General features: G+C 65.7%; 62 protein-coding genes (2 of these 62 running past the window's edge). 42 read left to right on the top strand and 20 right to left on the bottom strand.

All coding sequences use genetic code 11. From position 1 onward, the window contains the following. On the bottom strand, positions 1–177 hold the 5' end (the start) of the coding sequence (gene glgX, locus CH251_RS07880; RefSeq protein ID WP_094612655.1) for a glycogen debranching protein GlgX. It extends 2,127 nt beyond the left edge of the window; only the first 177 of its 2,304 coding nucleotides appear in the window; it begins with the start codon at positions 175–177; the stop codon falls past the left edge of the window. Between the two features lie 77 nt (positions 178–254). Further along, positions 255–2,408, bottom strand: a complete 2,154-nt coding sequence (locus CH251_RS07875; protein WP_094612654.1) for an acyltransferase family protein — start codon at positions 2,406–2,408, stop codon at positions 255–257. 294 nt (positions 2,409–2,702) lie between these two features. Between CH251_RS07875 and CH251_RS07870 the strand changes: the two genes are divergently transcribed. Further along, complete coding sequence (locus CH251_RS07870; RefSeq protein ID WP_094612653.1) at positions 2,703–3,917, top strand: MFS transporter; 1,215 nt, start codon at positions 2,703–2,705, stop codon at positions 3,915–3,917. Between the two features lie 529 nt (positions 3,918–4,446). On the opposite strand, the gene CH251_RS07865 is transcribed toward CH251_RS07870, so the two are convergent. Beyond that, a complete protein-coding gene (locus CH251_RS07865) occupies positions 4,447–5,244 on the bottom strand; it encodes a MerR family transcriptional regulator (protein WP_094612652.1) in 798 nt (265 codons plus the stop codon). A 147-nt stretch (positions 5,245–5,391) separates the two neighbouring features. Here CH251_RS07865 and CH251_RS07860 point away from each other — a divergent pair, with 147 nt between their 5' ends. Beyond that, a complete protein-coding gene (locus CH251_RS07860; protein ID WP_094612651.1) occupies positions 5,392–6,258 on the top strand; it encodes a sensor domain-containing diguanylate cyclase in 867 nt (288 codons plus the stop codon). Between the two features lie 6 nt (positions 6,259–6,264). On the opposite strand, the gene CH251_RS07855 is transcribed toward CH251_RS07860, so the two are convergent. Continuing rightward, the gene (locus CH251_RS07855) at positions 6,265–6,861 is read right to left on the bottom strand and encodes a CHAP domain-containing protein (protein WP_094612650.1); all 597 of its coding nucleotides are present in this window, start codon (positions 6,859–6,861) and stop codon (positions 6,265–6,267) included. A gap of 47 nt (positions 6,862–6,908) precedes the next feature. On the opposite strand from CH251_RS07855, the gene CH251_RS07850 reads away from it, so the two are divergent. Both CH251_RS07850 and CH251_RS07845 read left to right on the top strand, forming a co-directional pair. After that, a complete protein-coding gene (locus CH251_RS07850; RefSeq protein ID WP_306436812.1) occupies positions 6,909–7,697 on the top strand; it encodes an NAD-dependent deacylase in 789 nt (262 codons plus the stop codon). Between the two features lie 97 nt (positions 7,698–7,794). Beyond that, the gene (locus CH251_RS07845) at positions 7,795–8,088 is read left to right on the top strand and encodes a hypothetical protein (protein ID WP_094612649.1); all 294 of its coding nucleotides are present in this window, start codon (positions 7,795–7,797) and stop codon (positions 8,086–8,088) included. Positions 8,089–8,092: 4 nt separating this feature from the next. Here the strand turns inward: CH251_RS07845 and CH251_RS07840 are convergent, their stop codons facing one another. From CH251_RS07840 to CH251_RS07825, 4 genes are all read right to left on the bottom strand, one after another. Beyond that, positions 8,093–9,145: an ABC transporter permease gene (locus tag CH251_RS07840; RefSeq protein ID WP_143537806.1), complete on the bottom strand. Its 1,053-nt coding sequence runs from the start codon at positions 9,143–9,145 to the stop codon at positions 8,093–8,095. Between the two features lie 5 nt (positions 9,146–9,150). Further along, complete coding sequence (locus CH251_RS07835) at positions 9,151–10,011, bottom strand: ABC transporter ATP-binding protein (RefSeq protein ID WP_094612647.1); 861 nt, start codon at positions 10,009–10,011, stop codon at positions 9,151–9,153. Continuing rightward, on the bottom strand, positions 10,008–10,409 hold the full coding sequence (locus CH251_RS07830; protein WP_094612646.1) for a GntR family transcriptional regulator: 402 nt from the start codon (positions 10,407–10,409) through the stop codon (positions 10,008–10,010). Before CH251_RS07830 ends, CH251_RS07835 begins: the two co-directional genes overlap by 4 nt. 70 nt (positions 10,410–10,479) lie before the next feature. Beyond that, positions 10,480–10,860 carry a YafY family protein gene (locus CH251_RS07825; RefSeq protein ID WP_256978887.1) on the bottom strand — a complete coding sequence of 127 codons (381 nt, stop codon included), beginning with the start codon at positions 10,858–10,860 and terminating at the stop codon, positions 10,480–10,482. A gap of 62 nt (positions 10,861–10,922) precedes the next feature. Between CH251_RS07825 and CH251_RS07820 the strand changes: the two genes are divergently transcribed. The 3 genes from CH251_RS07820 to CH251_RS07810 all read left to right on the top strand — a co-directional run bounded on the left by CH251_RS07820 (position 10,923) and on the right by CH251_RS07810 (position 14,083). Further along, positions 10,923–11,312, top strand: a complete 390-nt coding sequence (locus CH251_RS07820; RefSeq protein WP_094612644.1) for a hypothetical protein — start codon at positions 10,923–10,925, stop codon at positions 11,310–11,312. A gap of 67 nt (positions 11,313–11,379) precedes the next feature. After that, on the top strand, positions 11,380–13,683 hold the full coding sequence (gene secA2 / locus CH251_RS07815; protein WP_094612643.1) for an accessory Sec system translocase SecA2: 2,304 nt from the start codon (positions 11,380–11,382) through the stop codon (positions 13,681–13,683). After that, on the top strand, positions 13,676–14,083 hold the full coding sequence (locus tag CH251_RS07810) for an META domain-containing protein (protein WP_179273336.1): 408 nt from the start codon (positions 13,676–13,678) through the stop codon (positions 14,081–14,083). The genes secA2 and CH251_RS07810 overlap by 8 nt, the downstream gene beginning before the upstream one ends. A gap of 4 nt (positions 14,084–14,087) precedes the next feature. Here the strand turns inward: CH251_RS07810 and CH251_RS07805 are convergent, their stop codons facing one another. Then, on the bottom strand, positions 14,088–14,675 hold the full coding sequence (locus CH251_RS07805; protein WP_094612641.1) for a TetR/AcrR family transcriptional regulator C-terminal domain-containing protein: 588 nt from the start codon (positions 14,673–14,675) through the stop codon (positions 14,088–14,090). A gap of 125 nt (positions 14,676–14,800) precedes the next feature. Between CH251_RS07805 and bioB the strand changes: the two genes are divergently transcribed. From bioB to CH251_RS07790, 3 genes are read left to right on the top strand one after another with little or no spacing between them, the layout of a single operon-like run. After that, entirely contained in the window at positions 14,801–15,793 is a 993-nt protein-coding gene (bioB, locus tag CH251_RS07800) for a biotin synthase BioB (protein WP_094612640.1), read from the top strand. A 22-nt stretch (positions 15,794–15,815) separates the two neighbouring features. After that, positions 15,816–16,040 (top strand): hypothetical protein, encoded by a 225-nt coding sequence (locus tag CH251_RS07795; RefSeq protein ID WP_094612639.1) that lies wholly within the window; start codon positions 15,816–15,818, stop codon positions 16,038–16,040. 6 nt (positions 16,041–16,046) lie between these two features. Then, entirely contained in the window at positions 16,047–16,634 is a 588-nt protein-coding gene (locus CH251_RS07790) for a DUF2567 domain-containing protein (protein WP_094612917.1), read from the top strand. A 10-nt stretch (positions 16,635–16,644) separates the two neighbouring features. Here the strand turns inward: CH251_RS07790 and CH251_RS07785 are convergent, their stop codons facing one another. After that, on the bottom strand, positions 16,645–17,343 hold the full coding sequence (locus tag CH251_RS07785; RefSeq protein ID WP_094612916.1) for an NUDIX domain-containing protein: 699 nt from the start codon (positions 17,341–17,343) through the stop codon (positions 16,645–16,647). A 79-nt stretch (positions 17,344–17,422) separates the two neighbouring features. On the opposite strand from CH251_RS07785, the gene nadA reads away from it, so the two are divergent. The 5 genes from nadA to CH251_RS07760 all read left to right on the top strand — a co-directional run bounded on the left by nadA (position 17,423) and on the right by CH251_RS07760 (position 21,580). Continuing rightward, positions 17,423–18,481: a quinolinate synthase NadA gene (gene nadA / locus CH251_RS07780; protein ID WP_052049319.1), complete on the top strand. Its 1,059-nt coding sequence runs from the start codon at positions 17,423–17,425 to the stop codon at positions 18,479–18,481. Continuing rightward, on the top strand, positions 18,478–20,046 hold the full coding sequence (locus CH251_RS07775) for an L-aspartate oxidase (RefSeq protein ID WP_094612638.1): 1,569 nt from the start codon (positions 18,478–18,480) through the stop codon (positions 20,044–20,046). Before nadA ends, CH251_RS07775 begins: the two co-directional genes overlap by 4 nt. A 1-nt stretch (position 20,047) precedes the next feature. Further along, positions 20,048–20,923, top strand: a complete 876-nt coding sequence (gene nadC, locus CH251_RS07770; protein ID WP_094612637.1) for a carboxylating nicotinate-nucleotide diphosphorylase — start codon at positions 20,048–20,050, stop codon at positions 20,921–20,923. A 34-nt stretch (positions 20,924–20,957) separates the two neighbouring features. Then, the gene (locus tag CH251_RS07765) at positions 20,958–21,332 is read left to right on the top strand and encodes an RNA-binding S4 domain-containing protein (RefSeq protein ID WP_032394350.1); all 375 of its coding nucleotides are present in this window, start codon (positions 20,958–20,960) and stop codon (positions 21,330–21,332) included. A gap of 65 nt (positions 21,333–21,397) precedes the next feature. Continuing rightward, positions 21,398–21,580, top strand: coding sequence for a hypothetical protein (locus tag CH251_RS07760; protein WP_094612636.1), 183 nt, complete (start codon positions 21,398–21,400; stop codon positions 21,578–21,580). 53 nt (positions 21,581–21,633) lie between these two features. Here CH251_RS07760 and CH251_RS07755 read toward each other — a convergent pair whose 3' ends face one another. Together CH251_RS07755 and CH251_RS07750 are read right to left on the bottom strand one after the other, a co-directional pair. Beyond that, complete coding sequence (locus tag CH251_RS07755; protein ID WP_094612635.1) at positions 21,634–23,508, bottom strand: HNH endonuclease signature motif containing protein; 1,875 nt, start codon at positions 23,506–23,508, stop codon at positions 21,634–21,636. A 79-nt stretch (positions 23,509–23,587) separates the two neighbouring features. Beyond that, positions 23,588–24,571: a LysR family transcriptional regulator gene (locus CH251_RS07750; protein ID WP_094612634.1), complete on the bottom strand. Its 984-nt coding sequence runs from the start codon at positions 24,569–24,571 to the stop codon at positions 23,588–23,590. A gap of 78 nt (positions 24,572–24,649) precedes the next feature. On the opposite strand from CH251_RS07750, the gene CH251_RS07745 reads away from it, so the two are divergent. After that, positions 24,650–25,066, top strand: coding sequence for a DUF5997 family protein (locus CH251_RS07745; protein WP_094612633.1), 417 nt, complete (start codon positions 24,650–24,652; stop codon positions 25,064–25,066). Here the strand turns inward: CH251_RS07745 and CH251_RS07740 are convergent. Genes CH251_RS07740 through rhtB form a run of 3 tightly spaced genes read right to left on the bottom strand, consistent with a single transcriptional unit; the run spans position 25,063 to position 26,227 of the window. Then, complete coding sequence (locus CH251_RS07740) at positions 25,063–25,446, bottom strand: YchJ family protein (RefSeq protein WP_094612632.1); 384 nt, start codon at positions 25,444–25,446, stop codon at positions 25,063–25,065. The genes CH251_RS07745 and CH251_RS07740 overlap by 4 nt on opposite strands. Further along, positions 25,443–25,589, bottom strand: coding sequence for a hypothetical protein (locus tag CH251_RS27420; RefSeq protein ID WP_155292933.1), 147 nt, complete (start codon positions 25,587–25,589; stop codon positions 25,443–25,445). Before CH251_RS27420 ends, CH251_RS07740 begins: the two co-directional genes overlap by 4 nt. 11 nt (positions 25,590–25,600) lie before the next feature. Further along, positions 25,601–26,227, bottom strand: a complete 627-nt coding sequence (rhtB, locus tag CH251_RS07735; RefSeq protein ID WP_094612631.1) for a homoserine/homoserine lactone efflux protein — start codon at positions 26,225–26,227, stop codon at positions 25,601–25,603. An 82-nt stretch (positions 26,228–26,309) separates the two neighbouring features. Here rhtB and CH251_RS07730 point away from each other — a divergent pair, with 82 nt between their 5' ends. The 12 genes from CH251_RS07730 to hisI all read left to right on the top strand — a co-directional run bounded on the left by CH251_RS07730 (position 26,310) and on the right by hisI (position 35,283). Beyond that, the gene (locus CH251_RS07730) at positions 26,310–26,777 is read left to right on the top strand and encodes an SRPBCC family protein (protein WP_094612630.1); all 468 of its coding nucleotides are present in this window, start codon (positions 26,310–26,312) and stop codon (positions 26,775–26,777) included. A gap of 21 nt (positions 26,778–26,798) precedes the next feature. After that, complete coding sequence (locus CH251_RS07725; RefSeq protein WP_094612629.1) at positions 26,799–27,317, top strand: DinB family protein; 519 nt, start codon at positions 26,799–26,801, stop codon at positions 27,315–27,317. 89 nt (positions 27,318–27,406) lie between these two features. Next, positions 27,407–28,759 carry a histidinol dehydrogenase gene (gene hisD, locus CH251_RS07720; RefSeq protein ID WP_094612628.1) on the top strand — a complete coding sequence of 451 codons (1,353 nt, stop codon included), beginning with the start codon at positions 27,407–27,409 and terminating at the stop codon, positions 28,757–28,759. Then, positions 28,756–29,886: a histidinol-phosphate transaminase gene (locus CH251_RS07715; RefSeq protein ID WP_094612627.1), complete on the top strand. Its 1,131-nt coding sequence runs from the start codon at positions 28,756–28,758 to the stop codon at positions 29,884–29,886. Before hisD ends, CH251_RS07715 begins: the two co-directional genes overlap by 4 nt. Next, the gene (gene hisB / locus CH251_RS07710) at positions 29,883–30,506 is read left to right on the top strand and encodes an imidazoleglycerol-phosphate dehydratase HisB (RefSeq protein WP_032394340.1); all 624 of its coding nucleotides are present in this window, start codon (positions 29,883–29,885) and stop codon (positions 30,504–30,506) included. Before CH251_RS07715 ends, hisB begins: the two co-directional genes overlap by 4 nt. Before the next feature lie 61 nt (positions 30,507–30,567). Beyond that, the gene (locus tag CH251_RS07705) at positions 30,568–31,686 is read left to right on the top strand and encodes an MFS transporter (protein ID WP_094612915.1); all 1,119 of its coding nucleotides are present in this window, start codon (positions 30,568–30,570) and stop codon (positions 31,684–31,686) included. After that, positions 31,683–32,312, top strand: a complete 630-nt coding sequence (hisH, locus tag CH251_RS07700; protein ID WP_094612626.1) for an imidazole glycerol phosphate synthase subunit HisH — start codon at positions 31,683–31,685, stop codon at positions 32,310–32,312. Before CH251_RS07705 ends, hisH begins: the two co-directional genes overlap by 4 nt. After that, on the top strand, positions 32,309–32,515 hold the full coding sequence (locus CH251_RS07695) for a hypothetical protein (protein WP_094612625.1): 207 nt from the start codon (positions 32,309–32,311) through the stop codon (positions 32,513–32,515). Before hisH ends, CH251_RS07695 begins: the two co-directional genes overlap by 4 nt. 56 nt (positions 32,516–32,571) lie before the next feature. Further along, positions 32,572–33,306, top strand: coding sequence for a bifunctional 1-(5-phosphoribosyl)-5-((5-phosphoribosylamino)methylideneamino)imidazole-4-carboxamide isomerase/phosphoribosylanthranilate isomerase PriA (priA, locus tag CH251_RS07690; protein WP_008715867.1), 735 nt, complete (start codon positions 32,572–32,574; stop codon positions 33,304–33,306). Between the two features lie 7 nt (positions 33,307–33,313). Continuing rightward, positions 33,314–34,144: an inositol monophosphatase gene (locus CH251_RS07685; RefSeq protein ID WP_094612624.1), complete on the top strand. Its 831-nt coding sequence runs from the start codon at positions 33,314–33,316 to the stop codon at positions 34,142–34,144. After that, a complete protein-coding gene (gene hisF / locus CH251_RS07680; RefSeq protein WP_094612623.1) occupies positions 34,141–34,914 on the top strand; it encodes an imidazole glycerol phosphate synthase subunit HisF in 774 nt (257 codons plus the stop codon). Before CH251_RS07685 ends, hisF begins: the two co-directional genes overlap by 4 nt. A gap of 15 nt (positions 34,915–34,929) precedes the next feature. Then, on the top strand, positions 34,930–35,283 hold the full coding sequence (gene hisI / locus CH251_RS07675; protein ID WP_094612622.1) for a phosphoribosyl-AMP cyclohydrolase: 354 nt from the start codon (positions 34,930–34,932) through the stop codon (positions 35,281–35,283). On the opposite strand, the gene CH251_RS07670 is transcribed toward hisI, so the two are convergent. Beyond that, positions 35,274–35,780, bottom strand: coding sequence for a MarR family winged helix-turn-helix transcriptional regulator (locus CH251_RS07670; RefSeq protein ID WP_094612621.1), 507 nt, complete (start codon positions 35,778–35,780; stop codon positions 35,274–35,276). The two genes, hisI and CH251_RS07670, sit on opposite strands and share 10 nt — an antisense overlap. An 87-nt stretch (positions 35,781–35,867) precedes the next feature. Continuing rightward, positions 35,868–36,329 carry a peroxiredoxin gene (locus CH251_RS07665; RefSeq protein WP_094612620.1) on the bottom strand — a complete coding sequence of 154 codons (462 nt, stop codon included), beginning with the start codon at positions 36,327–36,329 and terminating at the stop codon, positions 35,868–35,870. Between the two features lie 56 nt (positions 36,330–36,385). Between CH251_RS07665 and CH251_RS07660 the strand changes: the two genes are divergently transcribed. From CH251_RS07660 to CH251_RS07605, 12 genes are all read left to right on the top strand, one after another. Further along, positions 36,386–37,954: an anthranilate synthase component I gene (locus CH251_RS07660; RefSeq protein WP_094612619.1), complete on the top strand. Its 1,569-nt coding sequence runs from the start codon at positions 36,386–36,388 to the stop codon at positions 37,952–37,954. Beyond that, the gene (locus CH251_RS07655) at positions 37,951–38,616 is read left to right on the top strand and encodes a TIGR02234 family membrane protein (RefSeq protein WP_094612618.1); all 666 of its coding nucleotides are present in this window, start codon (positions 37,951–37,953) and stop codon (positions 38,614–38,616) included. The genes CH251_RS07660 and CH251_RS07655 overlap by 4 nt, the downstream gene beginning before the upstream one ends. 79 nt (positions 38,617–38,695) lie before the next feature. Then, entirely contained in the window at positions 38,696–39,505 is an 810-nt protein-coding gene (gene trpC / locus CH251_RS07650; protein ID WP_094612617.1) for an indole-3-glycerol phosphate synthase TrpC, read from the top strand. A gap of 134 nt (positions 39,506–39,639) precedes the next feature. Beyond that, on the top strand, positions 39,640–40,911 hold the full coding sequence (trpB, locus tag CH251_RS07645) for a tryptophan synthase subunit beta (RefSeq protein WP_094612914.1): 1,272 nt from the start codon (positions 39,640–39,642) through the stop codon (positions 40,909–40,911). After that, positions 40,908–41,711 (top strand): tryptophan synthase subunit alpha, encoded by an 804-nt coding sequence (trpA, locus tag CH251_RS07640; RefSeq protein ID WP_094612616.1) that lies wholly within the window; start codon positions 40,908–40,910, stop codon positions 41,709–41,711. The genes trpB and trpA overlap by 4 nt, the downstream gene beginning before the upstream one ends. Continuing rightward, positions 41,708–42,733: a prolipoprotein diacylglyceryl transferase gene (gene lgt, locus CH251_RS07635; protein ID WP_094612615.1), complete on the top strand. Its 1,026-nt coding sequence runs from the start codon at positions 41,708–41,710 to the stop codon at positions 42,731–42,733. The genes trpA and lgt overlap by 4 nt, the downstream gene beginning before the upstream one ends. Further along, positions 42,726–43,640: a TM2 domain-containing protein gene (locus tag CH251_RS28130; protein ID WP_094612614.1), complete on the top strand. Its 915-nt coding sequence runs from the start codon at positions 42,726–42,728 to the stop codon at positions 43,638–43,640. The genes lgt and CH251_RS28130 overlap by 8 nt, the downstream gene beginning before the upstream one ends. A 40-nt stretch (positions 43,641–43,680) precedes the next feature. Beyond that, positions 43,681–44,286 carry a TM2 domain-containing protein gene (locus CH251_RS28230; protein WP_373454926.1) on the top strand — a complete coding sequence of 202 codons (606 nt, stop codon included), beginning with the start codon at positions 43,681–43,683 and terminating at the stop codon, positions 44,284–44,286. A 267-nt stretch (positions 44,287–44,553) separates the two neighbouring features. Further along, positions 44,554–49,137 carry a glutamate synthase large subunit gene (gene gltB / locus CH251_RS07620; protein WP_094612913.1) on the top strand — a complete coding sequence of 1,528 codons (4,584 nt, stop codon included), beginning with the start codon at positions 44,554–44,556 and terminating at the stop codon, positions 49,135–49,137. Further along, the gene (locus CH251_RS07615) at positions 49,130–50,635 is read left to right on the top strand and encodes a glutamate synthase subunit beta (protein ID WP_094612613.1); all 1,506 of its coding nucleotides are present in this window, start codon (positions 49,130–49,132) and stop codon (positions 50,633–50,635) included. The genes gltB and CH251_RS07615 overlap by 8 nt, the downstream gene beginning before the upstream one ends. 122 nt (positions 50,636–50,757) lie before the next feature. Next, on the top strand, positions 50,758–52,176 hold the full coding sequence (gene pyk / locus CH251_RS07610) for a pyruvate kinase (RefSeq protein WP_082073683.1): 1,419 nt from the start codon (positions 50,758–50,760) through the stop codon (positions 52,174–52,176). A gap of 45 nt (positions 52,177–52,221) precedes the next feature. Next, positions 52,222–53,106 (top strand): acyl-CoA thioesterase II, encoded by an 885-nt coding sequence (locus tag CH251_RS07605; protein ID WP_256978926.1) that lies wholly within the window; start codon positions 52,222–52,224, stop codon positions 53,104–53,106. Here CH251_RS07605 and CH251_RS07600 read toward each other — a convergent pair. Continuing rightward, positions 53,072–53,590 carry a DNA-deoxyinosine glycosylase gene (locus tag CH251_RS07600; protein WP_094612611.1) on the bottom strand — a complete coding sequence of 173 codons (519 nt, stop codon included), beginning with the start codon at positions 53,588–53,590 and terminating at the stop codon, positions 53,072–53,074. The two genes, CH251_RS07605 and CH251_RS07600, sit on opposite strands and share 35 nt — an antisense overlap. A gap of 57 nt (positions 53,591–53,647) precedes the next feature. On the opposite strand from CH251_RS07600, the gene CH251_RS07595 reads away from it, so the two are divergent. Next, positions 53,648–53,851, top strand: coding sequence for a hypothetical protein (locus CH251_RS07595; RefSeq protein ID WP_141217065.1), 204 nt, complete (start codon positions 53,648–53,650; stop codon positions 53,849–53,851). Here CH251_RS07595 and CH251_RS07590 read toward each other — a convergent pair. After that, positions 53,827–54,315 carry a DUF1772 domain-containing protein gene (locus tag CH251_RS07590; RefSeq protein WP_256978886.1) on the bottom strand — a complete coding sequence of 163 codons (489 nt, stop codon included), beginning with the start codon at positions 54,313–54,315 and terminating at the stop codon, positions 53,827–53,829. The genes CH251_RS07595 and CH251_RS07590 overlap by 25 nt on opposite strands. Positions 54,316–54,437: 122 nt before the next feature. On the opposite strand from CH251_RS07590, the gene CH251_RS07585 reads away from it, so the two are divergent. Continuing rightward, positions 54,438–55,427, top strand: coding sequence for an AraC family transcriptional regulator (locus tag CH251_RS07585; protein ID WP_094612608.1), 990 nt, complete (start codon positions 54,438–54,440; stop codon positions 55,425–55,427). Here the strand turns inward: CH251_RS07585 and CH251_RS07580 are convergent. Then, on the bottom strand, positions 55,412–55,563 hold the end of the coding sequence (locus CH251_RS07580) for an AAA family ATPase (RefSeq protein ID WP_094612607.1). 580 nt of this gene lie beyond the right edge of the window; 152 of the gene's 732 nt are visible here — the last part of the coding sequence; its start codon lies beyond the right edge, outside the window — the gene reads right to left on this strand; its stop codon occupies positions 55,412–55,414. The genes CH251_RS07585 and CH251_RS07580 overlap by 16 nt on opposite strands.

Here is a 55,563-nt window from a genome sequence, read left to right as displayed (position 1 = left end):
GAAACGGATGCGGGTCTCGGTTCCGTCGTCGGCGATCAGGCACAGATCGACGGCCTCCGCCACTTCGGAAAACAGTGCGAAATTGGTTCCTGCTCCGTCGTAGGTCGCGCCGAGCGGATAAGCGGATCCCGGCCATACTGCGATGGCAGGCGTGTCGTCGGAGGCTTCGTGCAGCATGGATCAACCCTACTGTGGCGGGTGGGCCCGGGCTTACCGAGCGCGAGCCGCATGCCCCTGGCCTCGGACCGACTGGATCACGGTCCGGCCCACCAGCCGGTGGCCGATCCGATCTGTCGGCCCAGCTCGGTGGTGAGGGTTCGCACGTAGGTGGCGGTGAGATGGTGTTCGTCACGGTAGATCAGAACGTTTCCCTGCTCGGCGCGGCACACGGAGTCGTCGCACACCGCATCCGACAGGTCGAGAGCGGAGAATCCGCTCAGCTGGAACGACGAGGCCAGGGCCGGGTTGACGGGGTCCAGCGCCTCGTCCCTCGGGATGCCGCAGGAGGCGGCCGTGCCGCCGTCGGCGAGGCAGTCGATGGCCCGATAGGCGAGCCACGGCGTGTCTCGGATGCCCAGAATTCCGACGCCGTCCGCGGTCAGTTGCTGCCAGACCGAGGCGTACCAGGGGGGCGTGAAGTCGCCTGGGGCGTCCTCCCGGGGCCGGGTGGCGGTGGTGAACACGTAGTCCGGCTTCATGTCGGCGATGTCGGCGAGCACGGTCTGCGTCCAGTCCAGGCAATCCGGGTACTCGTTCGGACCGAGCATCGGCATCGTGTTCGCGCTCAGCGGGCATCCCATCTTCAGGAAAGTGACCACCGCGAAGCCGTGTTGCCGTCCCAGGGCGTCGAGGGCCGTGACCCAGTGCTCGGCGTGCGAGCTGCCCGCCAGCACGATGGTTCGGGTCGCGTCGACGTCGCCGTAGGAGCACGAGATCGCGTCCCGGGTCTCGAAATCGGCGATGCAGCCCTCGATGGTCGTGGCCGGCAGGTCCTCCGGAGCCGAATAGAGGGGCGGGCTCAGGTCGGCAGGGTCCGCGCGAATCCCGTCGGTCAATTCGAGCGCCCCCGGGTGGGTCAGCTCGTCCACCGATCCGTCGGCTTGCACGGCTTCGATCGATCGGCTGATGTAGGCGTTCCATCCGATCGAACTCGCAGTGACCGCGATCGCGGCGACCACCGCACACGCGGTCACCGCGATGCGTCCCGGGGTGAATGTCGTCGACTGCGTGGGTCGCTCGACCAGCCGGACGGTGAGGAACGCGAGCGCGATCGAGGCTGCGACGATGCCGATGCCGCCGAGCAGGTCGACGTGGGACCGACCGGTGGCCGAGAGGTAGAAGATCAGCAGCGGCCAGTGCCACAGGTAGAGCGGAAACGCGATGGATCCGAGCCAGGCGAAGAACCGATTGGAGAGCGTGGCCGCGACGGCGGTCTCGGAGCCGGCGACGATCAATGCAATGGTGGCCAGCACCGGAACGAGGGCCAGCGGCCCCGGAAAAGCAGCAACACCGTCGACGAGAAAGCCGCACGCGACGATGGTCGCCATGCCGATGACGGCAAGGGCCCCGCGTGCGGTCGACCACGTTCGGGTGTCGCGGGCAGACGGCCCGGCCGCCGGTTTGCCGCCGCGTGCGGCGAACACGGCTGCGACTGCGGCCCCGAGCATGATCTCCCACAGCCGCGCACCGGTGTCGTAGTAGTTCCACGCCTGGTGGCGTCGAACACCGTCCGCTGCGTACACGAAAGAGACCACCGCGATCACGGCGAAAATCACCGCGAACGTCACAGGTCGAAGACTCCGTGGTCCCTCGGGTCGCGCGATGCGTCGGACCCATGCGAGACCGAACACGACGGCAATGGCCAGTAGATAGAACTGGAACTGCACCGCCACCGACCACAGGTGCTGAACCGGACTCACCGACGGGTCGGCCGCCAGGTAGTCGTTCGCCGTCGTCGCCAGCTGCCAGTTCACGAAGTAGAAGACACCGGACACCAGTTGATCGCCGAGATCGGCCCAGCGGGTCCGCGGCAGCAGGAAAACCGATGCGACGGCTACCGCGAACAAGGTGATCAGCAAGGGCGGGCCGAGCCTGCGCAGTACCCGCGAGATGCGAGTGATCGGGTTCAGGCTTGCCCCGGACTCGGCCGATCTCAGCAGAGATGCGGTGAAGAAGAAGCCGGACAGGGTGAGGAAGACATCGACGCCGCCCGACACTCGACCCATCCAGATGTGGAAGACGACGACGAGGGCGATGGCGACACCGCGCAGGCCGTTGAGATCGTGCCGCTGCGGTGGCCGACGCGATCCGCTCGACGGCGGAGCTGCGTCCCCCTGAGCCGGAGCCGCAACTGCGGCCGAGGTATCGGCGACCGAATCGGTATCGGCGCTGCTCTGGGGTACGTGCATGGAGGAGAAGTGACTTCCCGGCTCTGTATTCGACCACTCGGTCGGGGGTCGCGGACGGTGGTACCCGATTCTGATGAGATCGGGATTCTGGGGCAAACAATACGTGTACGCGAGGTGAAGTACCCCTCGGAGTCTGCTTTGTGGCGATAGTCCCAGTTCGCGGACGGTTTCGGGCCCGTCCCACGTTAACCGTCTTGCGCACGTATGAGGCGTGTGCAAGTATTTACCAAGCGCGTGCAACTACGCGCGAAAGCTCGATAATTGCGTACGCATCTTCCATTCAGGAGTTCAGACATGCCACTCGGCTTGCTCGCCCTCGCCATCGGGGGATTCGGAATCGGATTGACCGAATTCGTCATCATGGGCCTACTGCCCGAAGTCGCGGCCGATTTCGCGGTCACCGAGGCCACCGCCGGTTGGCTCATCACTGGCTATGCACTGTCCGTCGTCGTCGGAGCCCTGGTCGTCACGGCCGCCGTGACACGGTTTCCACGCAAGAACGTCCTGCTCGCACTGATGTGCCTGTTCGTCGTCGGCAACCTCGTCTCCGCACTGTCGAGCAGCTACGAGATGATGCTGTTCGGCCGCGTCGTCGCAGCGCTGTGTCACGGAGCGTTCTTCGGCATCGGTGCCGTCGTCGCGGCCGGCCTGGTCGCACCGGCGAAGAAGGCAGCAGCCATCGCCATGATGTTCGCCGGCCTGACCGCCGCCAACGTCCTCGGAGTTCCGTTCGGGACGTTCCTGGGTCAGAACTACGGATGGCGCTCGACGTTCTGGGCGATCACGGTGATCGGCGTCGTCGCGCTGATCGGTATCGCCGCCCTCGTTCCTCGCGACACCGGCAGCGGTGAGGTGAGCAATCTGCGTCGAGAGCTGCGAGCGTTCCGGTCGGTGCAGGTATGGCTGTCCATCGTGGTCACGGTGCTCGGGTACGGCGGCATGTTCGGTGCGTTCACGTACATCGCGTTCACGCTCACCGACGTCAGTGGCTTCGCGTCGAGTTCGGTGCCATGGCTCCTCGTGCTGTTCGGCGGTGGACTGTTCGTCGGCAACTACCTCGGCGGCAAGGCGGCCGACCGCAACCTCACCGGCACACTGACGATTCTGCTCGGGGCACTGACCGTCGTCCTCGTCTTCTTCGCGCTCACCGCGGAGAGTCGCCCGGCGACCATCGCATCTCTCGTGCTCATGGGTGCGTTCGGTTTCGCGACGGTCCCGGGGCTGCAGATGCGGGTGATGTCGTTCGCATCCGACGCTCCGACGATGGCTTCCGGCGCGAACATCGCCGCGTTCAATCTCGGAAACGCGTTGGGCGCGTGGCTCGGGGGTGTGACGATCTCGGCCGGTCTCGGTTACACCTCGCCGATCTGGGTCGGTTCCGTCATCACCGCGCTGGCCTTGATGGTTCTGTTGTTCGCGACCGGTCTGCTCCGACGCGCCGATACGGATCCGGTGGCGGTGGCGGGCCGAGTGAGCGCTGCGACGAGTGCTGCGGGATCGTCGACCTGAAGGCCGAAGGAGTCGGCACTGCCGTCGACCCTCCATCGCTTCAGAGGTGCGGGCACTATAACCGTTGTGGCACAGGACAGGTCGATGTCGACGGTGGTTCCGTCCTGATTCGGCAGTACTAGTCGGCCGCCGTCGAGAGCCGGCGACACGACTCCGTAGCGGCGGTGGATTCGGGCGGAGACGATGGTCGCTCGGTTCACCGTCGCGACGACCTTCCCCGAGGTTCGCAGAGTGAGCGTCGTCGGCGAGAGAACATGGGGATGGACGCGGGCCAGTGCGACCGTCGAGGCGAGAACCACCAGCGACGCCACCGACAGCGCTGCAACGACTGCGCTGATCCACAGCACCGGAATCAGCAGATGCAGAACGACCATCTCGATGACGGTGACGACGCCGAACATCGCAGGCATGGCAAGAGTTCCACGCACTGCCGTGAATGTTGCGGAGTCCGCATCGACCGGGGCATGCCGTCCCCGCGCCCACAGCAGCAGTGCGTGCCATCGGCCGACCTGAACAGGAGTGTGGACCGTCATCGAGCACCACCGGGGCTGCTCGGTTCGCAAGTCTCCAGACGCGCGATGGCCTCGATGATCACTGCGCGCTGAGCGGGATCGGGCACGATGTCGTCGATACTCAGGGGGCCGCTCTCGTGGGCAGGGACGTCGGGCTCCGTCGAGACGAGAGCGTGGATATCGAGCACCGACGCCAATTCTGCTGCGAGGGAATCGATGTCGTCTGCAGCTTCGTCGACGTCTCGGCCTTCGAGCACGCTGAATCTGCGCAGGAGTGTCAGGTACTTCAGCCGGGTGCCGGGATCGTCGAGCGTCGCGGTCATCGACTCGAAGAACGACGCGGGGACGGTGCCCGAGATCGCCATCACCTCGAGTAGGTCACGCTCACGAAGCAGCGCTTCTCGGTCGGTCTCGGCAGCGCTATCGATCAACGCCGCCAGTGTGTCGGCCGCATCGCGCGGCAGGGCCGTCAGTGGACGATGCTCGACGGCGTCATCGAGTAGGGCCGACAAACGAGCGTGCTTGTGCACCAGAGCTTTTTGCTCCGTTTCGATACCCGCGAGCAGAGCGCGCAGATCGGTGACCACATCGCTCTCGTCCGCCTCGGACCGGTCCTGGGCGGCTGCGATCGCACCGAGGGGCATTCCGGCATCGGCGAGCCAGCGGATTCTCATCAGTCGAACCACGTCGTCGATCGTGTACTCGCGGTACCCGTTGGACAGTCGGCGTGGCTCACCGAGCAGGCCGAGACGGTGGTAGTGACGCACTGTTCGAGGTGTCGTTCCGGCGGCGTCGGCCAGGGATCCGATTCTCATGTGTTCAGTGTGAACCGTGACGCTACGTCAAGGTCAAGATCGGCCGCACCCTGCTCGAGAGCAGTCCGGTACGGCGCACCGAGTATTCTCGGTTGTCCGTGCGATTCGACGTGGCTCGCACAGTTCGAGGAAGAGACCCGGCTGAAGATGGTCGACACCGATCGTTGGTATCGGGAGATGTTCGAGGCCAGCACAGTCGGATTGGCACTGGCCGACGAGAACGGATTGTTGGTTCTCGCGAACGAGGCGTATGCGGCCATCGTCGGTTGTCCGCGCCATCTGTTGGCGGGCCGGTCCTCGCGTGAGTTCACCCATCCCGACGATCTGGCTCAGCACGCCGCGATGGAACAGATCATGGACGACGCCAAGGCGCGCGGGGAATCGGTTCATGTCGAGAAGCGCTACCTGCATGCCGACGGCACGGTCCGGTGGGGGTGGATCTCGGCCAGTGAGGTTCCCGGCCCCGGGGGCGTTCGGTGGACGATGGCAGTCGTACACGACACCACCGACCGGCGGCGAGTCGAGGACGACCTCCGTCAAGCCGCGCAGACCGATGCCCTCACCGGCTTGCTCAACCGACGTGGATGGCGAGATCGGTTGCATCAGTTCACGACACCCCGTGGTGCCGACCTCGCATTGGCTCTGGCGATGATCGACTTCGATCGGTTCAAGTCCTACAACGACAGGTACGGGCACGGACGCGGGGATCGGTTGTTGGTTCGGTTCTCCGCTGCTGCGCAGGACCTTCTCGGTGGCCGCGTCTCCATTGCCAGGTGGGGCGGCGAGGAGTTCGCTGTCGCGATGCCCGGTGTGGGTTCGACGACCATGTCGGCCGTGCTGGCCGAGCTGTCGGCGGTCGTGCCCGACGGACAGACCTTCTCTGCGGGCTACACGACGCTGCGTGCGGGGGAGTCCGTCGACGACTGTTTCGACCGCGCGGACATGCTGCTCTATCGGGCCAAACGAGACGGTGGTGCACGCTCGTATGGCGAGGCGTACGAAGCGCCCGGATGACGACCGTCAGCTCTGCAGGCGACCGAATCCGACGACCCCGGAATCGGATGCGTAGTGCAGTGTGTGCACCCTGATCTTGCCGGCTTCGTTGCCTCCGACGGTGATGGCCTCGTCGCCCTCGACCGCCACGATCACGTTGGTGTGCTGGCCGGCCCAGCTGGTGTTGTCGTAGAGCACCACATCGCCCACCGATGGCGTGTAGTCGCCCACGGCCTCGAATCGGCCCTGCTCCTGGTAGTACTCCTGCAGGGTGTAGACGCCGGGTATGCGCCACGAACCCGAATGAGGATTCGACAGCGGCAGTCCCGCCTCCTTCATGATCCAGCTGACGAAATCGGCGCACCAGGCCTCGTCGACGCCCTCGGCGTAGAACGTTCCCGGCCGCTGCAACTCGTGCTCTGTGCGCAGGAGTTCGACCACCCGGGCCTGATCGGCGGTCAGCTCGCCGGCGTTCACCTCGGGAAATACTTCGGTGTCCCACGGGAGGTACCGGCTCGGTGCCAGCCACAGAACACCCACCACCGCGACCACGACGACCGCCGTGCAGGCTGCCACCCACAGCGGCCACCGTCGTCGCGTTCGCGAGGTGCTGTCGATGCTCATGCGACCACGGTAGCGCGACGTGGCACACCGCTCGGCACAATGACTGTGTGACCACTTCAGAGAATCCGTCGCCCGTCACCGTTCCTGAGCCCGTCGTGGACGCCGCGAGAGGTGCATCGCGGATCACCGTACTCACCGGTGCAGGCATGTCGGCCGAGTCGGGGATCGCAACGTTTCGGGACGCCCAGAGCGGGTTGTGGAAGGACTTCGATCCCAAGGATCTCGCCAGCCCCGAGGGGTGGTTGGCCGACAGCGATCTGGTGTGGGGCTGGTATCGATGGCGAGCCGAATTGGTTCGACGCTCCAAGCCGAACGCCGGTCATGTGGCACTTGCGCAATGGCAGCAGCAGGCGCACGTCGACATCGCCACCCAGAATGTCGACGACCTGCACGAGAGGGCCGGGGCCACGGTTCTCTCGCACGTGCACGGGTCTCTGTTCGAGCCGTACTGCAGCGATTGTGGAACGCGGGCGCAGTTCGACGCTGACGCCGACGCTCCGGCGGAGGCGGACCAGCGGGTTCCGCCGCCGGAGTGCCCGCTGTGCGGCGGGCTGATCAGACCGGGAGCGGTGTGGTTCGGCGAATCACTGCCCGAGGCCGCGTGGGAGGCGGCCGAGGATGCCGTCCGAAATGCCGACCTGGTTCTCGTGGTCGGCACGTCCGGAGTTGTGTACCCGTTTGCCGGACTGCCTGCGATCGCTCGCAGCGCCGGAGCGACGGTGGTGGAGATCAACCCGGTCGAGACCGAGGTCTCGGACATGGCCGATCACCGGTGGCGCACCACGGCTGCGGTCGGGCTGCCTGCATTGGTTGGTGGATTGGTTGCTGAATTGTGACAGGGAGGCCGTGAATCCACGGTTACCGTGAGGGTTCGTCGCAGTGAGCAGGGAGGCAGAATCGATGTGGGGTTACTAGCTCATCGCACTGGCCTCGGTGTGTTCTATTCTCGGTGCCTGGTGGGCCGCCGTCGACTACACCGGTCGTCGAATGCCGTCAGGGTTGCAACGCCACAAGTGGGACAAGAGCAGGCGCGTCCGCCGAATCGAGACCGTGGCGTGGTTGTCCGCTTTGTTCGGTGCGATAACGGTGGCGAACGAGCTGTGGATGTCGAACCCGTGGGCGACCGGAGTATTCGTCGGCGTGGTCATGGTGATCGTCAACGGCCTTCCTGCTTTCGTGATCACGTTGTTGCACAACGGAAAATCCAAGTCTCGGTTCCCGGCATAGGTCGTCACGGCCGCAGTCGTCGAACCAGGACCAGTGACAGCCCTCCGAGCAGGGCAGCGATCACCAGGGTCAGGGCAGTCTCCATCGCCTGGAATCGCCAGAACAATCTGTCCTCGTGGTACTCGGTCTCGAAGGCCTCGGCGCCCTGAGTGCGGATACAGTCGATCTGGATTCGAGCGTCCTCTGCGATCCGGAGTTCGGAGTATTCCTCGTACTGTGCGACCGTCTCGAATTCGCTCATATCCCGATAGTTGTCGGGCCAAGCGCACTGCTGCAGATCGATCGCTACCGGTGTTCCCTGGCCGTCGACGTAGTCCGACGAGACGTTCCATCGCGGGTATATCGAGATCGAGTTCATTGGGCGGTAGTAGTCCGGTGCGCCGCCGTACATGTCGTTCACCTTCTGCTCGAGTGTCCGGGTCTCGACCATGGGAGTGTCGTAGTGCTCGCGAATCTGCGTCGGCAGCAGCGCCAGGAACGCGGTGGACACGACGACAGTGGTGATCATCGCGGCGATCGTGTTCCTCATGGCCAGTGCGCACGCTGCGCCGAGCGTCAGTCCCACAGCCGTGTACCCGCCCGCTACGAATCCCGTTGCGCCGAAGGTGGGGAAGTCCAAGCGGGACTCACCGGTGCTCATGAAGGCGAACGTTCCTGGGGACGTGCGGTATTTCGCCCAGTACAGCGCGCAACCGAGCAAAGCCATGGCGAGGATGGTCGGAACGAACACGACAAGTACACGCACTCCGTACCACCGTCGTCTGCTCACCGATTGGGTCAGACCGAGTACGTGAGTTCGGCGTTCGAGGTCGCGGGAGAACACGGTGACCCCGACGAAAGCACCGAACACGACAGGTAGGGCGATCGTCAGAAGGATCGCCAGGCTCTGCGCGGTCTCCGCGGTGCAGTAGTCCTCTCCGATCCCGAGGCAGCCCTGGAGCGCGGGAATCGGTGCCACGCCCCCGTCGATCAGCGTGATCGCAATCGTGATGGCCGCCAACAACAGTGGGGTCAGCACCCCGAACAGAATCGTTGTGCGGAACTGTCTCCACGTCACCCAGATCATGCTGCCACCGCCGCTCCGAGGTGGGCGAGCACGACGTCGTCCAGGGTGGCGTCCTCGACGGTCCAGCCCGGTCGCGCGGTCTCCGGCCGGGTGCCGCGGACGACGAATACTGCTGCGTTGGAACCGGATACGTCGGAAACGACGGTTCCATTGTCCACGGTGGGTTCGGCATCGGTGCTACCGACCAGCAGGTAGTGCTCGGCCGTGATGGCGTCGAGTTCGCCGTCGAGTCGAATTCTCCCGTCGCGCAACAGGAGTAGTCGATCGGCGACGTCGACCAGTTCGGACAGCACGTGCGAGGACAGGACGATCGTCGTGCCGTTCTCTGCCGCGTCGCGCATCAGTGTTCGGGCCACGGCGCGTCGAGCAACGGGATCGAGGTCGGCGAGAGGCTCGTCGAGCAGAAGTACTTCCGGTCGTCGTCCCAGCGCGAGCGCGAGGGCGACGCGGGTGCGGTGACCTGGGGAGAGCGATTTCACTCGCGCAGAGACCGATATTCCGGCTGCATCGACGAGCTCGGAGGCGTAGGTATCGTCCCAGTGCGCGTTGGTGTTTCGGCCGAATTTCAGCATGTCGCCGACGGTGAAGTGGGGGTACAGGGGCTTGTGCTGGGCCAGATAGGACAGGCCGGGGGCGATTCCGCGTTGGCTCACCACTTCGCCGAGCACTCGGATGGATCCGGCGTCCGGTGCGAGCAGCCCGACGGCCAACGACATCAGAGTCGACTTGCCTGCACCGTTCGAGCCGACCAACGCTGTGACGCTTCCCTTTTCGATATCGAACGAACATCCGTCGAGTACGGCCCTGCGTCGGAACGACTTGACCACCTCGTCCATGGTGAGAACCGTGTCGGTCATGAATCGCCTCTTTCGGGTCGGTCGAACTGTGTGTCGAGTGCTGCGGTGACGATGGCCTCGAGGTCCGGTCTGTCCAGTCCCGCTGCGAGGCAATGGCGAATCCAGCGGCCGAGTTCGGCCTCGAGTGCCGATCGTTCGGCCATACCGGGTTTCGCGAGGGAGGCGACGACGAAGGTTCCCGAGCCGGTCCGTGGTTCGACCAAGCCTTCTCGTTCGAGTTCGCGGTAGGCCTTGAGCACGGTGTTCGGGTTGATGGCCAGTGCCGTGACCACGTCCTTCGCCGTCGGAAGCTTGTCGCCGACGGCGAGTGATCCGAGGCGCAGGGCCTGTTTCGTCTGCAGTATCAGTTGGACATAGGTGGGGATGCCGGACTGACGATCGATGCGGTACGCGATCATCAAGACCCTTTCACTAGTTGATTAGTGGAAGACGGTAATGCGAACTCCTCGGTTTGTCCAGGTTTCGCGGTCAGTCGGTCATCAATGCCTCGACCAGAGCGCTCATTGCCGATGCGGCACTGTCGGTTTCGCTGGGTCCCAGAGCGGCGAGGCTGGCGATGAGTGCTGCTATCTCGGGGGCGGTCAACTGCACCGGCCGGGGCGCGGCGACGCTTGCCAGTCGAGATCCGCCGTGCACACCCGGTACCGCATCGATGGGAACGCCGGACTCACGCAACCGGGCGAGGTCGCGTTCCACGGTGCGCACGGAAACCCCGAGCCGTTGCGCGAGTTCGGGGGAGGTCAACGGCGCAGCCGCCGACCCCAGCCATTCCACGATCCGCTGTTGACGCGCGACGCGGCGCAAGGTGAGTGCGCTGTCGAGCGATCGGGGTGCGTTGTCCTTCGGCACCGTCCGAATTCTTCCCGATTCCCGACACAGCCCTGACGGGATTGGGTCCTAACGTTGTCGATATGACACCTGACACCGAATCGATCGACAGCTTCTTCGCTCGCTACACGGGGTACTTGACCTCGGGTGATCTGGACGGCCTTGCCGAGATCTACAACTATCCGGCTCTGGCGGTCACGGCGCGGGGGTGTGCGGCGATCGCCGAGCCGCAGCAGACCCGAGAGTTCTTCCAGCAGGGCCAGACCTACTATCGGTCGCGCGGAATACAGGGTGTGCGGGCCCGCGACATCGTCACCGAGGCAGAGGTACCGGGCATCTGGGTCGGGCATCTTCTGCTGGAGAACCTCGACTCCGACGGTTCGCCGGTGGGAACCGAGCGCAATGCCTATCAGGTGGTGACGCTGGACGACGGCACGCGCCGGATCGCGGTGACGACGCCGCTCGATGCCTAGAGCTGGGCGGAGCTGCACTCGGTACTGTGGGTGAGAACGGTTCTTCTTTCTCAGGTAGGGATAACAGATGGCTTTGGGCTCCGACCGATTCTGGCGTGTACTCGGCCGCTCCGCGCAGAAGGCGCAGAGCACCTCGCGTCGACGCGTCGACCGAGCCCAGGAACATGCGGAGTGGGCAGCTGCCCTGAGCGAGAGCGAGTTGGCGACCGAGGCGACCGCGCTGCGGGTCGACAACGCCGACCGTCTCGACGTTCCGCGGTATCTGGCGTTGACGCGCGAGGCGAGTGAGCGTGCCCTCGAGCTCCGGCCCTTCGATGTGCAGCTGCACGGTGCCGTCCGGTTGCTCGCCGGCGACGTGGTGGAAATGGCGACCGGCGAGGGCAAGACGTTGGCCGGTGCCATCGCTGCCGTCGGATACGTGCTGTCCGGGCGTTCGGTGCACGTCATCTCTGTCAACGACTTTCTCGCACAACGTGACGCGCGATGGATGCAGCCGCTGTTCGAGTCCCTCGGCATCACCGTCGGTTCCATCGGCGAGTCGTCGACAGCGCAGGAGCGGCGCACCGCCTACGCCTGCGACATCACCTATGCCTCGGTCAACGAGATCGGTTTCGACGTCCTGCGTGATCATCTGGTGAACGACCGAAACGATCTGGTCGCGCCCGTGCCGGACGTCGCCCTGATCGACGAGGCCGATTCCGTGTTGGTCGACGAGGCGCTCGTTCCGCTGGTGTTGGCCGGTTCGGTCTCCGGCGACGTCTCGACGTCGACGGTCATGGACGCAGTCCGGTTGTTGGACAAGGGCGTTCATTTCGACACCGATGCCGAAGGCCGCAACGTGTTCCTCACCGACGAGGGCGCGCTGCGGATGGAGAAGGAAATGGGCGGAATCGACCTGTACTCCGAGCATCACGTCGGGACGACGTTGGTGGCGGTCAACGTGGCACTGCACGCCCAGGTGCTCGTCCAGCGCGACGTCGATTACATCGTCCGTGACGGACGGGTGCAGCTGATCAACGCCTCGCGTGGCCGGGTGGCCGAGCTACAGCGCTGGCCGGACGGATTGCAGGCTGCGGTCGAGATCAAGGAAGGGCTCGCCCCCACCGAGACCGGTGAAATTCTCGACACGATCACCGTGCAGGCGTTGATCAATCGATACGCAACGGTGTGCGGTATGACCGGCACTGCCATGGCGGCGGGGGAGCAGCTTCGTACGTTCTACGGCCTCGGTGTCTCGGTCATCGAGCCCAACGTTCCCACGGTGCGCGTGGACGAAGACGACCGCGTGTACGACACGATCGAGCACAAGAACGCTGCAATTGCGCTGCAGGTGAAGGAGATTCACGAGACCGGTCAGCCTATCCTCATCGGCACCCACGATGTCGCCGAGTCCGAGGCACTGGCCTCCACGCTCACCGCGTCGGGCGTGGAGGTGGTGGTGCTCAATGCCAAGAACGACGCCGAGGAGGCGGCAGTCATCGCGGCGGCGGGTGTACACGGCGCGGTGACGGTATCGACGCAGATCGCCGGACGCGGAACCGACATCAAGCTCGGTGGTCCCGACGGCACCGATCGTGAACGGATTGCCGAGCTCGGCGGACTGTTCGTTCTCGGCACCGGTCGCCACACCACCGAGCGACTCGACAATCAGCTTCGAGGGCGCGCCGGTAGGCAGGGAGACCCAGGCCGGTCGCTGTTCTTCGGCAGTTGGGAGGATGACGTCGTCAAGAACAACATCGGCGACAAGGATGCACCGAAGGGCATCGACGAGAGCGGCATGTTCACCTCGTCTGCTGCGGCCGACCGCGTCGATCATGCGCAACGCATCGCCGAGGGCCAGATGCTCGAAATACATTCGCGCACCTGGCGTTACAACCAGTTGACTGCACAGCACCGTGAGATCCTCGATCGCCGCCGGGCCACGTTGCTCGACTCCGACGAGGCGTTGACGTTGCTCGAGCAGCACGCACCGGCGCGCTCGAAGGAGTTGCGCGAGACCGTGTCCGAGGAGACTCTGATCGAGGTCGCCCGCCAGATCGTCCTCTACCACCTCGATCGGTCGTGGTCGGACTACCTCGCGCACCTCGCCGATGTGCGCGAGAGCATTCACCTGCGTGCACTGGGTCGGGAGAATCCGCTGGACGAGTATCACCGGATCGCTGTCGAGGCGTTCAAGACGGTGTCCTCCAAGGCGATGGATCTTTCGCACGCTACGTTCGAGTCGGCCGAGATCACCTCGGACGGAATCGATCTGGACGAAGCCGGCTTGCGTCGACCGACGTCGACCTGGACGTACATGGTGCACGACAACCCGTTCGCGTCCCGCGGAAATGCCGGTGCGGCCGGTCTGGGGCCGATTTTCGGTGGCTGACGCGCGGCGCGCGTTGGCCGCTCTCGTGTTCGGTGCGAGCGTGGTGGTCTGCGGGTGTGCCGACTCGTACGGCGAATTCCCGGCGGGCAAGACGTACTCGTCGGTGGACGCACCCGACTCCTACATGCCGGTCCCCGGAACGACGGTCGTGCTCGAATTCGTCGACGACCGAATCTCGGCCGAGGCGGGGTGCAACAGGTTGTTCGGCACCGTGGACACCTCGCAGGGCAGGATCACCATCGGTTCTCTCGGGTCGACGCGGATGGCCTGTCCGGAGGCGTTGATGGAGCAGGACCGGTGGCTGTCGGAGTTCTTGACCTCCACGCCACGGTGGTCGCGGGACGACGGCACAATGACCTTGGACAACGGGAGCGAGCGCATCGTCTTCGCGGAATTCTGATCGGTCAGTGGCGGATGCGGTCCGCCGCGGTGTGGCGTACTCCGTCGAGGAAGAGTTTCAGTCCGAAATCGAATCTGCTCGTCGGATCGGGACTTTCGAAGAGCGGCGACGCGTCGGGCGTGAGGGCTCCGGCGGAGTCCATCTGCAGTCGCGCCTGCTCGTCCACGGTCTGACCGAGGATGTAGTAAAGCAACGTATCGGCAGTGAGTTCGGCGTCGCGGCGCGGCAGTCCCGCTCGAATGCACACGGCGGCAATACGTTCGCGAATGTGGTTGGTGGTCAGCCTCGACGCGTAGGTCGCGGCCACCAATTCGGCACCGTCGCGTCGGGAGAGAAGGGCGTCGCGCAGTCGGTGCGCGATCTGCGCGATCTGTGCGTCCCAGGAATCCTCGGTGGACGGTGCATCGGCACCCGAGAGTATGTGGTCGGCAATGGCACCGAGCAGCGTCTGTTTGTTGGGGAAGTGCCAGTACAGCGCGCCCGGCTGGACGTGCAGTGACGTCGCCAGACGCCGCATCGTCAGGTCTGCCAGGCCGTACTCGTCGAGAATGGCGATCGCGCCGTCCAGTACGTCCTGCCTGTTCAGTTGCACGTACTTCCCCCAGTCGTTCGACGCCTCGTCGCTTTGACAGTAGCCGAGCGCGGCGCCTAACGTGAACGCCGTTCAACTTGAACGGTGTTCAATGACGATGCCGTTCGACGACGAGGGGACCCGGAATGGACATATTGCGCACGGCGCGTACACAGGTGCTCGGCGACGGCATCGCGCTCGATCGATCTCAGGTTCTCGAGGTGCTCGAGCTCGGTGAGGACCGTCTCGAGGAGACGATGCTGTTGGCCCACGAGGTGCGGATGAAGTGGTGCGGGCCCGAGGTCGAGGTGGAAGGAATCGTCAGCCTCAAGACCGGCGGATGTCCCGAGGACTGTCACTTCTGCTCGCAGTCCGGGCTTTTCGCCTCCCCGGTCCGAGCTGCGTGGCTCGACATCCCCTCGCTGGTGGAAGCTGCGAAGCAGACCGCTAAGACCGGAGCGACGGAATTCTGCATCGTCGCCGCAGTACGCGGACCGGACGATCGGTTGCTCGCGCAGGTCGCCGCGGGGATCGAGGCCATTCGGAACGAGGTCGAGATCGATATCGCCTGCTCGTTGGGCATGCTCGATCAGGATCAGGTCGATCGGCTCGCGGCAATGGGTGTGCATCGCTACAACCACAACCTCGAGACCTCTCGCTCGTACTTTCCGAACGTGGTGACCACCCATACCTGGGAGGAGCGGTGGAACACCCTGCGGATGGTGCGCGAGGCAGGCATGGAGGTGTGCTGCGGCGGAATTCTCGGCATGGGGGAGACGCTCGAGCAGCGGGCCGAGTTCGCAGCCGATCTCACCGCACTCGAACCCGACGAAGTGCCCCTGAACTTTCTCAACCCCCGGCCGGGAACCCCCTTCGGAGACCTCGACGTGCTGCCGGCATCGGATGCGCTGCGCGCCGTCGCTGCGTTTCGTCTCGCCCTGCCGCGCACGATTCTCAGATTCGCCGGCGGCCGCGAGATCACTCTCGGTGATCTGGGGGCGAAGCAGGGAATTCTCGGCGGCATCAATGCGGTCATCGTCGGCAACTACCTGACGACGCTCGGTCGTCCGGCAGAGCAGGATCTCGATCTTCTCGGTGAGCTGCAGATGCCGATCAAAGCGCTCAACTCGACTATCTGATGGGCGTATTAGGGTGGGTCGAATGACGAGCGAGACCCACTACGACCCGTACACCGGCCGGCCTGTCGAATCCCGAGCCGAGATGGGCGCGGATTCGTTGTCGGTCGCGGTCCGGCTCGGGTTGGAGCCGCCGCGGTTCTGCGCAGAGTGCGGCCGCCGCATGGTGGTCCAGATCGTCCCCGACGGGTGGACATCGGTGTGCTCGCGTCACGGCCTCGTCGACTCGGCCGCGACGGGTAGGCGCTAGGTGGTCATGTCGGAAGATCTCGGAGCACCGCGGAGCAGCACCCTTCGTGTGCTGTCGGTGGTTGTCGGAATCTCGGTGGCGGTGTCGGCCCTGGGCGGGATGCTGTGGGGGTTCCTGGCACCGGCGCAGCAGCTGCTCGTGGTGGCGCAGGACCGCGGGGCGGCCCTGACCGGGGAGAGCCTGCACAGCTTCGACGGCCTCGCGCTGTTCTCCTTCGTGTCCTTGGCCCTCGGTCTCGTTCTCCCGATCGGGTGGTGGTTGTGGAGGTCGGAACGAGGACCGCGGCTGTTCGGTGCCGTTTTTCTCGGCGCTCTCGCAGGCTCGGTCGCGGCGATCCTGGTGGGCAACGGGATTGCTGCTCTTCGGTTTCCGAAGGCCACCGACCCTGCCGTCGGATCGATCGTCACTGTTGCGCCGAGCATCGAGACTCCGCTGGTGCTGATCGTTCAGGCGCTGATGGCGTCCCTGGTGATCCTGCTGCTGGCGGCGATGAACCCCAACGACGATCTGCAGCACACCGATCCCGAACCGGACGACCTCGATGTCGAGTTCTCCCCGCCGCCACCGTCGTTCGACTCGAATCGGGCCGACTGACCGCAGCCGTTCACGTCTGCGGCGGGCGCAATGCGGCGAACTCGTCGGTTACTCGAATGCTGTTGTCGGCGAAGCGGAACAGTGCAGGCGGGCGGCCACCGGCCTTGCCCGATGGCGCGCGTCGTCCGGTGGGTTCGATGACACCGCGCCGGCTCAGTACGCGCTGCAGGTTGGTGGCATCGACCTGATATCCGAGTGCGGCACCGTAGATCTCGCGCAGCGACGAGATCGCGAAATCGACCGGCGCGAGTGCGAATCCGATGTTGGTGTACGAGAGTTTCGCGACCAATCGATGTCTCGCGTGCGCGACGACGGTTCCGTGATCGAACGACATGTCGGGAAGTGCCGAAACCGGGTGCCATGCGGTGTCGGTGGGGAGTGTCGGCTCGGCCGAGATCGGCACCAGGCCCAGGAAGGTCGACGCGATCCGCCGATCTCCCGGCACGCGTTCGGGTTCGCTGAAGACGGACAGTTGCTCGAGGTGTGCCACCGAGCGCACGTCGACCTTCTCGGCGAGCTGACGGCGAGCGGATGCGGCGAGGTTCTCGTCGTCGCGCAGTGTGCCGCCGGGCAGCGACCAGGTGCCTGCCTCGGGATCGAGCGCGCGCTGCCAGAGCAGCACCGCCAGTTCCGGGGCATCGGGGTCGGAAAAGGCTCGAACTTGGAACACCGCAATGAGTACTTCGTGGACGGTGCTACGATGAATCATGTTTTCGATCATAGGTCGAAAACTCCCTCGGAGGAAATTCGGTCACCGACGACCGGATGATCGGTGAAGGAGAACCGTCATGACCAGCAGCGCTACCCGGGTGAACACCCTGGACTCGGCATTCGCCGGAGTTCGCGACATCGTCGACGGAGCCGGTGGCTACGGGGGAGTCGAGGCAACACCGGAATGGGCCGCCGAGGTCCGACGTCTCGCCGATCTGCGCGGTGCGACGCTGCTCGCACACAACTACCAACTGCCTGCGATACAGGATGTCGCCGATCATGTCGGTGACTCTCTCGCGCTCTCGCGCATCGCCGCCGAGGTATCCGAGGACACCATCGTGTTCTGCGGCGTCCACTTCATGGCCGAGACCGCGAAGATCCTGAGCCCGCAGAAGACGGTCCTCATCCCCGACCAGCGAGCCGGTTGCTCCCTCGCGGATTCCATCACCGCAGAGCAACTCCGCGAATGGAAGGCAGATTTCCCGGAGGCCGTCGTCGTCTCGTACGTCAACACCACCGCCGAGATCAAGGCGCTGACCGACATCTGCTGCACCTCGTCGAACGCCGTCGAGGTGGTCGAGTCGATCGATCCGGGCCGCGACATCCTCTTCCTGCCCGATCAGTTCCTCGGCGCGCACGTCAAGCGCGTCACCGGGCGCGAGAACCTGCACATCTGGGCCGGAGAATGCCACGTTCACGCCGGCATCAACGGCGACGAGTTGGCCGAGAAGTCTCGCACCCACCCCGACGCGGAACTGTACGTGCACCCCGAATGCGGTTGCGCCACTTCGGCTCTGTACCTCGCGGGCGAGGGATTCGTACCGGCGGACAAGGTCAAGATTCTCTCCACCGGCGGCATGCTCGATGCTGCCCGCACCACCGCGTCCAAGCAGGTTCTGGTCGCCACCGAGATCGGCATGCTGCATCAGCTGCGGATGGCGGCACCCGAGGTCGACTTCCTGGCTGTCAACGACCGCGCATCGTGCGGCTACATGAAGATGATCACCCCTGCGGCTCTGCTGCGCTGCCTGGTCGAGGGCCGCGACGAGGTGCACGTCGACCTCGAAACCGCACACATCGCGAGCAAGTCGGTGCAGCGGATGATCGAGATCGGTACCCCGGGCGGCGGCGAGTGAATCCATCGGTCGCGTGGGAAACCGCGACCGATCTGGTCGTCGTCGGCGGCGGAATTGCCGGCCTCACCGCGGCCCGCACCGCAGCGGCACGCGGCCTGCGGGTGATGACCGTCAGTAAGGGTCGGTCCACCGACACCGCGACGCAATACGCCCAGGGTGGGATCGCGGTCGTCGGTCCCGAACTCGAGGATTCGATCGACTCGCATGTGGCCGACACCTGCGTTGCCGGTGCCGGTTTGTGCGACGAGGAGGCGGTGCGCTCGATCGTGTCCGGCGGACGCGCGGCGATCACCTCGCTCGAGGCTGCGGGCGCGCAGTTCGACCTGGCGGCAGACGGCGAGGTGGCGCGGACCCGCGAGGGCGGCCACAGCGTTTCTCGCATCGTTCACGCCGGGGGAGATGCGACCGGGGCAGAGGTGCAGCGCACGCTGGACGCGTCGGTGCCCACGGTGCAGTTCGACACGACCGCGCTGCGGGTGCTGACCACCGACGGCGAGGTCGTCGGTCTCCTCGTGCGCGGGCCTCGCGGCGTCGGCGTCGTTCATTGCCCGACGGTGCTGCTCGCCACCGGCGGACTGGGGCAACTCTTCTCGTGCAGCACCAACCCGCCCGGCGCGACGGCCGACGGCATTGCGCTCGCGCTCGACGCCGGTGCCCGGATCGCGGATCTGGAATTCGTGCAGTTCCATCCGACGGTGCTGTTCGCCGCCGGGTCCACGGGCCGCCGCCCGTTGATCAGCGAGGCGGTGCGAGGAGAGGGCGCTCGGCTTCTCGATGTCGCCGGCAGGCCCTTCATGGCGGGAGTGCACCCGCTCGGTGACCTCGCGCCACGCGACGTGGTGTCCCGCGCCATCGCCGAACTGCTGCACGTCAGCGGTGACGACCACGTGCTGTTGGACGCCCGCACGGTCGAACGCGTCCACGAACGGTTCCCGACCGTGACCGCCTCCTGCCTGGATGCCGGTGTCGATCCGGCGACGGACCTGATTCCGGTGGCACCTGCAGCGCACTATTCGTGCGGGGGCGTGGCGACGGATACCTCCGGACGCACCTCGGTTCCCGGCTTGCTCGCCGCAGGCGAAGTGGCGCGCACCGGGCTGCACGGTGCCAACAGGTTGGCGTCGAACAGTCTGCTCGAGGGTCTCGTCGTCGGCGAGCGTGCGGCCGGCGTGGCTGCCGAACGGGTGGGCCGCACCGGCGGCATTTCGGATGTCGCGTTGCCCACGTACCGTCGTATCGACCGCGAAGTGCTGCAGCGCACCATGACCGCGGAGGTCGGCGTCGTACGAGATGCAACGGGTCTTGCTGCAGCGCAACGTATTCTGGCGCACGGCGTGGTATCGGAACCACCGGTCGATGCGCGCGCGGTCGAGGACGCGGCGTTGACCGCTGCGGCGGAGGTGATCGTGCTGGCCGCGTCCGAGCGTCGCGAGAGCAGAGGGTGTCATACCCGACGCGATGTCCCGGAAAGCGATCCGGCGCAACGCCGCAGTCTGTTCGTCGAACGAGATCTCGATGGACGGTTGACGATAGTGAACGACGATGTGATGACGGGAGCACATTGACATGAGCGACACCCCGAACGAGGTGAACCCGGGCGTCGATCGCGCCGAGGTACTCGCGCTGATCCGGACCGCGCTCGACGAGGACCTGCGGTACGGACCCGACATCACCACGCTGGCAACGGTTCCCGAAAATGCCGTCACCACGGCATCGGTGGTCTCGCGTCACTTCGGCACGATCGCCGGAATCGATGTCGGTCTCCTGGTTCTCGACGAGGTGATCGGAACCGGCGGATACTCCGTCGTGCATCGCATCGAGGACGGATCCGAGGTCGAACCGGGACAGGCCGTCCTGACGGTCGATGCCCCGACTCGGGGTCTGCTCACCGCCGAACGCACGATGCTCAACATCGTCTGTCACCTCTCGGGGATCGCCACTGCGACGGCAGGCTGGGTCGCCGAGGTCGCCGACACCGAGTGCAAGATCCGAGACAGCCGAAAGACGTTGCCGGGGTTGCGTTCACTGCAGAAGTACGCCGTTCGTGCCGGCGGCGGCGTCAATCATCGGATGGGTCTGGGAGATGCCGCGCTCATCAAGGACAATCACGTGGCGGCAGCCGGTTCGGTCGTCGCTGCCTTGAACGCGGTGCGGGCTGCGGCTCCCGACATCGCGTGCGAGGTCGAGGTCGACAGCCTCGAGCAACTCGACCAAGTGCTGGCGGAGAACGTCGAACTGGTTCTGCTGGACAACTTCGCGCTGTGGCAGACGCAGATGGCGGTGCAGCGCCGCGACACGTTCGCGCCGCAAACGAAGCTGGAATCCTCGGGTGGCCTGACCGTCGACGTGGCACGGGACTACGCGCGCACGGGGGTGGACTTCCTCGCGGTGGGCGGTCTGACACACTCGGTGACAGTGCTCGATCTCGGCCTGGACATGTGAGTCGAGCCTCGCAATGTGAGGAAATCTTTCGAAGATGGAAGTTCAGAGCGTCCGCCTCGACAGTTGGATCTGGGCGGTTCGGTTGTTCAAGACGCGGTCTGCCGCGGCTGCTGCCTGCCGCGGCGGGCACGTCCGCGTCAACGGAACTCCCGCCAAACCCGGGCATCGCATCGGCCCGGACGACGAGATCAGACTGCGGGCCGACGGAGTCGAGAAGATCGTCGTCGTGGTGCGGGCCATCACCAAACGAGTAGGCGCAGCGGTCGTTCCCGAGTGCTTGATCGATCGCAGTCCGCCGCCGCCACCGAAAGAAGTTCTGGCTTCCGTACCGAGGCGTGATCGAGGGGCAGGCAGGCCCACCAAGCGCGATCGTCGTGAAATCGACAGACTGCGGGGCCTGGGCCTCTAGTGCTCCCGGCTCCTTTCGGTTACCTTCGGTAACGACACGTAGTTCGTACGCGCAAGGAGGTGGGAATGGACTCCGTCCTGTGGACTCCACGTTTCGCAGCAGTCTATTTCCTGGCAGCAGCGTTGCTTCTCATTCTGTTTCTGGCCATCGACGCTTCCCTTGTCATCGCCGCACCGCTTCTGTTGATGTCGGTGGGACTCGGAACAGCTGTTTTGATTCACAATCGAAAGCGTCACCCGGTTCGCTGAAAGATCCCGACGCGGGTGTAGGCAGGGCTGTGCTCTGAGACTGGTTCGGACCGTCAGGCGGGTTGTCGTGGTTGCTCGTCGCCGGGGTCGACGATGTTGTTGTGGTTGTCGGGTGGGTAGAGGACTTCTTCTGGGTGGTGGGCGTGGTTGATGAGTCCGCGCCGCTTGGGGTCCATCCCCGCCGGTGGATGCCACAGGGTGCGACCCGGATAGCGATGTCCTGCTCCGGTTTTGGTGGTCGCCCACTTGCCTGGTCCGGTGCCGACGAGTGCGTGGTGCATGTCGCAGCCGAAGGTGAGGGAGTCGATGTCGGTGGTGCCGCCGTCGATCCAGTCGGTGACGTGGTGGGCTTGGCACCACGTCGCGGGGCGGGTGCAGGAGGGGAAGCTGCAGCCGCGGTCTCGGGCGATGAGCACGATGCGTTGGTCTGCGGAGGCGATGCGTTTGGAGCGGCCGAGGTACAACGCCCTGCCGTGGTCGTCGAAGATCGTCAGGTAGTGGTGGGCGTGGGAGGCCATGCGGATCGCGTCGCGGATGGAGACGCGGGAGCCGGTGCCGGTCATCGCGTAACCGCAGCCAGCTTCCAGATCTTTCAGGGTCATGGTGACGATAGCGGTGACGGGCAGGCCGCGATGTGTGCCGAGGTTGCCGGAGGCGAGTGTCTGACGGAGCGCCAGTTTCAGGGCGTCGTGATGGCGTTCACGTTGGGTACGGATATCCCGCGCGGCGGCAGCGTCGCGTGCTGCAGCCTTACCTTCGCCGTCGCCGTCGCCGTCGCCGTCGCCGTCGGTATCGGTCTCGGATTCGGAGTCGGCAATGTCGTCGGGTTCGGCAGTGTCCTCGTGTCCTGTGCCGCAACCGCAGTCGATGCCGTCGCCGCACCGGCCGTCACCCTCGCAAGGTCCGTCGCCGTCGCATGGTCCGTCGCTCCACAGTCCCGCATCGCTCGTCGGACCGTCGTCCGGCTCCGGTAGCGGTGGGGTATCGGTATCGCAGATACCACCCGGTGTGGCCGAATCCGGTTCGGCTGCTGCAGGATCGGGACGCGCACGATTGCTCGCGGCCCGGGGGCTCGTGCTGTCCTTGCCGCCGGAAGTGCTGTCGGTCTCGTCATGGACGACGGACGTCGGGTCCGCGGGGTTGTTCACTCCGGGTTTCGCGGCTTTGGAGAACAGGGCTTCGAGGTAGGCGCGTAGTTCGGGGTCGACGCAGAATTTTCCTTCCGACATACCGTCGGCACCCTGCTCGCCGAGGTAGAAGAACGCATCCCGCCGCTTCCGTGGCCTCGGCTTTCCGTCCTCGTCTTCTTCGTCGTCGTGGTCGCCGTCGGGGTTGAGGATCGAGTCCAAATGCGCGACGACCGGCGCGAAGTCGTCGGGCCGGAACTTCTTCGCCTCTGTCACCAATTGCTGTTCGGCGAGATCGCGGGTCTGCGGATCGACACTCGAGGCGAGATGCCTGAAGAATTCGCGGATCATCTGCACATGCTTGGCATCGAGCAACCCCGCCCGCAACGCTTCCGCGGTGTGCGGCAGCAACGGCGGCAGGACTTCACCCGAGAACGCAGTCCGGTCACCCAACTCCGCAGCCAGGCGCACCCGAGCTCCGGCTGCTCGTGGGGTGATCCGCAGCATCCACGCCACCGACGACGGCACCGATCCCGGATACACATCGAGGCCGTGCTGACCGATGAGTTCGTTGAGCCAGGTGTACGAATACGCCGACAGGGATCGGGTCAGCATCTCCATCCGTTGGATCACCGCGCGCCGATCCGCATTCGTCCACGACACCGACGACTGTTCCGCCAACTCGGCGATCGCGGACTCGACCCGGTCGACCAACACAGATAATTCGGGATCGGACACCTCAGGGGTGGCCGGCACGGTATCGATGCCGTCCACCCCTGATCCGCCGTCCCCCGAAAGCATGAACAGAATCTACCGCGACCCACCGACAAACTCTCGAACACACGTTCTCATGGATTCGGGGCGGAGCGAGATGCAGACGTCAGCGACGCTTCCCGCTGCGTCGGGCGTTCGTCTTCGTCTTGGCAACGGGGCGAGCAGGTTTGGAGGGGTGCGCTTTCTTCTTCTTGACCGGTGCCTCGTCCGACGGTCCGCGTGAACTGCGGGTCGAGCGGCCGCGGACGATACCGATGAATTCCTCGATGCGGTCGTCCTCGCGTTCGGCGACCCAAGCCAGTGCAATCTGCGACTGCTCGACGTCGGTCACCGGGCGGTAGACGAGGTCCTTGCGGGCGTTGAATCGAGCGACCGAGTGCGGCACGATCGCCACCCCCAGCCCGGCGGCCACGTACTCGAACGTCTCGGCAACGGAATTCATCGGCGGCAGTGCAGGTCGATTCCCGGCAACGAGTTCGGTTGCTACCGCTGCCCATTCGGGCACGGTCGCTGGTTCGGCGAGCAGATGCTCGTCGGCGAGATCGGTCGCGGTGACCGCATCGAACGCGGCGACGGCGTGGTCTTTCGGGACCACCACCACCTGCACTTCCTGGTACAGACCGATCGCGTTGAGCCCATCACGATCGATCGGCGGACGAACGAAGCTCACATCGACCGTTCCGTCGCGCAGGGCCGACACCTGTGTCTGCGGCGTCGTCGCCACCACGGACAGCGTGACGTCGGGGAACCGATCCGCCCAGATGCGTGTCCACTTCGTCAGCGTCACACCTTCGGCGTATCCGATGGTGAACGTCGTCGGCTCGGCAGCAGCGACCTGCGCGAGTTCCGAGAGCCGATCGTCCTCGGCGATGTCCACCAGCGCCCGCTCGAGCAGATCGCGGCCTTCCGCGGTGAGCTCGGTGGGGGATGCTCCGGGCACGAACAGGTCGACGCCGAGCTGTTCCTCGAGTTCCACGATCGCCTTGCTCAAGCGGATCCGCGAGATTCCGAGCGACTGAGCAGCGCGCGCGAAATGCAGTTGCTGCGCCACCGCCGCGTACCAGCGCAGTGTCTGCACATCGATGTTCACGATGTCGAGCCTATGGGACGAGGAGGGCAGTGAGGGACGGTGGCGTCGAGAGCGCCGACGGCCGGATAAGCTGGTCCGGTGAGCCCGGAGAACAAGCAGCAGACCATGAAGCCATTGACCGCGGCGAACAAGCTCGGCATCTACCTTCCCGCAGCACCCGAAGAATTCCAGAACTCGATGATCAGCCGGTCCGAACTGGACACACTGCGCAGCGATCCGCCGCAGTGGTTGACCGACCTGCAGACCAACGGCCCCTTCCCGCGCGACGTCATCGCCAAGAAGCTCGGGGTGTCCATTGCGGGGCTGGCCCGCGGCGGTGTCACCGAAGCGCTGACCACAGAGGCAATCGCCGAGCTCGTCGCCAGCCCGCCCCAGTGGCTCGTTCGCGAGCGTCGCACCCAGATTCAGGTGCGCAAGGATGCCGAACGCATCAAGGAGAAGCAGGAAGCGCGTCGTACCTCGGGCAACCGACCGACAAAGCTGCGCAACCTCTAGCTCGAGACGATCCCGTCGAGGTAGAGCCACCGGCCGTCCACGCGGACGAAGCGGCTCAGCTCATTCGTCGAGCCCGCCCCGTCGGGATGCTTGTACCGGGCTCGGAACTCGACGGTTCCCGCGTCGTCGAACAACCCACCGGCGTCGGCTGCGAGAACGTCGAGTCGATACCACCGCTGATCGGGGTCCAACTCCAGCTCGGCCGGTGAGGTGTCGGGATGCCACGATGCGCGAAGATAGGCCACATCGCCGACGGCGAACGCAGTGAACCGCGATCGCATCAGCTTCTCCGCCGTCGGCGCGCTCGCATCGCCGCGCAGATAGGGCTCGCAACACGCGTCGAACGTGTCACCACTCGAACACGGACACCGCCCGCTCACTCGTCGACAACTTCGACCGTATAGGTGCCCAGTTCGTGCTCATCTCGCTTGCCGACGTCCTGGATCCAAGTGTTGGCCTCGAGGAGTGTGTCGAACAGTCCCAGTGGAATCGGATCGCCGCCGAGGGCATTCTTCATGATCACGCGATACTTCCTCACGGAGTCACGCGCCGAACGGTCGCCAAGAACGTCGCGGCGGCAAAGAACAGCCCGGCGAACGTGCGGTTCATCGTCTTCTGCTGGCGCTGCGATTTCATCAAGCGCAGCACCCGCGAGGCGAGTGAGGTGTACCCCGTCATCACCAGCATGTCGACCGCGACCATCGTGGCGGCGATCACCAGGTACTGAACGACGAGAGGTCGCGTCGGGTCGAGGAACTGGGGGAGCACCGCGACCATGAAGACGACGGCTTTCGGGTTGCTGGCGTTGACCAGGAATCCTCGGGCCAGCATCGTCGTTCCGCGATCAGCCACTGCCGGGGCGTCGGCGACGTCGGTCGGGGCTGCACGCCACTGCCGAATGCCCAGGTAGACCAGGTACGCGACACCGAACCACTTGATGGCAGTGAACGCGAGCGCCGAGCTGGCGAGGACTGCACCCAGTCCGACGGCGACGACGCCGATCTGCAGGAGCAGACCGATCTGCAGACCGAAGATGTTCCAGTATCCGCGGCGCAGGCCATAGCGGAGCCCGGTGGACATCGACGCGATGGCACCGGCGCCGGGGGAGAGACTGATGACGATGCTCGCGCCGAGAAAGGCGAGCCACACTGACCAGGACATGCGTTCATTGAACTACGGCCGTCAACTCCGATTCGGGCCGGCTGTTGGTGTCGAACGGGCAAAAGCAGGGTACGAGAACGAGATGGCAGACATCAGAAGTATCGACAGCGGCCCGCAGCAGGTCACCCGTCAGACCGAAGTGCGGGCACCGGCATCCGAACTGTTCGCCATCGTGGCCGATCCGACCCGGCACGGTGAGCTCGATGGATCCGGCACGGTCAAGGACACCGTCCGCGGTCCCGATCGACTCAGCACGGGGGCGAAATTCTCCGTCGGCATGAAGCAGTACGGCGTGCCCTACAAGATCACCAGCACCGTCACCGAGTTCGTCGACGCCGACAAGCACAAGGTCGTCGAGTGGCAGCACCCGATGGGCCACAGCTGGCGCTGGGAGTTCGAGGAGAAGCAGCCGGGGCTGACCACGGTCACCGAGAGCTTCAAGTACGGCACCGCCAAGGTCCCCAAGGTGCTCGAACTGTTCAAGATGCCGCAGAAGAACGCGCAGGGCATCACGAGCACACTGCGGAACCTGGCTGCCCGCTACGCCTGACCTGGATCTATTCTGACCGGCATGCCGATCGATCCCGACACCAAGAATTGGACCTGGGTTCTCGAACGAGCGTGCCCGGACTGTGGGTTCGACTCGAGTGCCGTCGATTACGACGACATCCCGGACCTGATCCGCGCCGACGTCGAGCGTTGGGAGGCGGTGCTGAGGCGCGACGACGTAGCACTGCGCCCCGACGACTCGACGTGGTCCGCACTCGAGTACGCCGCGCACGTCCGTGACGCGCACCGCATTTTTCGTACCCGGCTGGCGTTGGTGTTGGCCGAGGACGATCCCGAGTTCGAGAACTGGGACCAGGACGCCACCGCGCTGGCCGAGGACTACAACGCGCAGAATCCTGCGAAGGTGGCGTCGGAACTCGGTGATGCCGCGCGCGCTCTGGCCGACGACTTCGCCGCTGTGATGCCGGAGCACCGGCACCGAACAGGTCGGCGCAGCGACGGATCGAACTTCTCGGTCGAGTCACTGGCCGCCTACTACATTCACGACCCCGTCCACCATCTGTGGGACGTGCGGGGCTGAGTCGAATTCGGTGGAACTATCCTGGGTGTTCGAACCACACTGTTTCGACCGAACCCCGGCACCGAACCGACTTCACGAAGGGGCCCACTATGCCTGCCCGCATCGAGCTCGCCCGCGTCGATCTACGCGGACGAACTCCATCCACCGCCGAACTACGCGGCGCACTTCCTCGAGGCGGAGTGGATGTCGATTCGGTGCTGCATCAGGTTCGCCCCGTCGTTGACGCCGTCCGCGATCGCGGCACCGAGGCTGCGCTCGAGTTCAGTGAGAAGTTCGACGGCGTCCGGCCGGACCGCGTTCGCGTGCCCCCGGAAGAGCTGGTCAAGGCACTTGCGGAGCTCGATTCCGATGTTCGGGCCGCCCTGGAGGTCGCCATCGAACGAACGCGCCTGGTGCACTCCGATCAGCGTAGAACCGACCACACCACCCAGGTGGTGCCCGGCGGCACGGTGACCGAACGCTGGATCCCTGTCGATCGCGTCGGCCTGTACGTGCCCGGCGGCAACGCCGTGTATCCGTCGTCGGTCGTGATGAACGTGGTGCCCGCGCAGATCGCAGGCGTCGGATCTCTGGTGGTCGCGTCGCCGCCGCAGAAGAACTTCGGCGGACTGCCGCACCCGACGATCTTGGCTGCGGCTCAGCTGCTCGGCGTGGACGAGGTCTGGGCGGTCGGTGGCGGTCAAGGCGTCGCGCTGCTCACCTACGGCGGCGTCGACACCGACGGCGGGGAGTTGGCACCGGTCGACCTGATCACCGGCCCGGGCAACATCTACGTCACCGCTGCCAAGCGCCTGTGTCGCTCGCTCATCGGAATCGACTCCGAGGCAGGACCGACCGAGATCGCGATCCTCGCCGACGCGACCGCGGACCCCGTTCACGTGGCAGCGGACCTCATCAGCCAGGCCGAACACGACGTCATGGCGGCCAGCGTGTTGGTCACCGACAGCATCGAACTGGCCGATGCCGTCGACCAGGCCGTCAACGCACAGATGGCATCGACGCGGCATGCCGAGCGCGTGGCCACCGCACTGAACGGAAGCCAGTCCGGCATCGTGTTGGTCGACGACGTCACGCAGGGATTGGCCGTGGTCAACGCCTACGCCGCCGAGCACCTCGAGATCCAGACGAAGGACGCGTCCGACGTTGCAGCCCGGGTGCGCAGCGCCGGTGCCGTGTTCGTCGGAGCGTGGTCGCCGGTGAGCCTCGGTGACTACTGCGCCGGTTCCAATCACGTACTGCCGACGGCAGGATGCGCTCGGCACTCGTCCGGCCTGAGTGTGCAGACGTTCCTGCGCGGCATCCACGTGGTGGACTACAGCGAGGCTGCGCTGAAAGACGTTGCAGCGCACGTCATTGCACTGGCCAATGCCGAGGATCTGCCGGCCCACGGCGAGGCGGTGCGGCTGCGGTTCGAAGGGCTGCGTACCGGTGACGCGTCATGAGTGATGTCTTGGGACAGTCGGTCTCGCTGGACGACCTCCCGCTGCGCGAAGCATTGATCGGCAAGTCGCCGTACGGAGCGCCGCAGCTCACCGTGCCGGTTCAGTTGAACACCAACGAAAACCCGCACCCGCCGACGCAGGCCTTGATCGACGATGTGGCGGACTCCGTTCGGCTCGCCGCCGGGCAGCTGCACCGCTACCCGGATCGCGATGCCGACGCGCTGCGAGCCGACCTGGCTCGATACCTCACCGAGCAGACCGGCTTCGCCGTCGACACCGCCAATGTGTGGGCGGCCAACGGCTCCAACGAGATTCTGCAGCAGTTGCTGCAGGCCTTCGGGGGACCGGACCGTACCGCGTTGGGCTTCGTGCCGTCGTACTCGATGCACCCGATCATCTCCTCCGGGACGCAGACCGAATGGATTCCGGCGAAGCGTCGGGCAGATTTCTCTCTGGACGTCGACTACGCCGTCGGTGCGATCGAAGAACGTAAGCCCGACGTCGTGTTCGTCACCAGCCCCAACAACCCGACGGGCCACAGCATCGACGAGGCGGATCTGCGCCGAATCCTCGACGCCGCGCCGGGAATCGTGGTGGTCGACGAGGCCTACGCGGAATTCTCCTCCGCGCCGAGCGCGATCGGCTTGATCGAGAGTTACCCCAGCAAGATCGTGGTCAGCCGAACCATGAGCAAGGCGTTCGCGTTCGCCGGCGGTCGGTTGGGATATCTGGTGGCTGCCCCGGCCGTCGTCGACGCAATGTTGTTGGTGCGCTTGCCCTATCACCTCTCGGTCGTAACGCAGGCAGCTGCGCGGGCGGCGCTGCGGCACGCCTCGGACACTCTCGGGAGCGTGGCCGAACTGTCCGCCGAACGAGATCGGGTGGCAGCGGCCCTCGGCCGCCAGGGTTACGACGTGGTGCCGTCCGACGCCAACTTCCTGCTCTTCGGCCGGTTCGCTGACGCGGCCGCGACCTGGCAGCGATACCTCGACGACGGCGTGCTCATCCGGGACGTCGGCATCCCCGGCTATCTGCGCGTCACCATCGGACTGGCACACGAGAACGACCGATTCCTCACCGTCAGCGCAGCACTCGCATCGACCGAAACAGCAGAGGCATCGAAGTGACCACACCCGCTCCCCGCATCGCCAAGATCGAGCGCACCACCAAGGAATCCGACATCTCGGTCGAGCTGAATCTCGACGGCACCGGAATCGTCGACATCTCCACCGGCGTTCCGTTCTACGACCACATGCTCACCGCGCTCGGCACCCATGCTCGTTTCGACCTGACGGTGCGCGCGAAGGGCGACATCGAGATCGAGGCGCACCACACCGTCGAGGACACCGCGATCGTGCTCGGCCAGGCCCTCGGTCAGGCCCTCGGCGACAAGGCGGGCATCACTCGGTTCGGCGACTCGTTCATTCCGATGGACGAGACGCTCGTGCACGCGGCCGTCGACGTGTCCGGACGTCCGTACTGCGTGCACACCGGTGAGCCCGACTACATGGTGCACTCGGTCATCGGCGGCTATCCGGGAGTTCCGTACTCCACGGTGATCAACAAGCACGTGTTCGAGACGCTGGCGTCGAACGCTCGGATCGCACTGCACGTCCGGGTGATCTACGGCCGCGATCAGCATCACATCACCGAAGCCGAGTTCAAGGCAGTGGCTCGGGCACTGCGTCAGGCCACCGAGTACGACCCTCGCGTGACCGGTGTGCTGTCCACCAAGGGAAGTCTGTGATCGGTCGATCGGCGCTCGTGCGTTGAGTGGCCTGAGCTCCATCCGTGGTCTTCCGGCCGCGATGGCCATGGGCGCGGCCTCGTTCGGCGGCTGGGGATTGCTGCTCCCGGTGGTTCCCCTCGCGGTGTCCCAGTCGGGGGCATCGGACGCGGTGGCTGCGGCCAGCACCGCGATCTTCATGGCCACGACGGTGATCACGCAGCTGTTCGTGCCGAGCATGCTGATGCGAGTCGGCCACCGCGCGGTTCTGGCCGCCGGGTGTCTGCTCCTCGGGTTGCCCGCGCTGCTGTTCATCGTCTCCGTCGAGGCCGTACCGGCGCTGGCGGTGTCCGCGCTGCGGGGTACCGGGTTCGGGATGTTGACGGTCGCCGGTGCCGCCATCGTCGCCGAGCTCGCGCCGACAGCGCTGCTCGGCCGAGCCACGGGCGCGCAGGGGATCGCTGTCGCCTTGGCTCAGATGGTGACGCTGCCACTGGGTCTGGTGATTTTCGCGGCGAGTCCGACGGCCGTGTTCGTGCTCGGCGCTCTGGTGCCCGCAGCAGGCCTGATCGGCGTGGCGCTGTTGCCTCCCACCCGGCCCGCCCCGCAGCCGCCCAGGATCGAGCGAGTTCGTCTCGACGTTCGGCAGTTCCTGGTGCCGTGTCTCGTCGTGGCTTCGGTGTCCGCGGCCTACGGGGGAATCACCAGTCTGTTGCCGATCGCCGAAACGAATCGGGCCGCGATGATCGGACTGGCACTGGCCGTTGTCAGTGCCTCGATGCTCGTCGGGCGCTACGCCGCAGGGTCGGTGGCGGACCGAATCGGAATCGGGCGTTCGGTGTTTCCGGCGCTGGTGTCGGCGGCGATCGGAATCGCTCTGTTCGCGATCGCCGCGCTCGGCGGTATGCCGGCGGCGCTGTTCTTCGTCGCAGCCGTTCTGTTCGGAATCGGGTACGGCGCATGCCAGAACGACAGTCTCGTGATGGCGTTCGACGCAGCCGGCCCCGCCCGCTACAGCAGCGCCAGCGCCGTCTGGAACATCAGCTTCGACGCGGGTACCGGGGCGGGCGCACTCGCCCTCGGTGTCCTGGCGACGAGTGTGGGTTACACCGCGGGATTCACCGCAGCCGCTGCCACGGTGGTCGTCGTCGCGGCGGTGGCGCTCGTCGCCAGACCACGCCCCGATAGACTTCCCGCATGACTTCTGTGGTGTTGCTCGATTACGGCTCGGGCAATCTGCACTCGGCGAAGCGGGCTCTCGCCCGGGTCGGTGCCGATGTGACCGTGACCTCGGACTTCGACGAGGCCCTGAATGCAGAAGCTCTGGTCGTTCCCGGTGTCGGTGCGTTCGCTGCCTGCATGGAAGGTCTGCTGGCGGTGAAGGGCGAACGCATCATCGGTCGACGCCTGGCCGGCGGACGCCCCGTCCTGGGCATCTGTGTCGGAATGCAGATCCTCTTCGACCGCGGGGTCGAGTTCGGTGTCGAAGCGGACGGGTGCGGGGAGTGGCCGGGCACGGTCGAGCGTCTGCAGGCCGAGGTGCTGCCCCACATGGGGTGGAACACCGTCGAAGCACCGGAGAAGAGCGTGCTCTTCGACGGCATCGATCCCGAGACCCGGTTCTACTTCGTCCACTCCTACGCCGCGCAGCAGTGGGAGCTCGAACCCAGCGACACCATCGCCGCCCCGTTGCTCACCTGGGCCGATCACGGCGGCCGGTTCCTCGCCGCTGTCGAGAACGGCGCGCTCTCGGCCACCCAGTTCCACCCCGAGAAGTCCGGTGACGCCGGGGCCGCGCTGCTGGAGAACTGGGTCCGATCGGTGTGACCGACCGCGAGTTCTCACTCGGACGCTTGGCCTTTCGAGCCCTCGGTGCGGCTGTCGCCGTGCTCGCCCTCGCGACGGCACTGATCGCTGTGCTGCAGCCGAGTGCCGGAGTGGGCTTGGTCATCGCGCTGGCCGGTGTGGTCGGCGCGATCGCGGCGATGGGTGTGGTGTCCACCCGCATGACGCGCAAGGAACTCCGGTAGGACCACAGGCGACCCGTTTTGAGTTCACGCCCGCTCGGCCCGTAGCATAACCGCACGTGAGCCTGGTCTTATTGCCTGCTGTCGATGTCGCAGGCGGCGAAGCTGTCCGTCTCGTTCAAGGAGAGGCAGGAAGCGAAACGAAGTACGGGTCGCCTCGCGACGCCGCGCTCGCGTGGCAGAACGACGGTGCCGAGTGGGTCCATCTCGTGGATCTCGACGCTGCGTTCGGACGCGGCTCCAACCGCGAGCTGCTGGCGTCCGTCGTCGGCGAGCTCGACGTCAAGGTGGAGCTGTCGGGCGGAATTCGGGACGACGAGTCGCTGCGCGCGGCGCTGGCGACCGGTTGCGCACGAGTCAATCTCGGCACCGCAGCGCTCGAGGATCCACAGTGGTGCTCCCGCGCGATCGGCGAGTTCGGCGACCGCGTCGCCGTCGGTCTGGACGTGCTGATCGTCGACGGAGCACCGCGGTTGCGCGGTCGCGGCTGGGTGAGCGACGGCGGCGATCTGTGGGAGGTCCTCGAGCGGCTCGAGCGCGACGGGTGCTCGCGCTATGTCGTCACCGACGTCACCAAGGACGGCACGTTGACCGGGCCCAACCTGGAACTGCTCGCCGACGTGTGCGCCAAGACCGACAAGCCGGTCATCGCATCGGGCGGCGTGTCCACGATTGCAGACCTGGAAGCGATCGCCGGACTGGTCGACCGCGGTGTGGAAGGTTCCATCGTCGGAAAGGCCCTGTACGCCGGACGTTTCACGCTCCCGGACGCCCTCGCTGCGGTGTCTCGGTAACCCAGGAATGACCCTTCCCGAGGAATCGACCCGCCTGCTCGAGATCGCCGGTGGTCTGCTCGACGGCATCCACGATCGGTTCGTCGCCGGCGTCGGCGCACCGAGCGCCGTGCAGAAGGGCCCCGACGACTTCGCCACTGCAGTGGACCTGGAACTCGAGCGGCGGCTCACCGCGGAACTGGGCGAGGCCACCGGAATCGCCGTTCACGGTGAGGAGTTCGGCGGACCGGACCTGAACTCGGGACTCGTCTGGGTGTTGGACCCGATCGACGGCACCTTCAACTACTCGTCGGGATTGCCCTCGGCCGGAACGTTGTTGGCGTTGCTCGACGATGGCGAACCGGTCCTCGGGCTGACCTGGCTGCCGCTGGTGGATCAGCGTTTCGCCGCTGTGGCAGGCGGCCCACTGTTGCTCAACGGCGTCGCCCTTCCGGCGTTGGAGCCGAAATCATTGCGCGAGTCCATGATCGGGTTCGGCGCGTTCAACGTCGCAAGCCGCGGATCGCTGCCGGGTCGCTTCCGATTCCGCATTCTCGAAGAGTTGTCGATGCATTCCTCGCGACTGCGGATGCACGGTGCCACCGGAGTGGATCTGGCCTACACGGCCAGCGGAGTTCTCGGCGGCGCGGTGGTCTTCGGTCATCGTGCCTGGGACAACGCAGCCGGTGCGCTGCTGGTACGCGCGGCAGGCGGAATCGTCACCGACCTCGCGGGCGAACCCTGGACGGTCGACTCGGCGTCGGTGCTCGCAGCCGGACCGGGAGTGCACGAGGAATTGCTGAAGGTGATCACCGAACTCGGTGATCCCGTCGACTATCTGGAAGGACCGGTGCGGTGAGCGTCGCGGTCAGAGTGATTCCGTGCCTCGACGTCGACGCCGGACGCGTCGTCAAGGGAGTCAACTTCGAAAACCTCCGCGACGCAGGCGATCCCGTGGAGCTCGCGGCCGCCTACGATGCCCAGGGGGCCGACGAACTGACCTTCCTCGACGTCACCGCGTCGACGTCGGACAGAGGCACGATGCTCGACGTCGTCAGCCGCACCGCCGAGCAGGTTTTCATCCCGCTCACCGTCGGCGGGGGAGTGCGCACCGTCGCCGACGTGGATCGACTGCTGCGAGCCGGGGCGGACAAAGTCAGTGTCAACACCGCAGCGATCGCGCGACCGGAGTTGCTCCGCGAGCTCAGCGAACGGTTCGGCTCGCAGTGCATCGTGCTCTCGGTCGACGCACGAACCGTTCCCGACGGTCAGCAGGACACCCCGTCGGGCTGGGAGGTCACCACGCACGGCGGCAAACGCGGCACCGGCATCGACGCCGTCGAATGGGCGGTGCGCGGAGCCGAACTCGGTGTCGGGGAGATCCTGCTCAATTCGATGGACGCCGACGGAACGAAAGCCGGATTCGACCTGCCGATGATCGCCGCCGTCCGTGCCGCGGTGCACGTGCCGGTGATCGCCAGCGGTGGAGCAGGCTCGGTGGAGCACTTTTCACCGGCAGTGCACGCCGGAGCGGACGCGGTTCTCGCCGCGAGCGTGTTCCACTTCGGTGACCTCACCATCGGCCAGGTCAAGGACGCGATGCGTGCCGAACGCATCGTCGTTCGCTAGCGAAGAGGATTTCCGATGACACTCGACCCGAGTCTGTCCGCGCGGCTCAAGCGCAACGAAGCCGGACTGTTCAGCGCCGTCGTGCAGGAACGGTCTACCGGTCAGGTACTGATGGTCGCCTGGATGGACGACGAGGCGCTCTCTCGAACCCTCGAAACCCGCAAGGGCACATACTATTCCAGGTCCAGGCAGCAGTACTGGGTCAAGGGTGAGACGTCCGGTCACACGCAGTACGTGCACGAGGTTCGACTCGACTGCGACGGTGACACCGTGCTCCTGGTCGTCGACCAGGTCGGCGCGGCGTGCCACACCGGCGCGCACACCTGCTTCGACGCCGACGTTCTGTTGGGTCCCGACACTCAGGCGTGACCGGTTCCGGCCGCGATTCCCTTGTCCAACTGGGTCAGCAGAGTCGAGCTCAAGGTCGCGAGCTGCTCGACCTCCGCATCCGACAGCCCCTCGAACACCAGCGACTGCACCGTGCCGACGTGCCCGGGTGCCGCTTCCACGACCTTGGTCATACCTGCGTCGGTCAGCACGGCGTAGGAACCGCGGCTACCCGGGATCGACTCGCGCTCGACCCACCCGGCCTTCTCGAGCTTCGTCACCACATGTGACAGACGCGAGAGCGAGGCATTCGCGTACTCGGCCAGATCGCGGAGTTGAATCCGTCGCTGTGGATTCTCGCTGACCGTCGCCAACACGAAGTAGTCGAAGTGGGTCAGCTGCGAATCGCGCTGCAGCTGCGCGTCCAACGCTGCCGGCAACCGAGTGACCAGAGCGACGAGTGATCGCCAGGCCTCCTGCTGACTCTCGGTGAGCCAACGGGGATCCACCGTCTGTTGCGGCGTCGCCGACGTATCCATCGCGGGGAACCTCTCGATCAAGTTAGTTGTTGCCTGCACATGATGCCTCGAGGTTCCCCCACCCGAGGCATCGCGTCGGACAGTGCTCTAGGTGCGATGTGCCCGCAGGTACTCGAGAGCCTTGTCCGCATGCGCTTCGAACCGTACTTCGCTCGAGAAGGTCTCGAGCACCTTCCGGTCGGTGCCGATGACGAACGTCGCGCGTTTGACCGGGGAGAGCTTGGCCAGCAGACCGCGCTTGACACCGAACGCGGTGGCGACGGTGCCGTCCTCGTCGGAGAGCAGCGGGTAGTCGAAGGACTTGGCGGCAGCGAACTCTGCCTGCTTCGCCACGGCATCGGCACTGATGCCGACGCGGGTGGCTCCGACCTCGGCGAACTCCGACGCCAGGTCCCGGAAGTGGCATGCCTCGGCGGTGCAACCGGGGGTGAAGGCGGCGGGGTAGAAGAACAGGACTATCGGACCGTTCGCCAGCAATTCGGTCAGCGTTCGGGTCTCTCCGGTCTGGTCCGGCAGGGAAAAATCGGGAACGAGCTCGCCTGGTTTCATGCTCGGCAGGTTACCGCGAGCGCCGACGCTCGTGCCGAACCTGGGAGGATGGTGGCATGCACGGCGAGACGATCACCGATCCCAGCCCCACTCCCGACACCGAGAACTCGGACTCGACCACCTCGCGCGAGGTGTTCCGGCATCTCGCCGCCGAGCACCGCGTGGTGCCCGTGACGCGAAAGGTGCTCGCCGACTCCGAGACTCCGCTGTCGGCGTACCGCAAGCTCGGTGCCGACCGACCCGGAACCTTCCTGCTCGAGTCCGCACAGAACGGCAGTTCGTGGTCGAGGTGGTCGTTCATCGGTGCTGGCTCTCCGGCGTCGCTCACGGTCATCGACGGTGAGGCCGCGTGGCGCGGCAACGTTCCTGCAGGGGTGCCGAGCGGCGGCGATCCTCTCGAAGTGCTGGCGCGGACCCTGGAGCTGTTGCACTCGGAGCGGCTGCCCGGTCTGCCCCCGCTGACCGGCGGCATGGTCGGCTACCTCGGATACGACTCGGTGCGGCGCATCGAGAAGCTGCCCGAGCACGCGCAGGACGACCTCGGTGTTCCGGAGTTGGTCATGCTGCTCGCGACCGATCTCGCGGCCGTCGACCATCACGAGGGCGCGATCACCCTGATCGCGAACGCGGTCAACTGGAACGGCACCGACGAGCATGTCGACGAGGCGTACGACGACGCGGTGCGCCGATTGGACCGTATGTGCGCAGACCTGTCGAAGCCCGCTGCATCCACCGTCTCCACCGTGTCCAAGCCCAAGCCGCAGTTCCGCAGGCAGCGCACGTCCGAGGGCTTCGGTGCCGATGTCGCTCGCCTGGTGGAGGAGATCGAAGCAGGTGAGGCGTTCCAGGTGGTGCTCTCACAGCGTTTCGAGATGGATACCGATGCGTCACCGCTGGACGTCTACCGGATGCTGCGGGCCTCCAATCCGAGCCCGTACATGTATCTGATGCACGTACCGGGGGAGAACGACGAGACGGCCTTCTCCATCGTCGGATCGAGCCCCGAGGCATTGGTGACGGTGGTCGATGGTCTCGCCACCACGCATCCGATCGCGGGCACGCGTTGGCGCGGCACCTCCGAGGAGGAGGACGTGCTGCTCGAGAAGGATCTGCTGGCCGACGAGAAGGAGAACGCCGAGCACCTGATGCTCGTCGATCTGGGCCGCAACGATCTCGGACGCGTCTGCGCTCCCGGCACCGTGCGAGTGAGCGACTACCGCCACATCGAGCGATACAGCCACGTCATGCATCTGGTGTCGACGGTCACCGGACGATTGGCCGATGGCAAGCGTGCCCTCGACGCGGTCAAGGCCTGCTTCCCGGCGGGCACCCTGTCCGGGGCACCGAAGGTGCGCGCGATGGAGCTGATCGACGAGTTGGAGCCGACGCGGCGTGGCATCTACGGCGGCATCGTCGGGTACCTCGATTTCGCGGGTGACGCCGACACCGCCATCTCGATTCGCACCGCCCTGATCAAGGACGGGACCGCTTACGTTCAGGCCGGGGCAGGCGTCGTGGCCGATTCGGTTGCGGAATACGAGGACGACGAGGCGCGGAACAAGGCGATGGCGGTGCTGGGAGCCGTCGCCGCTGCGGAATCGCTCCGTGAGGTCGGCGGCCGATGACCGAGCGATCCGGTCGCCGCGGGTCGGCCGCTCTACCTGTCGCCCTTCTGGTCGTTGCCGCGGCGTGCCTGTGGGGCGCGTCGAGAATGACATGGGTTCGGGTGACGTCGTTCGACGGTCTCGGAGAGAGCCGCACCGACGAGCTTCTCGGCAGCACCTGGGCTGCTGCCACGACGCCGCTCGCGCTGGTGCTCGTGGCGGCGATCGCCGCGTCGTTCGCCGTGCGCGGGTGGGCCTCGCGGGTGCTGGCCCTGCTGATCGCCGTTGTGGCCGTGGCGGCCGCGATTCCGGCAGTTCGATTGCTCACTGCCGGGGCGTCGGATTCGGAGTCCGCGGCACTGGCGGAGCTGCCCGCACGCGCCCAGGTGTCGATGACGGAGGTCTCGGTTCTACCGGCGATCGTCACCCTCGTCGGTGCAGTCTGCGCCTTCGCTGCCGCCGTGATTTCGATTCGGAAGACGTTTGCCCCGCAGGTACTCTCGTCCAAGTACGACGCTCCGGCGGTGCGTCGTGACGAGGTCGCTCGGCGTGCGCGCACCACGGCATCCGGTGCCGGCGTGCAGGACGAGGGGGAGGACCTCACCGAACGCATGATGTGGGACGCGCTCGACGCCGGTGAAGACCCTACCGACGAGTCCGGTACCCGGCGTTCGTCGGATTGAAACGGACCTCTACGCTAGATCCGACCCCGATGAGATTCCTCACATCGGACGTCGACGCTCAGAAAGGACTGGGGGCACCATGACTGTTCTCGACTCGATTCTCGACGGTGTACGAGCCGACGTGGCCGCGCGTGAATCGGTGGTCGATTTCGCCGCCGTGAAAGCAGCAGCGAAGGCAGCCCCGGCCCCCCTCGACGCGGCAGCAGCCCTCCGTGAGGACGGCATCGGCGTCATCGCCGAAGTGAAGCGGGCGAGTCCGTCCAAGGGAGCGTTGGCCGACATCGGTGATCCGGCCGTTCTGGCCCGCGCGTACGAGCAGGGCGGCGCGCGCATCATCAGCGTTCTCACCGAGGAGCGCCGGTTCCACGGGTCGCTCGCAGACCTCGATGCAGTCCGTGCCGCCGTCTCGATTCCGGTGCTGCGCAAGGACTTCATCGTCGGTCCGTACCAGATCCACGAGGCTCGGGCGCACGGTGCAGACGTGATCCTGCTGATCGTCGCGGCGCTCGAACAGGATGCGTTGGCGTCCTTGCTCGACCGCACCGAGTCGCTGGGTATGACGGCGCTGGTCGAGGTGCACACCGAGGCCGAGGCGGATCGCGCCCTCGAGGCCGGTGCCAGCGTCATCGGCATCAACGCCCGCAATCTGAAGACGCTCGAGATCGATCGTGACAGTTTCGGCCGTATCGCGCCCGGGTTGCCCAGCGAGATCATTCGTATCGCGGAGTCCGGGGTACGTGGCACTGCAGATCTGCTCGCCTACGCCGGTGCCGGTGCCGACGCTGTACTCGTCGGCGAGGGCTTGGTCACCGCAGGTGATCCGCGCACCGCCGTCTCGGACCTGGTGACGGCGGGCACGCATCCGTCGTGCCCCAAGCCTGCACGCTGACGCTGCACGGCTGAACCGGCACCCGACCCGAGCGCGGCGGCGGTCCGCCGTTGGGGCACACTGGACCGGTGAGCACCAGCAATTCTTCTTCCATCACGGACGCCCCGCAGGCAGTCCGTTTCAAGGGCGCTGATCTGCCGCAGAGCAGCATCGGCCTCACCGATCGCAGCGCGCACGAGCCCGATGTGGGCGGCCATTTCGGTGTCTACGGCGGCAGATTCGTGCCCGAGGCGCTGATGGGTGTGATCGAGGAAGTCACCGCCGAGTACGAGAAGGTGCGCAGCGACAACGAGTTCCTCGGTGAACTCGACCGACTGCAGCGCGACTACACCGGTCGCCCCTCGCCGGTCTTCGAGGCGACGCGGTTGTCCGAGCACGCAGGCGGCGCTCGGATTCTTCTCAAGCGAGAAGACCTCAACCACACCGGTTCTCACAAGATCAACAACGTGCTCGGGCAAGTTCTGCTCGCGAAGCGAATGGGCAAGACTCGAGTCATCGCAGAGACCGGTGCCGGTCAGCACGGCGTCGCGACCGCCACGGCCTGTGCCCTGATGGGTCTCGAATGTGTCGTGTACATGGGCGAGGTCGACACCGAACGGCAGGCGCTCAACGTCGCTCGGATGCGTCTGCTCGGATCCAGTGTCGTGGCCGTGAAGTCCGGATCACGCACCCTCAAGGATGCCATCAACGAGGCGCTGCGCGACTGGGTCACCAACGCGGACAACACGTACTACTGCTTCGGCACCGTCGCCGGGCCACACCCATTCCCGGTGATGGTGCGCGACTTCCAACGCATCATCGGCCTCGAAGCGCGGCAGCAGGTGCTCGCGTCCACGGGCCGGCTGCCCGACGCCATCGCGGCCTGCGTCGGTGGTGGCTCCAACGCAATCGGCATCTTCCACGCCTTCATCGACGACGCCGATGTTCGGCTGATCGGCTTCGAGGCGGCGGGTGACGGCGTCGAGACCGGTCGCCACGCTGCGACGATCAGCGGTGGAACTCCGGGAGCGCTGCACGGTGCGTACTCGTACCTGCTGCAGGACGAGGACGGTCAGACCGTCGAATCTCATTCCATCTCAGCGGGATTGGACTACCCGGGCGTCGGTCCGGAGCACTCGTACCTGCACGACATCGGGCGGGCCGAGTACCGCGGCATCACCGATACCGAAGCCATGAACGCCTTCAAGCTGCTGTGCCGCACCGAAGGCATCATCCCGGCCATCGAGTCCTCGCACGCCATCGCAGGCGCGCTCACCCTCGGCAAGGAGTTGGGCAAGGACGCGATCATTCTGGTCAACCTCTCCGGACGCGGCGACAAGGACGTCGACACCGCAGCCGAATGGTTCGGTCTGATCGACGGAGACGGCGAAGCGAACGTGGACGACGAAGCAGGTATCAAGCCATGAGCAACAGCGACTCCCGCCTCTCGGGGACCTTCGCGCAGTGCCGTGCCGAAGGGCGCGCAGCACTCGTCGGATACCTCCCGGCCGGCTTTCCGACCGTGCCGCGATCGGTCGAGGTGTTCAAGACGATGGTCGACGCCGGATGCGACATCGTCGAGGTGGGGATCCCGTATTCGGATCCGGTGATGGACGGCCCCACGATCCAGGCCGCGGCAGATGTCGCGCTGCGAGCAGGCGCACGGGTGAAGGACGTCTTCGCCGTCACCGAGCAGGTCGCTGCAGCGGGCGGAAAAGCGGTCGTCATGACCTACTGGAACCTGGTGCTCAAGTACGGCATCGAGAACTTCGCTCGTGATCTTGCCAATGCGGGTGGGCTCGGAATCATCACTCCGGATCTCATCCCCGACGAGGCGCAGGAGTGGATCGAGGTCTCGAACCGGTACGAACTGGACCGAATCTTCCTCGTCGCCCCGTCGTCCACCGAGGAGCGGCTGGTCAGCACCGTCGAAGCCAGTAGTGGCTTCGTCTACGCGGCCTCGACGATGGGCGTCACCGGTGCCCGCGACGCGGTGTCCTCGATGGCCCCCGCACTCTCGGCACGCATCCGTCAACACTCCGACATTCCCATCGGCGTGGGTCTGGGTGTCCGCTCGGGTGCGCAGGCCGCCGAGATCGCCCGCTATGCCGACGCGGTGATCGTGGGTTCGGCATTGGTCAGTGCCGTCGACAAGGGACTCGACGCGGTGCGCGACCTGACGACGGAACTCGCCGAGGGTGTCCGTTCGGCTAACGTAGCGTCGTGACTTCGACCGCGATCCTGGCCTACATTCCCAGTCCGCCGCAGGGGGTGTGGCACGTCGGACCGCTGGCTCTGCGGGCCTACGCCCTGTTCATCATCATCGGCATCGTCGTTGCCGTCGTGTGGGGTGATCGCCGCTGGGTGGCCCGAGGTGGAACCAAGGGCACGGTCCTCGACGTCGCAGTCTGGGCAGTCCCGTTCGGCCTGCTGGGCGGGCGTCTGTACCACGTGGCAACCGACTGGAAGACGTATTTCGGTCCCGGCGGAAACCCGATCGAAGCGCTGTACGTCTGGAACGGCGGGCTCGGAATCTGGGGAGCGGTGTTCCTCGGTGGCGTCGGTGCCTGGATCGCATGCCGTCGACGCGGAATTCCGTTGCCCGCGTTCGGCGACGCCGTCGGCCCCCCGATTCTGCTCGCCCAAGCGATCGGCCGCGTCGGCAACTACTTCAACCAGGAGCTGTACGGACGCGCCACCACCCAACCGTGGGGTCTGGAGATATACGAACGGGTCGACGCCGACGGACGGCTCGATCCACTCAACGGGATCTCGACCGGTTTCGTGGAAAAAGTTGTGCATCCGACGTTCCTGTACGAGCTGTTGTGGAGCGTCGCGGTCGTCGTGCTTCTGGTTCTCGTCGACCGCAAGTACACGATCGGCCACGGTCGGCTGTTCGCGCTGTACGTGGCCGGATACTGCGCCGGACGGTTCTGGGTGGAACTCATGCGAGACGACTTCGCCACGACGATCGCAGGCATACGCATCAACACCTTCACCTCCGCCATCATCTTCGTGCTGGCGCTCGCGTACTTCGTGATCGCCACCAAGGGTCGTGAAGAACCGGCGACGCTGAGGTCGAACGACGACGTGGATCGCGAGACTGCGTCCGAGGACGACCCGTCGGATGGCGAAGGCTCACGCCCGACGCCGGTCGACGACACCACGGCCGCCGCAGGCACCGTCGACGCGCAGCCCGGTCAGTCGTCCGACAAGAAAGCCGAGGAAGAAGGCAGTACGCGTGGTTGATTTCGACAAGACCCCTCAGCCCGAGCCCGAACCGGATTCCACCGCCGACTCGAGTGACAGCGGGTCGAATCCGACCGCGTCGTTCGGCACGCCGTTCGACTACGACGCCACCGCCGAAGCATCGCTCTCGGAGCCGCCCGGAACCTCGGAGTCCGCGCCCTCGCACGGTCCGACCGGTCCCACGGGCCCCGGGTGGGACACGTACTCGGGTATCGGAAACGGCCCGGGTTGGTCGAGCACTCCGAGCTATCCGGCACCGAGCCCGGACGGCAGTTCCGACAACCCGGTCGGTGGGTTTCCGTCACCCCCCGGCTACCCACAGCAGGGGTACGGACAGCAGCAGAATTACGGGCAGCAGGGCTATCCGCAGGCGAACTACGGGCAGCAGAGCTATCCGCAGCAGGGCTTCGGGCAACATGGCTACCCGCAACAGAATTACGGGCAGCAGAATTACGGGCAGCAGGGCTACCCGCAGCAGGGCTTCGGGCAACAGCAGGGGTACGGCCAGCAGGGGTACGGCCAGCAGGGGTACGGCCAGCAGGGGTACGGCCAGCAGGGGTACGGCGTGCCCGCCGGCTATCCGGGTGGACCAGCGTTCGGCGTTGGCCCCGATGCACCGTTCGGGCGCGATCCGGTGACCGGCGTGCCGTTGTCGGACAAGTCCAAGATCGTCGGTGGCCTGCTGCAGCTGTTTCTCGGTTGGTTGGGAGTCGGCCGCTTCTACATCGGAAGTAACGGGATCGGCGTCGCGCAGTTGCTCCTGTTCTTCTTCGGATTGCTCCTCACCGCAGTGTTCGGCCTCGGAGTGATCCTGTTGTTCGGGCTCTTCGTGTGGCACGTGGCCGACGGCGTGCTGATACTGGTGGGCAATGTGACGGACGCTCAGGGGCGAAAACTGAGAGACTGATGCCCTCGCTGATACCGAATCGGACGTAAGGGAGCTCGACGTGAGTGACTCAGGTACATCGTCCTCGGACGGATCCTCGGGAGACGGATCGACTCCGTCGGAGCCGACCATCTCGTTCGACAAGGGCCCTTCCGCAGGTTCGGGTCCCGTGTACGGGGCTCCCGACCCGAACTACAGCACCCCGAACTACGGCACTCCCAACTACGGCACTTCCGACGCCGACGATCAGGGGCAGTTCGGACTCCCACCCGGTGCCGGTTACCCACCACCATCGGACGGTTCCGGTCAGTACGGTGCGCCGCCGCCCCCGCCGTATGCGGGCGGGCAGTACGGCGCCCCCCAATACGGTGGTCCCCAGTACGCAGGCGGGCCCGGTTACATGGACCCGATGGCTCCGTACGGTCGGCACCCGGTCACCGGTGAGCCGTTCTCCGACAAGCAGAAGCTGACGGCCGGTCTGCTCGGCATTCTGTTGGGCGCGTTCGGAGCCGGGCGTTTCTATCTCAACCAGCCGGGCATGGCGGTGGCGCAGATCGCCGTCACGTGGCTCACCTGCGGTATCGGTGGAATCTGGCCGTTGATCGACGGCATCATGATGCTCACCGGCAGCGTCCGTGATCAGCACGGTCGGCCGTTGCGCGACTGACGATCACATTCGTCGCAGCCGGCATTCGCGATTGCATCGATGCCAATGACAGCTGCTACGATTTCGCCATCCGGGAGAGATCCCGGTTTCTTTCGCGGGCCAGAGCTGTCCCGGTGAGTTCCCGACAGGCAGTTCAATTCGGCTCTTCCGACCGTTTCGGTCGACTCGAGCCGACCAGCCGGCGGGGTTGCCGAGACTTCCGGTGCAGGGTCGAACACACTGCACCGCCCTTCACGCACCCCACCGGCCTACGTGGAGGTGATCGTGGTGCTGTTTTCTCGGATGCCTGCGGAGCAAGGTCTGTACGACCCGAGCGCGGAGAAGGATTCCTGTGGCGTGGCGATGATCGCCGACATCGCGGGTCGCCGCTCCCACGCGATCGTCGCCGACGGGGTTCTGGCACTGGAGAATCTGGAACATCGCGGAGCTGCCGGTGCCGAGCCCAACAGTGGTGACGGCGCGGGCATTCTGATTCAGCTGCCGGTCGAGCTTCTCGCCTCCCTCGCGCCGTTCGATCTGCCCGCGGCCGGAGCCGACGGCGACAACACGTTCGCGGCCGGAGTGTGTTTTCTGCCGCAGGGCATCCGTGAGCGAGCGATGGCCGTCGAACGCGTCGAATCCGTTGCGGCCGAGGAAGGTCTGCACATCCTGGGCTGGGTTCCGGTCGAGGTAGATCCCGATCGAGCCGACGTGGGCCTCACCGCCCTCGGGTGCATGCCGTACATGAGTTACCTCTACGTCACCGCCCCCGAGGTCGACGGCACGCGTCCGGCCGGTCTCGCTCTCGACCGTCTCGTGTACGGGCTCCGCAAGCGTTCCGAGCGGGTCACCCCCGAGATCGAGGCCGAGGGGTCGGGGCTGTTCTTTCCGTCGTTGTCCTCACGCACCATCGTCTACAAGGGCATGCTCACCACGATGCAGCTGCCGCTCTACTTCCCGGAACTGCGTAACCCGTTGTGCAAGAGCGCTATTGCCATCGTGCACAGTCGCTTCTCGACCAACACGTTCCCGTCGTGGCCGCTGGCGCACCCGCATCGTTACGTTGCGCACAACGGCGAGATCAACACCGTCAAAGGCAACCGAAACCGGATGCGGGCTCGCGAGGCGCTGCTGTCCAGCGACCTGATCCCCGGGGACCTGGAGCGTTTGTTCCCGATCTGCAACCCCGATGCTTCGGACTCGGTGTCGCTGGACGAGGTGCTCGAGCTGTTGCACCTCGGCGGGCGCAGCGTGCCGCATGTGGTGATGATGATGGTGCCCGAGCCGTGGGAGAACCACCGCACGATGGATCCGCGGGTGCGAGCGTTCTACCAGTTCCATTCGTCGATGATGGAGGCCTGGGACGGACCGGCCTGTGTGACGTTCACCGACGGCAGCTATGTCGGAGCCGTGCTGGACCGCAACGGTCTTCGCCCCGGCCGCTGGTGGCAGACGGCGGACGGCCGCGTCATCCTCGCCAGCGAGGCAGGCGTGCTCGACGTGCCGCAATCCGAGGTCGTCGCCAAGGGTCGCCTCGAGCCCGGAAAGATGTTCCTGATCGACACCGTCGCCGGACGTCTGGTGCCGGACGAGGAGATCAAACTCCAACTGGCAACCGAACATCCGTACCAGGAGTGGCTGCATGCAGGCCTGCTCGAGATCAAGAGCCTGCCCGAGCGTGCTCATATCCAGTACAACCACGACTCGGTGGTACGCAGGCAGGTCGCGTTCGGCTACACCGAGGAGGACCTACGCGTCGTATTGACGCCGATGGCCGCATCCGGGGGCGAGCCGCTCGGTTCGATGGGTACCGATACCCCGGCCGCAGTGATGTCGCAGCGGTCGCGTCAGCTCTACGACTACTTCATCGAACTGTTCGCCCAGGTCACCAACCCGCCCCTGGATTCGATCCGCGAGGAGATCGTGACCTCGCTCGCGCGCGTGATGGGTCCGGAGCAGAACCTGCTCGAGCCCACGGCGGCGTCGTGCAGGCAGATCGTGTTGCCGTGGCCGGTGCTCGACAACGACGAGCTCAACAAGATCATTCACATCAACGACGACGGTGACCATCCGGGATTGTCGGCCACGGTGTTGCGTGGGCTGTACGAGGTCGAGCGCGGCGGCGAAGGTCTCGCCGAGGCCATCGAGGAGTTGCGTGGCCGGGCGTCGGAGGCGATCGCTGCGGGGTACACCACGCTGATCATCTCCGACCGCGATTCGGACCACACCCGGGCCCCGATCCCGTCCCTTCTGGCCACCTCGGCGGTGCACCATCACCTGGTTCGCACGAAGGAGCGCACCAAGATCGCGCTCGTCGTCGAATCCGGTGACGCGCGCGAGGTGCACCATCTGGCGTTGCTCATCGGCTTCGGTGCCGCAGCGGTCAACCCGTATCTGGCGATGGAGTCGATCGAGGATCTGGTCGGCGAGGGCGAGCTGACCGGAGTCGAGCCGACGATCGCGGTGAGAAACTATCTGTACGGGCTCGGCAAGGGCGTGCTCAAGGTGATGTCGAAGATGGGCATCTCGACCGTCGGATCCTACACCGGCGCACAGGTTTTCGAGGCCGTCGGTCTCGATCGCGAGGTGGTGCGCGAGTACTTCAAGGGCACGGTCAGCAAGCTCGGCGGAGTCGGTCTCGACGTGCTCGCCGAGGAGGTCAAGCTGCGCCATCGTCGGGCGTACCCCGAGAATCCGACCGACCGTGTCCATCGCCGGTTGGAGATCGGCGGCGAATACCAGTTCCGTCGCGAAGGCGAGCTGCACCTCTTCACCCCCGAGACGGTGTTCCTGCTGCAGCACGCAACGCGTACCGGCCGATACGACGTGTTCCAGAAGTACACCGACGAGGTGGACCGGCTCGCACGTGAAGGCGGTGCACTGCGCGGTCTGTTCGAGTTCAAGGACGGTGTCAGACCGCCGGTTCCGCTCGACGAGGTGGAATCGGTCGAGTCGATCGTCACGCGGTTCAACACCGGCGCGATGAGCTACGGATCCATCTCAGCCGAGGCGCACGAGACGATGGCCGTCGCGATGAACAATCTCGGCGGACGGTCCAACTCGGGTGAGGGCGGCGAGGACGTCGACCGGCTCTACGACCCGACGCGACGCAGTGCCGTCAAGCAGGTCGCCAGTGGTCGGTTCGGTGTCACCAGCGACTACCTGGTCAATGCCACGGACATTCAGATCAAGATGGCGCAGGGTGCCAAGCCGGGTGAGGGCGGTCAGCTGCCCGGCTACAAGGTGTACCCGTGGGTGGCCAAGACCCGACATTCGACGCCGGGCGTCGGCCTCATCTCGCCGCCCCCGCACCACGACATCTACTCGATCGAGGATCTCGCGCAGCTGATCCACGATCTCAAGAACGCCAACGAGAAGGCGCGCGTACACGTCAAACTCGTCAGTTCCGTCGGCGTCGGCACGGTGGCGACGGGCGTGAGCAAGGCACACGCCGATGTCGTCCTCATCTCCGGATACGACGGCGGAACCGGTGCTGCGCCGTTGACCTCGCTCAAGCATGCAGGCGCTCCGTGGGAGATCGGCCTCGCCGACGCCCAGCAGACGCTGGTGCTCAACGGCCTGCGTGATCGCATCACCGTGCAGTGCGACGGCGGCATGCGCACCGGACGCGACGTCATCGTTGCGGCCCTGCTCGGCGCGGAGGAGTTCGGGTTCTCGACGGCCCCGCTGATCGTGGCGGGGTGCATCATGATGCGCGTCTGCCACCTCGACACCTGCCCGGTCGGTGTCGCGACGCAGAACCCGGAGCTGCGCAAGCGGTTCACCGGTAAGCCCGAGTTCCTCGAGGACTTCTTCAAGTTCATCGCCGAGGACGTGCGAAAGTATCTCGCGCAGCTCGGTTTCCGGAGTATCGACGAGGCCGTCGGTCACGCCGATGTGCTCGAGACGGCAGCCGGAGTGGCGCACTGGAAGAGCAAGGGACTCGATCTCGCGCCGATCTTCGCGATGCCCGTCGACCGCCATGGTGCCCCGATGACGCAGCGTCGACGTCTCCGCGCGCAGGACCACGGTCTCGATCTCGCGCTGGATCGGACGCTGATCCAGTTGGCCGAGGGAGCGCTCGAGGACGCCCATCCGGTGAAGTTGGAGTTGCCGGTGCGCAACGTCAATCGCACGGTCGGAACTCTGCTGGGGTCCGAGGTCACCCGGCGCTACGGCGCGGTCGGGTTGCCGGACGACACCATTCGGATCGCGTTCACCGGATCGGCCGGTCAGTCTCTCGGGGCCTTCCTGCCGCCGGGTATCACCATCGACCTGGTCGGTGACGCGAACGACTATGTCGGCAAGGGATTGTCGGGCGGCCGAATAGTCGTGCGCCCCGCCGAGGATGCGCCGTTCGTCGCAGAGGACAACGTGATCGCAGGAAACACCATTCTCTACGGTGCCACCTCGGGCGAGGTGTATCTGCGCGGTAAGGCAGGGGAGCGGTTCGCGGTCCGCAACTCGGGCGCGATCGCGGTGAACGAGGGCGTGGGCGACCACGCGTTCGAGTACATGACCGGCGGTCGTGTGGTGGTGCTCGGGCCGACCGGTCGCAACATGGCGGCGGGTATGTCCGGTGGCATCGCGTTCGTCCTCGGTCTCGATCCTGCGGACGTGAACATGGCGATGGTCGAATTGCAGGTGCCCAACCCGGACGATCTGGTGTGGCTGCGCGAGACCGTCGAGAATCATCGGCGCTGGACCGGTTCCACCGTGGCGACCTCGTTGCTGGCCGACTGGCCCCGCCGGTCCGCGTTGTTCACCAAAGTCATGCCCGTCGACTACCAGCGAGTGCTGGAAGCGACAAGAATGGCGCGCGCCGAAGGGCGCGACGTCGATGCTGCGATCATGGAGGCTGCACGTGGCTGATCCACAGGGATTTCTGAAAGTCGTCAAGCGTGAGGCTGTCAAGCGTCCGATCGGCGAGCGCGTCAAGGACTGGAACGAGGTGTACTCGCACCAGCCGACGAGCGAACGTGCCGCCGAGGTCTCCGACCAGGCGCGTCGCTGCATGGACTGCGGTATCCCGTTCTGCCACTCGGGAACTGCGGGCTGCCCGCTGGGAAATCTGATCCCCGAGTGGAACGACCTGGTGCGCCGCGGCCGCTGGGATGCGGCCAGCGACCGACTGCACGCGACCAACAATTTTCCGGAGTTCACCGGGCGGGTGTGCCCGGCCCCGTGCGAATCGGCGTGTGTGCTGTCGATCTCCGAGGCGGCCACCGGCGGAAGCGTGACGATCAAACGCGTCGAGCAGACCATTGCGGATCTGGCCTGGGAAGACGGCAGCATCGTTCCCCAGCCGCCGACGATCACCACCGGCAAGCGAGTCGCCGTCGTCGGATCCGGTCCAGCGGGATTGGCTGCGGCGCAACAGCTCACCCGCGCCGGGCACGACGTCACCGTCTACGAGCGAGACGATCGTCTCGGCGGACTGCTCCGCTACGGCATCCCGGAGTTCAAGCTCGAGAAGTCCGTGCTCGATCAGCGCCTCATGCAGATGCGGGCCGAGGGAACACATTTCGTCACCGAATGCGAGGTCGGCATCGACTTCACCGTCGAGCAACTACGCGAATCCTTCGACGCAGTCGTTCTCGCGGTCGGAGCTCTGCGGGCCCGTGACAACACCGAGGTCATCGGTCGCGAACTCGACGGCATCCACCTGGCCATGGAGCATCTGGTGCCGTCGAACAAGGAATGCGAGGGCGACGGTCCCACCTCCATCTCCGCTGCGGACAAGCATGTGGTCATCATCGGCGGTGGCGATACCGGGGCAGACTGCCTCGGGACGGCTCACCGACAGGGTGCTGCGTCGGTGACGCAGCTCGACTACAACCCCGCGTTGCCCGGGGCTCGTGACGAGAGCCTCTCGCCGTGGCCGTCGTGGCCGCTGGTGCTGCGCACCTCACCCGCGCACGCCGAGGGTGGCGTCGTGCGTCATCAGGTCGCAGTCCAGCGATTCCTCGGTGACGAGCGCGGGCACGTTCGCGCGATGGTGCTCGCCGAGGTGGAGGTGCAGCGCGACGCGGACGGGCGACGCATCGTCACGCCCATCGGGGAGGAGATCGAATTGCCCTGTGACCTGGCGTTGTTCGCCATCGGTTTCGAAGGCGTCGAGCACGGTCCGCTACTCGACGAGTACGGCCTCACGCTGACCAAGCGGGGCGCGCTCTCGTGTGGTCCCGACTGGCAGACCACGGCACCCGGGGTGTTCGTGTGCGGCGATGCGCATCGCGGTGCGTCGTTGGTCGTGTGGGCGATCGCGGAGGGTCGTTCGGCGGCCAACGGAGTCGATGCTTTCCTCACCGGACACTCGGAGTTGCCGTCGCCGGTACACCCGACTGCACTGCCCTTGGCGGTGGTGTGACCCCCATCTCTGAACCGGTACAGACGTTCTCAGCAGGACGGTAGCGTGGCTACCGATCGGTAGTATTCGGTCGGATGCGTCTGCGATAGAGAACGCGCCGTCCAGCGGCTAGGCTCGCCCTCGTGAGCCGACGTACGAAGATTGTCTGCACCCTTGGACCCGCAACCGCAACCACAGAGCGCATCCGCGAACTCGTCGAGAGTGGAATGGATGTCGCACGACTGAACTTCAGCCATGGTGATCACCCCGATCATCAGGCCAACTACGAGAGGGTTCGCGCAGCATCGGACGCCACCGGCAAAGCCGTGGGCATTCTGGCCGACCTGCAGGGACCGAAGATTCGTCTCGGCCGTTTCGCCGAGGGCTCGACCACTTGGGCGGCCGGCGAGCTGATCCGCATCACCGTCGAGGAGTGCGAGGGCACTCACGACCGGGTGTCGACCACCTACAAGGAGCTGGCCCAGGACGCCAAGGAAGGCGACCGCCTGCTCGTCGACGACGGCAAGGTCGGCCTCGTGGTCACCGGTGTCGAAGGCAACGACGTGTTGTGCCGTGTCACCGAAGGTGGACCGGTCAGCAACAACAAGGGCGTGTCTCTGCCGGGCATGGACGTCTCCGTTCCCGCCATGAGCGAGAAGGACATCGCCGACCTCGAGTTCGCCCTCGCCCTCGGTGTCGACTTCATCGCCCTGTCGTTCGTGCGTTCTCCCGCGGACGTCGAACTCGTCCACGCCGTGATGGACCGCGTCGGCCGCCGAGTTCCGGTCATCGCCAAGCTCGAGAAGCCCGAAGCCGTCGACAACCTCGAAGCCATCGTGCTCGCATTCGACGCGATCATGGTCGCCCGCGGTGACCTCGGCGTCGAGTTGCCCCTCGAACAGGTGCCGTTGGTGCAGAAGCGCGCCATCCAGATCGCCCGCGCCAACGCCAAGCCCGTCATCGTCGCGACCCAGATGCTCGAATCGATGATCGAGAACTCCCGCCCGACGCGCGCCGAGGCGTCCGACGTCGCCAACGCCGTGCTGGACGGTACCGACGCGGTCATGCTCTCCGGTGAGACCTCGGTCGGCAAGTACGTGATGGAAACCGTGCGGACCATGGCCCGCATCGTCGAGACCGTCGAGACCGAGGGCGACAGTGTTCCTCCGTTGACGCACGTCCCGCGCACCAAGCGTGGCGTCATCTCGTACGCCGCCCGTGACATCGGTGAGCGTTTGGACGCGAAGGCACTCGTTGCGTTCACCCAGTCGGGTGACACCGTTCGACGGTTGGCTCGTCTGCACACCAAGCTTCCGTTGCTCGCCTTCACCTCCATCTCCGAGGTCCGCAGCCAGCTGTCGCTGAGCTGGGGCACCGAGACGTTCCTGGTCCCCGATGTGGGCTCGACGGACGCGATGGTGAAAGAGGTCGACAAGGCTCTGCTCGAACTCGGTCGGTACAACAAGGGCGATCAGGTCGTGATCGTGGCCGGTGCCCCTCCCGGCACAGTAGGCTCGACCAACTTGATCCATGTGCACCGAATCGGAGAAGAGGACCGGTAAGTGGTCGAAGCGGGGGGAACCGGCGTCAGCGAAAGCGCGTCGAGCATTACAGCTGTACGCAAGACCGATCTCGAGACGCTCCTCGATCTCCTCGCACTCGAGGAGATCGAGGAGGACGTGTTCGTCGGTGTTCACCCCGAGCAGGTGGGCAGCCGAACGTTCGGGGGGCAACTCGTAGCTCAAGGCCTGATCGCGGCCGGCCGCACCGTCTCCGGTACCTCGCGGGACGTGCATGCGATCAATGCGCACTTCATCCGCGGCGGCGACGTCAAGAAGCCCATCGAGTACCGGGTGTCGCGGCAGCGTGACGGTCGCGCCTTCGCCAACCGCCAGGTCACCGCAGTGCAGGACGGCAACGAGCTGTTCGTCATGCTCGCCGCCTTCCAGGATTTCGGTAAGGGGCTAGAGCACAGTGTCGAGGTGCCCGAGGTTCCTTACCCCGATGCACTGCCTCCGCTCGGCGATCACTTCGTCGGGTACGAGGACCGGCTGCAGATGTTCGTCGACGCCCTCAAGCCGATCGACATGCGCTACGCGAACGATCCGGCGTGGATCATGCACGGCACCGGCGAGAAGCTCAACCACAATCGGGTCTGGATGAAGGCGGACGGCGATCTGCCCGACGACTCGATCTTTCACGCCGCGACCATGGGCTACGCGTCGGACACCACCGTGCTCGACTCGATCATCACCACCCATGGTCTGTCGTGGGGACTCGATCGCATCGTCGCGGCGACGGTCAACCATTCCATCTGGTTCCACCGCCCGTTCCGTTTCGACGAGTGGGCTCTGTACGCCACCGAATCTCCGGTCGCGGCCGGGTCTCGTGGCCTGGCCACCGGACGGTTCTTCTCGATGGACGGCCAGCTGCTGGCCACCGTCGTCCAGGAAGGCCTCATCCGGCACTTCCCGAAGCGGGAGCGGGCCTGAGGGCAGCCGACCACGTCTGCGTCTTCGCGGCGAGATCGATCGAGGCGAGCGCAGGGCTGGTCGACGGTAGTCGAACGAATGCCATGTGGGGCGGCACCGTCTTCACGTGGCGACGGTAGCTCTCGGCGGCTTTGGCTCCGTTGAAGAACACCCTGTCGATGCCGGGGTTCTCGGCGAACAGATTCGCGAAATCGTTTGCCTCGATCGAGGATTCGACGATCGCCGAGTCCAGGCTTCCCTCGCGCGTGCACAGCTTCAGCACGTCCCACACCGCGACGCCATGGCTGCGCAGCCGCTCGGTGCGCTCGTCGTAGACAAGTTCGGGCCTCGCACCGAACAGCGTTCCCATGATCGGCCAGAAGGCATTTCGCGGATGCGCGTAGTACTGCTGCGCGGCCAGCGACGCGACGCCTGGCATCGACCCCAGGATCAGGGTTGTTGCGCCCGGTCCGACGATCGGCTCGAAACTGTGCACGACGTTCATTGCGCGATTACAGCAAATCCCCGCGCGGGCACCGGACGGGGGACCACAATGGAGGTCATGTTGGATCCACGCGTACTCGACAACAACGAACTCGAAGCCGAACTCGCCGCACTGCGTCGGGGACGTGATGCCGCGATGGACGAAGGCGCGCGCGATGTCTCGACCGCCGACACCGACCACTTGATAGCGCGGTTCGAGGAAGAAATCCGCAAGAGACACCAGGATTCGGTGTCCGATCAGCCCAGTGCCGATCTGCCCTGACCGAGGATCAGGACGACACAGGCGGCAGTCGCCGCAATCGTCCTGACGTTGTTCCATCGCGTCCATTTCTCGCGGAAGTTCTGCCATGCGTCGGTGCCCGCGGCGCTGCCGGGATCCACACCGGCCAACGCGTCGTTGAGGGGGACGTTCAGGCTCATCGTGATCGCGAAGCATCCGAGAACGTAGAGAACGGCTCCGCTGACGACGAGCACGGGTGAACCCCGACCGGTCGACACGGTGAGAATCGCTGCGAGAGTGCAGGACCCGGCCGTTCCGAAAAACAATCCGAGAAACACCGGATCGACAATCGCCCTGTTGAAGCGCTGCATCGCGGCGATCGCGTCGGGCACCGGCAGCGTTGCCAGGCCGGGGAGCACGCTGATGGAGAACGCGAGCAGCACTCCTGCAACCAGTCCGCATCCGACGGCGGCAACGGTGGTAAGGACCGCGAGCATTCGATCCATCACAGTTGTTCCCTTCGGCCGGCCATGTCCTGTTCTCCACTGTGGCCCCGAAAAGCTGGATGGACAATGCCCGAAAGGCCGCATTCAATGTCCGATCGTCCGTCTCGTGAGACGATCGGTGCATGCGCGGCGCGGATCCCTGGAAGTCGTCCGACCCCCTGGGTGAGGCGCTGCACTTCCTACGGATGACCGGATCGTTCTACGTGCGCTCCGAGTTGCGCGGAGCCTGGGGTCTCGCACTGCCCGCCATGGAGGACGCGCTGTGGTTTCACACGGTCGTCGACGGTGGCTGCGTGTTGTCGGTTCCCGGTGAGCCGACGCGTGAGTTGGTGCCCGGCGATTTCGCGTTGGTACCGCACGGGAGAGGGCACCTGCTCGCCGCAGCCGTCGACGCGTCGGTTCGCGCGACGAGCGTGCGCGACCTCCCGCACGAGTACATCAGCGATCGCTACGCAGTCATCACTCACGACGCGGGCGGTGCCGGCCTCGGCGCTACTCTCGTCTGCGGGGCGGTGCGACTGAATCATCCGGCGGCGCAGAAGCTCGTTCGCCTGTTGCCCGCGCTGGTGGTGGTCGACGCCGATCCCGGCCCGAGCCAATCGAGGATGCAGAACATTCTGGCCATGGTCGCGGACGAAGCGCGCGTGCTCGAGCCCGGGGGAGAAGCGGTGATCACCCGACTGTCCGACATTCTGGTGATCCACGCGTTGCGGTCGTGGATCGCGAATACGCCGGGCGCGCAGTCGGGTTGGCTCGGAGCATTGCAGGACGATCGGATCGGAACGGCGTTGGCGCTGATCCATCGACACCCTCACCAGCGGTGGACCGTTGCGGTTCTGGCATCGAAGGTGAACATGTCCCGCTCGGCGTTCTCGGCACGTTTCACCGAGTTGGTCGGTGACTCTGCGATGAGCTACCTGGCGACGTGGCGGATGCAGGTCGCATACGAGACGTTGCGATCCGAGGACGTGGTGCTGGCCGAATTGGCCCGGCGCAGTGGGTATCTGTCGGAGGCCGCGTTCGGTAAGGCGTTCAAACGTGCAACGGGCATGTCCCCGGGAAGTGTGCGTCGTCGAGAAGCAGCGTCGATGGCCGGTCAGTCGAGCAGGTGACGGAGATAGCTGTTCGGGTCGTCGAGGTAGCGACGCCAGTGCTGTACCAATTCGAGTTCGTCCCAGGTGCTTCGGCGTAGGCCGTGTTCGCCGACTTCGACGATGTCCGCACCGGGGGTCGACGCCAGAATCGGTG

It is taken from the genome of Rhodococcus sp. 06-462-5 (assembly GCF_002258315.1).
Taxonomy (GTDB): domain Bacteria; phylum Actinomycetota; class Actinomycetes; order Mycobacteriales; family Mycobacteriaceae; genus Rhodococcoides.
This window is presented reverse-complemented; position numbering and strand designations above follow the sequence as displayed.

Excerpts from the sequence above, each read along its gene's own strand:
- CH251_RS07875 (WP_094612654.1), bottom strand. The coding sequence starts at position 2,408 with ATGCACGTACCCCAGAGCAGCGCCGATACCGATTCGGTCGCCGATACC.
- CH251_RS07870 (WP_094612653.1), top strand. The coding sequence starts at position 2,703 with ATGCCACTCGGCTTGCTCGCCCTCGCCATCGGGGGATTCGGAATCGGA.
- CH251_RS07865 (WP_094612652.1), bottom strand. The coding sequence starts at position 5,244 with ATGAGAATCGGATCCCTGGCCGACGCCGCCGGAACGACACCTCGAACA.
- CH251_RS07860 (WP_094612651.1), top strand. The coding sequence starts at position 5,392 with ATGGTCGACACCGATCGTTGGTATCGGGAGATGTTCGAGGCCAGCACA.
- CH251_RS07855 (WP_094612650.1), bottom strand. The coding sequence starts at position 6,861 with ATGAGCATCGACAGCACCTCGCGAACGCGACGACGGTGGCCGCTGTGG.
- CH251_RS07835 (WP_094612647.1), bottom strand. The coding sequence starts at position 10,011 with ATGACCGACACGGTTCTCACCATGGACGAGGTGGTCAAGTCGTTCCGA.
- CH251_RS07830 (WP_094612646.1), bottom strand. The coding sequence starts at position 10,409 with ATGATCGCGTACCGCATCGATCGTCAGTCCGGCATCCCCACCTATGTC.
- CH251_RS07820 (WP_094612644.1), top strand. The coding sequence starts at position 10,923 with ATGACACCTGACACCGAATCGATCGACAGCTTCTTCGCTCGCTACACG.
- secA2 (WP_094612643.1), top strand. The coding sequence starts at position 11,380 with ATGGCTTTGGGCTCCGACCGATTCTGGCGTGTACTCGGCCGCTCCGCG.
- bioB (WP_094612640.1), top strand. The coding sequence starts at position 14,801 with ATGGACATATTGCGCACGGCGCGTACACAGGTGCTCGGCGACGGCATC.
- CH251_RS07795 (WP_094612639.1), top strand. The coding sequence starts at position 15,816 with ATGACGAGCGAGACCCACTACGACCCGTACACCGGCCGGCCTGTCGAA.
- CH251_RS07790 (WP_094612917.1), top strand. The coding sequence starts at position 16,047 with ATGTCGGAAGATCTCGGAGCACCGCGGAGCAGCACCCTTCGTGTGCTG.
- CH251_RS07785 (WP_094612916.1), bottom strand. The coding sequence starts at position 17,343 with ATGATTCATCGTAGCACCGTCCACGAAGTACTCATTGCGGTGTTCCAA.
- nadA (WP_052049319.1), top strand. The coding sequence starts at position 17,423 with ATGACCAGCAGCGCTACCCGGGTGAACACCCTGGACTCGGCATTCGCC.
- nadC (WP_094612637.1), top strand. The coding sequence starts at position 20,048 with ATGAGCGACACCCCGAACGAGGTGAACCCGGGCGTCGATCGCGCCGAG.
- CH251_RS07765 (WP_032394350.1), top strand. The coding sequence starts at position 20,958 with ATGGAAGTTCAGAGCGTCCGCCTCGACAGTTGGATCTGGGCGGTTCGG.
- CH251_RS07760 (WP_094612636.1), top strand. The coding sequence starts at position 21,398 with ATGGACTCCGTCCTGTGGACTCCACGTTTCGCAGCAGTCTATTTCCTG.
- CH251_RS07755 (WP_094612635.1), bottom strand. The coding sequence starts at position 23,508 with ATGCTTTCGGGGGACGGCGGATCAGGGGTGGACGGCATCGATACCGTG.
- rhtB (WP_094612631.1), bottom strand. The coding sequence starts at position 26,227 with ATGTCCTGGTCAGTGTGGCTCGCCTTTCTCGGCGCGAGCATCGTCATC.
- CH251_RS07730 (WP_094612630.1), top strand. The coding sequence starts at position 26,310 with ATGGCAGACATCAGAAGTATCGACAGCGGCCCGCAGCAGGTCACCCGT.
- CH251_RS07725 (WP_094612629.1), top strand. The coding sequence starts at position 26,799 with ATGCCGATCGATCCCGACACCAAGAATTGGACCTGGGTTCTCGAACGA.
- hisD (WP_094612628.1), top strand. The coding sequence starts at position 27,407 with ATGCCTGCCCGCATCGAGCTCGCCCGCGTCGATCTACGCGGACGAACT.
- CH251_RS07715 (WP_094612627.1), top strand. The coding sequence starts at position 28,756 with ATGAGTGATGTCTTGGGACAGTCGGTCTCGCTGGACGACCTCCCGCTG.
- CH251_RS07705 (WP_094612915.1), top strand. The coding sequence starts at position 30,568 with ATGGCCATGGGCGCGGCCTCGTTCGGCGGCTGGGGATTGCTGCTCCCG.
- hisH (WP_094612626.1), top strand. The coding sequence starts at position 31,683 with ATGACTTCTGTGGTGTTGCTCGATTACGGCTCGGGCAATCTGCACTCG.
- CH251_RS07685 (WP_094612624.1), top strand. The coding sequence starts at position 33,314 with ATGACCCTTCCCGAGGAATCGACCCGCCTGCTCGAGATCGCCGGTGGT.
- hisI (WP_094612622.1), top strand. The coding sequence starts at position 34,930 with ATGACACTCGACCCGAGTCTGTCCGCGCGGCTCAAGCGCAACGAAGCC.
- CH251_RS07670 (WP_094612621.1), bottom strand. The coding sequence starts at position 35,780 with ATGGATACGTCGGCGACGCCGCAACAGACGGTGGATCCCCGTTGGCTC.
- CH251_RS07665 (WP_094612620.1), bottom strand. The coding sequence starts at position 36,329 with ATGAAACCAGGCGAGCTCGTTCCCGATTTTTCCCTGCCGGACCAGACC.
- CH251_RS07660 (WP_094612619.1), top strand. The coding sequence starts at position 36,386 with ATGCACGGCGAGACGATCACCGATCCCAGCCCCACTCCCGACACCGAG.
- CH251_RS07655 (WP_094612618.1), top strand. The coding sequence starts at position 37,951 with ATGACCGAGCGATCCGGTCGCCGCGGGTCGGCCGCTCTACCTGTCGCC.
- trpC (WP_094612617.1), top strand. The coding sequence starts at position 38,696 with ATGACTGTTCTCGACTCGATTCTCGACGGTGTACGAGCCGACGTGGCC.
- trpA (WP_094612616.1), top strand. The coding sequence starts at position 40,908 with ATGAGCAACAGCGACTCCCGCCTCTCGGGGACCTTCGCGCAGTGCCGT.
- CH251_RS07600 (WP_094612611.1), bottom strand. The coding sequence starts at position 53,590 with ATGAACGTCGTGCACAGTTTCGAGCCGATCGTCGGACCGGGCGCAACA.
- CH251_RS07595 (WP_141217065.1), top strand. The coding sequence starts at position 53,648 with ATGTTGGATCCACGCGTACTCGACAACAACGAACTCGAAGCCGAACTC.
- CH251_RS07590 (WP_256978886.1), bottom strand. The coding sequence starts at position 54,315 with ATGGATCGAATGCTCGCGGTCCTTACCACCGTTGCCGCCGTCGGATGC.
- CH251_RS07585 (WP_094612608.1), top strand. The coding sequence starts at position 54,438 with ATGCGCGGCGCGGATCCCTGGAAGTCGTCCGACCCCCTGGGTGAGGCG.